At 41.3% G+C, this 57,671-nt stretch carries 38 protein-coding genes (2 of these 38 running past the window's edge); 36 read left to right on the forward strand and 2 right to left on the reverse strand.

Features of this window, described 5'->3' with window-relative positions:
• The 24 genes from AC57BQ_RS05735 to AC57BQ_RS05850 form a co-directional block, all read left to right on the forward strand.
• Positions 1 to 57, forward strand: partial view of a SusC/RagA family TonB-linked outer membrane protein gene (locus AC57BQ_RS05735; RefSeq protein WP_496405353.1) — the 3' portion only. It extends 3,357 nt beyond the left edge of the window; only the last 57 of its 3,414 coding nucleotides appear in the window; its start codon lies off the left edge, out of view; its stop codon occupies positions 55 to 57.
• Positions 58 to 74: 17 nt separating this feature from the next.
• Positions 75 to 1,607, forward strand: a complete 1,533-nt coding sequence (locus AC57BQ_RS05740) for a RagB/SusD family nutrient uptake outer membrane protein (protein ID WP_496405354.1) — start codon at positions 75 to 77, stop codon at positions 1,605 to 1,607.
• 31 nt (positions 1,608 to 1,638) lie between these two features.
• Positions 1,639 to 3,537, forward strand: coding sequence for a glycoside hydrolase family 97 protein (locus AC57BQ_RS05745; RefSeq protein ID WP_496405355.1), 1,899 nt, complete (start codon positions 1,639 to 1,641; stop codon positions 3,535 to 3,537).
• A 20-nt stretch (positions 3,538 to 3,557) separates the two neighbouring features.
• The gene (locus AC57BQ_RS05750; RefSeq protein ID WP_496405356.1) at positions 3,558 to 4,364 is read left to right on the forward strand and encodes a DUF4350 domain-containing protein; all 807 of its coding nucleotides are present in this window, start codon (positions 3,558 to 3,560) and stop codon (positions 4,362 to 4,364) included.
• Between the two features lie 37 nt (positions 4,365 to 4,401).
• Entirely contained in the window at positions 4,402 to 4,938 is a 537-nt protein-coding gene (locus AC57BQ_RS05755; RefSeq protein WP_090472018.1) for an RNA polymerase sigma factor, read from the forward strand.
• 110 nt (positions 4,939 to 5,048) lie between these two features.
• On the forward strand, positions 5,049 to 5,927 hold the full coding sequence (locus AC57BQ_RS05760; RefSeq protein ID WP_090472020.1) for a FecR family protein: 879 nt from the start codon (positions 5,049 to 5,051) through the stop codon (positions 5,925 to 5,927).
• Positions 5,928 to 6,114: 187 nt separating this feature from the next.
• Complete coding sequence (locus AC57BQ_RS05765; protein ID WP_496405357.1) at positions 6,115 to 9,471, forward strand: SusC/RagA family TonB-linked outer membrane protein; 3,357 nt, start codon at positions 6,115 to 6,117, stop codon at positions 9,469 to 9,471.
• An 11-nt stretch (positions 9,472 to 9,482) separates the two neighbouring features.
• Positions 9,483 to 11,192, forward strand: a complete 1,710-nt coding sequence (locus AC57BQ_RS05770) for a RagB/SusD family nutrient uptake outer membrane protein (protein ID WP_496405358.1) — start codon at positions 9,483 to 9,485, stop codon at positions 11,190 to 11,192.
• A 56-nt stretch (positions 11,193 to 11,248) separates the two neighbouring features.
• Complete coding sequence (locus AC57BQ_RS05775; protein ID WP_496405359.1) at positions 11,249 to 12,532, forward strand: PQQ-dependent sugar dehydrogenase; 1,284 nt, start codon at positions 11,249 to 11,251, stop codon at positions 12,530 to 12,532.
• Positions 12,533 to 12,540: 8 nt separating this feature from the next.
• A complete protein-coding gene (locus tag AC57BQ_RS05780) occupies positions 12,541 to 12,978 on the forward strand; it encodes a c-type cytochrome (RefSeq protein WP_496405360.1) in 438 nt (145 codons plus the stop codon).
• A gap of 34 nt (positions 12,979 to 13,012) precedes the next feature.
• Positions 13,013 to 14,230 (forward strand): glycoside hydrolase family 88/105 protein, encoded by a 1,218-nt coding sequence (locus AC57BQ_RS05785; protein ID WP_496405361.1) that lies wholly within the window; start codon positions 13,013 to 13,015, stop codon positions 14,228 to 14,230.
• Positions 14,231 to 14,232: 2 nt separating this feature from the next.
• Positions 14,233 to 15,840, forward strand: coding sequence for a glycoside hydrolase family 28 protein (locus tag AC57BQ_RS05790; RefSeq protein ID WP_496405362.1), 1,608 nt, complete (start codon positions 14,233 to 14,235; stop codon positions 15,838 to 15,840).
• 21 nt (positions 15,841 to 15,861) lie between these two features.
• Positions 15,862 to 17,919: a hypothetical protein gene (locus AC57BQ_RS05795; protein ID WP_496405363.1), complete on the forward strand. Its 2,058-nt coding sequence runs from the start codon at positions 15,862 to 15,864 to the stop codon at positions 17,917 to 17,919.
• Positions 17,920 to 17,936: 17 nt separating this feature from the next.
• Positions 17,937 to 18,779 (forward strand): SMP-30/gluconolactonase/LRE family protein, encoded by an 843-nt coding sequence (locus AC57BQ_RS05800; RefSeq protein ID WP_496405364.1) that lies wholly within the window; start codon positions 17,937 to 17,939, stop codon positions 18,777 to 18,779.
• 67 nt (positions 18,780 to 18,846) lie between these two features.
• Positions 18,847 to 21,360: a glycoside hydrolase family 95 protein gene (locus AC57BQ_RS05805; protein WP_496405365.1), complete on the forward strand. Its 2,514-nt coding sequence runs from the start codon at positions 18,847 to 18,849 to the stop codon at positions 21,358 to 21,360.
• A gap of 5 nt (positions 21,361 to 21,365) precedes the next feature.
• A complete protein-coding gene (locus AC57BQ_RS05810; protein ID WP_496405366.1) occupies positions 21,366 to 23,516 on the forward strand; it encodes a glycoside hydrolase family 31 protein in 2,151 nt (716 codons plus the stop codon).
• A gap of 151 nt (positions 23,517 to 23,667) precedes the next feature.
• Positions 23,668 to 24,156 carry a MarR family winged helix-turn-helix transcriptional regulator gene (locus tag AC57BQ_RS05815; RefSeq protein WP_496405367.1) on the forward strand — a complete coding sequence of 163 codons (489 nt, stop codon included), beginning with the start codon at positions 23,668 to 23,670 and terminating at the stop codon, positions 24,154 to 24,156.
• A complete protein-coding gene (locus AC57BQ_RS05820; protein WP_496405368.1) occupies positions 24,140 to 24,643 on the forward strand; it encodes a GNAT family N-acetyltransferase in 504 nt (167 codons plus the stop codon). The genes AC57BQ_RS05815 and AC57BQ_RS05820 overlap by 17 nt, the downstream gene beginning before the upstream one ends.
• 146 nt (positions 24,644 to 24,789) lie before the next feature.
• The gene (locus AC57BQ_RS05825; protein ID WP_496405369.1) at positions 24,790 to 26,742 is read left to right on the forward strand and encodes a sialate O-acetylesterase; all 1,953 of its coding nucleotides are present in this window, start codon (positions 24,790 to 24,792) and stop codon (positions 26,740 to 26,742) included.
• 586 nt (positions 26,743 to 27,328) lie between these two features.
• Positions 27,329 to 30,439 carry a SusC/RagA family TonB-linked outer membrane protein gene (locus AC57BQ_RS05830; protein ID WP_496405370.1) on the forward strand — a complete coding sequence of 1,037 codons (3,111 nt, stop codon included), beginning with the start codon at positions 27,329 to 27,331 and terminating at the stop codon, positions 30,437 to 30,439.
• 19 nt (positions 30,440 to 30,458) lie between these two features.
• On the forward strand, positions 30,459 to 32,273 hold the full coding sequence (locus tag AC57BQ_RS05835; protein WP_496405371.1) for a RagB/SusD family nutrient uptake outer membrane protein: 1,815 nt from the start codon (positions 30,459 to 30,461) through the stop codon (positions 32,271 to 32,273).
• Between the two features lie 23 nt (positions 32,274 to 32,296).
• A complete protein-coding gene (locus AC57BQ_RS05840) occupies positions 32,297 to 33,919 on the forward strand; it encodes an endo-1,4-beta-xylanase (RefSeq protein WP_496405372.1) in 1,623 nt (540 codons plus the stop codon).
• A 95-nt stretch (positions 33,920 to 34,014) separates the two neighbouring features.
• A complete protein-coding gene (locus AC57BQ_RS05845; protein WP_496405373.1) occupies positions 34,015 to 35,640 on the forward strand; it encodes a GH35 family beta-galactosidase in 1,626 nt (541 codons plus the stop codon).
• 50 nt (positions 35,641 to 35,690) lie between these two features.
• A complete protein-coding gene (locus AC57BQ_RS05850; RefSeq protein WP_496405374.1) occupies positions 35,691 to 38,534 on the forward strand; it encodes a glycosyl hydrolase 115 family protein in 2,844 nt (947 codons plus the stop codon).
• Between the two features lie 88 nt (positions 38,535 to 38,622).
• On the opposite strand, the gene AC57BQ_RS05855 is transcribed toward AC57BQ_RS05850, so the two are convergent.
• Both AC57BQ_RS05855 and AC57BQ_RS05860 read right to left on the reverse strand, forming a co-directional pair.
• Entirely contained in the window at positions 38,623 to 39,369 is a 747-nt protein-coding gene (locus AC57BQ_RS05855; RefSeq protein ID WP_496405375.1) for an SDR family NAD(P)-dependent oxidoreductase, read from the reverse strand.
• 21 nt (positions 39,370 to 39,390) lie between these two features.
• Positions 39,391 to 40,422: a LacI family DNA-binding transcriptional regulator gene (locus AC57BQ_RS05860; protein WP_496405376.1), complete on the reverse strand. Its 1,032-nt coding sequence runs from the start codon at positions 40,420 to 40,422 to the stop codon at positions 39,391 to 39,393.
• Between the two features lie 170 nt (positions 40,423 to 40,592).
• Between AC57BQ_RS05860 and uxuA the strand changes: the two genes are divergently transcribed.
• The 12 genes from uxuA to phnY form a co-directional block, all read left to right on the forward strand.
• Positions 40,593 to 41,795, forward strand: a complete 1,203-nt coding sequence (uxuA, locus tag AC57BQ_RS05865; protein WP_496405377.1) for a mannonate dehydratase — start codon at positions 40,593 to 40,595, stop codon at positions 41,793 to 41,795.
• Positions 41,796 to 41,979: 184 nt separating this feature from the next.
• Positions 41,980 to 43,011, forward strand: coding sequence for a glycoside hydrolase family 43 protein (locus tag AC57BQ_RS05870; protein ID WP_496405378.1), 1,032 nt, complete (start codon positions 41,980 to 41,982; stop codon positions 43,009 to 43,011).
• A gap of 362 nt (positions 43,012 to 43,373) precedes the next feature.
• Positions 43,374 to 44,300, forward strand: a complete 927-nt coding sequence (locus AC57BQ_RS05875; protein ID WP_496405379.1) for a metallophosphoesterase family protein — start codon at positions 43,374 to 43,376, stop codon at positions 44,298 to 44,300.
• A gap of 26 nt (positions 44,301 to 44,326) precedes the next feature.
• On the forward strand, positions 44,327 to 45,424 hold the full coding sequence (locus AC57BQ_RS05880; RefSeq protein WP_496405380.1) for an alkaline phosphatase family protein: 1,098 nt from the start codon (positions 44,327 to 44,329) through the stop codon (positions 45,422 to 45,424).
• A gap of 19 nt (positions 45,425 to 45,443) precedes the next feature.
• A complete protein-coding gene (locus tag AC57BQ_RS05885) occupies positions 45,444 to 46,913 on the forward strand; it encodes an alpha-L-fucosidase (protein WP_496405381.1) in 1,470 nt (489 codons plus the stop codon).
• A 24-nt stretch (positions 46,914 to 46,937) separates the two neighbouring features.
• Complete coding sequence (locus AC57BQ_RS05890) at positions 46,938 to 47,912, forward strand: metallophosphoesterase family protein (protein WP_496405382.1); 975 nt, start codon at positions 46,938 to 46,940, stop codon at positions 47,910 to 47,912.
• 19 nt (positions 47,913 to 47,931) lie between these two features.
• The gene (locus tag AC57BQ_RS05895; protein ID WP_496405383.1) at positions 47,932 to 48,819 is read left to right on the forward strand and encodes an alkaline phosphatase family protein; all 888 of its coding nucleotides are present in this window, start codon (positions 47,932 to 47,934) and stop codon (positions 48,817 to 48,819) included.
• A 341-nt stretch (positions 48,820 to 49,160) separates the two neighbouring features.
• Positions 49,161 to 49,742 (forward strand): helix-turn-helix domain-containing protein, encoded by a 582-nt coding sequence (locus AC57BQ_RS05900; RefSeq protein ID WP_496405384.1) that lies wholly within the window; start codon positions 49,161 to 49,163, stop codon positions 49,740 to 49,742.
• Between the two features lie 568 nt (positions 49,743 to 50,310).
• Positions 50,311 to 53,460 carry a SusC/RagA family TonB-linked outer membrane protein gene (locus tag AC57BQ_RS05905; RefSeq protein WP_496405385.1) on the forward strand — a complete coding sequence of 1,050 codons (3,150 nt, stop codon included), beginning with the start codon at positions 50,311 to 50,313 and terminating at the stop codon, positions 53,458 to 53,460.
• A gap of 19 nt (positions 53,461 to 53,479) precedes the next feature.
• A complete protein-coding gene (locus AC57BQ_RS05910) occupies positions 53,480 to 54,994 on the forward strand; it encodes a SusD/RagB family nutrient-binding outer membrane lipoprotein (RefSeq protein WP_496405386.1) in 1,515 nt (504 codons plus the stop codon).
• A gap of 337 nt (positions 54,995 to 55,331) precedes the next feature.
• Positions 55,332 to 56,573 carry a phosphonoacetate hydrolase gene (phnA, locus tag AC57BQ_RS05915; RefSeq protein ID WP_496405387.1) on the forward strand — a complete coding sequence of 414 codons (1,242 nt, stop codon included), beginning with the start codon at positions 55,332 to 55,334 and terminating at the stop codon, positions 56,571 to 56,573.
• Positions 56,574 to 56,632: 59 nt separating this feature from the next.
• Positions 56,633 to 57,671, forward strand: the 5' portion of a protein-coding gene (phnY, locus tag AC57BQ_RS05920) for a phosphonoacetaldehyde dehydrogenase (protein WP_496405388.1). Its footprint extends 410 nt past the window's final position; 1,039 of the gene's 1,449 nt are visible here — the first part of the coding sequence; it begins with the start codon at positions 56,633 to 56,635; the stop codon falls past the right edge of the window.

The raw sequence follows: 57,671 nt of genomic DNA on the forward strand, positions 1-57,671 counted from the left end.
TTTGTTACGCACCCGCAAAACCAGGTGTATTCATTTGGGGTAAAGGCAACATTTTAAACTTATTTATCAAAATAATGATGAAAACAGCAGTAAAATATTTAATGATCTCTTTAATGGCTACACTATTGTTTGCCTGCAAAAAGAATCTTTTAGATCAAAATCCGCCGGCAGATATTGGCAGTGAAGTATACTGGAAAACACAAAACGATGCCGATCTGGCGTTGTCAGGTATCTACAGTTTTTTTATACAGGGGTTTAACTACACAGCCTCTGGTAATACTGGACAGGGTTTTGGGGCAGGCACTCCATATTGGGAAAGCCTGAGCGACAATGCTTATAGCGGAGCATATTCCAACATTGCCCAAGGTGCTATTACCCCAACGGTAGGTGGTTTGCAAACGGATGCTTATACCACTTCATACAGGGCGATACAGGCGTGCAATACCTTTCTGGATAACGTCCGGAAGATCAATCTACCTTCGCAAACCCTATATCAATACGTGGCCGAAGTAAGGTTTGTGCGGGCTTATTGGTATTTTATGCTTACCCAGTTATATGGAGATGTAGTACTGTCAACCCACCAGATAACCATTAACCCCGCAAATTCACAGTTAGGCAGAACGCCTAAATCGGTAGTAATGGATACCATCCTTAATGATCTGAACTTTGCCGCTAGTAACCTACCGAATACAGCTTATAATGGTCACGCGGTTAAAGGCTCGGCCTTAGGTTATATTGTAAAGGTTTATATGGCCAATCGTCAGTATCAGCAGGCAGCTGCCGTTGCCAATACCATTATATCTGATGGAAAATTCAGCATTTATACCGGCGGTTACAAGAATTTGTTTTTAAAACCCGGGCAGAATAATAATCCGGAAATTATATTCTCGGGGAGATACCAGGTTCCTACGGCATTCAGCCCTGCCGATTATTTATATACCTACAGCTCAAGTTTTCAGCCATTGGGTTACCTGGTTGACGATTATGAATGTACAGATGGTCAGCCTATAACTACCTCCCCATTGTACAAGCCTGCAACTCCTTATCTGGACCGTGATCCGCGGCTATTAGCTACAATATTAACCCCGGGTATTTTATACAAAGGAGGGATACCTTTTGTTCCTGCGGCTATTGGGGCTACTGCCGGCTTCCTGAACAAAAAAGGTGTTGATTCAACCCGGGCAACGGTTATTGGTACCCAAAGTGATCAGGATTGGGTTTACCTGCGCTATGCCGATGTTTTACTGATGTATGCCGAGGCCAAAAACGAAGTGTCGGGTCCCGATCTCAGTGTTTATTCGGCTATTAATGCTGTCCGTACACGCCCGGGCGTCAATATGCCTGCTATCCCTAACGGACTTTCACAGACTGACATGCGCAGCCGTATACGTCATGAACGACGAATTGAACTGGCGATGGAAGGTCAACGGTATTTCGATCTGAAAAGGTGGGCGCTTGATAGGGTGATCATACCCACCATCAAAGACCCAAATGCCGCACAGCGAACATTCCCGCTGCGTGATACTATTTGGCCTGTTCCGCAAACCGAGATCGATATTGCCAAAGCGGTGGGCAATACAGTATTTAAACAAACACCGGGCTATTGATCTTCAAAAGAACTATTATCAGAAAACATTAATGAAAACAAAATATCAATTGAAAATAGCTATGAGTTTGGTATTCCTGCTCATCGCTTGTCCCGCTATACTGTTTGCGGCAGGTAATGTCACGATTTACAGTCCTGATAAGCAAATCCGTTTGGAAGTGCTCGATCAGGGAGGAGCATTATCTTATAGCATCCAGTACAAAAATAAAGCGGTAATCAATGCTTCAGCCCTGCGAATCAGTATCGATAAAGTTGGGCTCAGCAACCAGGCTACCATTACCGGCAGTACAACTTATAGCTTAAACGAAAGCTATCCATGGTACGGCGCACATTCGGTAGCTGTTAATCATTTTAACGGTGCAAAAATTAAATTACTGCATGGTAAAATAGCATTTATGCTCGATATTAGGGTATTTAATGATGCCGCCGCCTTTAGTTTTACAGTCCCAGGAAGCAAAAATGATAACCGGATCCCTGACGAAACTACTGAGTTTAACGTCCCCACCGGAAGCATTATCTGGTATCACGACCTTAATGGGCACTATGAGGGCCAGCATACCCAAAAACTGATAGATTCTGTAAGTTCCGGTCAATGGATAGCGCCTCCCGCTACTTTTAAGCTGCCGGGTAATACAGGATATGCATCTATTACCGAAGCCGACTTGAAAAATTATGCAGGCATGGCACTGCAATCAACCGGCCAGGGCAAACTGGTTTTACAACTGGCCGATCATCATCCCATATCCCATCCATATGAACTAAGATATAGTAAAGAGGATATAGCACGGGTTTCAAAACCAGCTGCGATTCGTGGAACCATTATCACCCCATGGCGGGTAGTTATGATAGGGGCAGACTTAAATACGCTGGTGAATTGCGACGCTGTTCATAATTTATGCCCACCACCCGATAAAAAATACTTTCCGGAAGGTATCAATACCTCATGGGTAAAACCCGGCCGTGCTGTTTGGCAATACCTTGATGGAGCTGGCGATAAAACAGTGAACAATATGAAGGAGTATTCCAGATTAGCTGCTGAACTGGGTTTTGAGCATAATATAATGGAAGGCTTTTGGGAAAAATGGAGTGATGATGAGCTTAAGGATCTGGTTAATTATTCCAAACAACGTGGGGTAAGTATCTGGGTGTGGATGCACTCTAAGGATCTGCGTGATTCTACCGTAAGGCATGCCCGCTTTAAACGCTGTCATGATTTAGGTATAGCCGGCTTAAAGATCGATTTTTTTGATAACGAAGCCAAAGAAGTAGTCGATCTGTACCAAGATATCTTAGTGGAGACGGCTCAATTACATTTAATGGTTGATTTCCATGGCTCCAATAAACCAACTGGTCAGCTACGTACCTGGCCGAATGAACTGACGCGCGAAGCGGTTAAAGGGATGGAGTCAAGCAGACTGGCGGACAGAGCAACGCATAGCACAACACTGCCATTCACACGTTTTTTAGCTGGCCCGGCAGAATACACGCCAGTACATTTTGGTGAGCGCCGTAAAAACACCACCTGGACAAATCAAATTGCAAGCGCTGTTATTTTAACTGCCCCGGTATTAACCTATGCTGCCAGTCCGCAACATTTGCTGGAGAACCCTGGAGTAGATATCATCAAAAGTATTCCATCCACCTGGGATGAAACCATTGTGCTGCAGCCGTCGGCAATAGGAGAGTTGGCCGTCTTTGTCCGCAGAAAGGGTAATACCTGGTTTTTAGCTGTTATGAACGGAACCCAGCCTAAAAACATTCAAATACCACTTAGCTTTTTAAAATCCTCGGCTAAATGCTCAAGTCTTACCGACGATCCGGATAATGCTGGGGCTTTAAAAACTCAAAATTCAGTAGTAAAATCCACCGACGTAATATCATTGAGCTTAGGTACAGGAGGCGGATATGTGGCCAGGTTTAATCTGCAATAATTGATCACAAATTAAAAAATATGAGAAAGATCACTGCTTACAGCATTCTATTGGTCATTAGCTTAATGATATCACCTGCTTTAAAGGCACAGCAAAAAACAGTTACGTTAGATTATTATTTTAATAATGAATACCGGAAAAACAAAGCTGGGGAGCAGGAGCGGTATCATTATACCTGGGAGGATACTAAAAGTAGTGGTTTTTCTATCTGGGGAGATATTTTCAAGAAGAATGAAGCCGGTTTAAAAAGTCTTGAAAATGAACCAACCCCTGATAACTTAAAGGGAACCAACATTTACATTATTGTTGACCCGGATACTAAAAAAGAAACTGCTGATCCCCACTATATCGAATCCCAGCATATCAAAGCCATAGTTGATTGGGTTAAACAAGGTGGTGTGTTGGTTTTAATGGCTAATGATAGTGCTAATGCCGAATTACCACATCTAAACGTGTTGGCGGCAAAATTCGGGATCCATTTTAATGATGACCTGTACAAGCATGTGATTGGTACCCAGTTTGAAATGGGGGCCATTAATATCCCTGCGAATGATCCGGTGTTTAAAACCGCCAAAAAAGTTTATCTAAAAGACATCGCCACACTTCAACTATCAGCCCCGGCCAAACCCTTGCTTATTGATGATGCTCACGTAATTGTAGGCACCGCCCGGTATGGAAAAGGCAGGGTAGTGGCTGTGGGCGATCCCTGGTTATACAATGAATATACTAATGGCAGATTACCTGCTGCTATGGGGTTTGACAATGATAAGGCAGCGGATGATCTGAGTAAGTGGCTGTTAGATCAGGTACCTGTAAAAGGGAACTAAAAAGAAAACAAATAATCAATCATATCAGTGCTAAGCAATGGTTTCAGAAATTGAATTGATCGTATTAATTAAAGAAGGGGATATCCGCGCCTTTGATGAGTTTTATAAAAGAAACTGGCGTGTTTTGTACCAAACAGCTTATCGTTCAACATCCTCACAGGAGGATGCTAAAGACCTGGTGCAAACAGTTTTTATAAGTTTATGGAATTGCAGGCAGAACCTTAACCCCGATGCTTATACACCCTCATATCTTTTTAAGATACTGAAAAATAACATCATTAACTTTTATAAGCAAGATTCGGCCAGAAGAAAGAGGTTGGAAAAACTATTATACCTGGATGAGGCAAATCAATATACCAATGAAGATAACCTGATGGCTAAAGAACTTTCGATCGTAATTGATGGTGAGATCAGAGAACTGCCCCGAAAAATGCAGGAGGTTTTTATATTATCACGCAGGCAGCATCTTTCTGTCAATGAAATTTCTGAAACGCTTAACATTACCCCGCGCACAGTTAAAAACCAGCTTTCCAACGCCTTGAAAATACTACGTACAAAATTGGGTATGTTTTAAGTGTTTTTTATAAAAATAAATCTGGTACCAGGCCGCCTAAGCTTTGTATATACTATCAAAACCAAAAACTGTTTAAATAACAGTTTATATAAACTTAAAAACAGATCATCATGATGCTATGGCGGAAGCCTGATCCCGACGATAGGGTTGGGGAGGAACATCTTCGGGATGAGGGGGCGATGCGTGCTGTAGAAAAAGAAATGCTACATAATATCCATAAGGAGATTTTTGGACGGTGGCATTTTATCAAAACTACAACAGCTAAATATACCATGGCAGCTTCTTTATTATTGATGTGCTGCTCAGGGCTTTTGTATAAGAAATTATCCGCTAATGATGAAGCTAGTTGGGTAGTGGTATCTACGCCCAAGGGCAATATTAAAAATATACAACTTCCTGACGGCTCAACAGTTTGGCTAAACTCAGGTTCGGTTCTGAAATTTCCTGAGCATTTTGGTAAAACCAGGGAGATCGAACTGCTTGATGGTGAAGCTTATTTTGATGTAAAACATGATGATCAATCACCATTCACAGTTCATTATGGCCATTTGCACGCCCGGGTATTGGGTACTGCTTTTAATGTAAAGTTTTATAAAAATATCAGTGACGTTCGATTATCAGTTACCCGGGGGCGGGTTGAAGTGGGTAACAAGTCATCAAGTTTTGGGGTAATTACACTCGGCAAAGAAGTTATTTATGATCAAAAAGCAGGCACGCATCAGGTTAGGGTAGTAGATGCAGAGAAAGTAGCGGCCTGGAAATCAAATGAGATCAATCTGTATAGCATTCCGTTTGATGAGCTGGTAATGCGGTTAGAGAACATTTATAATGTTCAAATCAATTATGATCATGACAGGATAAACCACCTGACAACCACCATTCATTTTTCAAGAGATAACACTTTACAATATGTGCTTGATATCATTAAAACCATTCATCATTTGGATTATGATATAAAAGGAAAGGGGGTTTATCTGAAAAAAATGTGAATCAATAAACCTAATAAGGCCGATACCACCTGCTAAATGCCGGTAATATCGGCCAGAGTTGAAATAATGAGTTATTGGCAGGTTCCAAGCTAATCCAATAATTCATTGATAGTTTTTTTTACCAAAAAACCTCGTAAAGATGATAAAAAAACATACTAAATTATTTACTTTTTTTAAGAAGGTATCAATGATCGTTATTATTGGCTCATTGGCATTTAGCCAGCTTTTACATGCGAATGGTACGGCAGATCAGATAGCTGATTATCCCGTTAAAATTTCGTTTGGTAATGAGTCATTACAAAGCTCCCTGGATAAGCTCGAAAAACAATCCAACGTTAAATTTTCTTATAACCCGGCTGATCTAAAAGGTTATAGCGTAACCCCACATAAATTTCAGCATGAACCCCTAGGTAAGGTTTTAAATTACCTGTTCGCGAAAACTCATTTATCTTTTAGGGAAATAAACTCCGGTATCATCATCTATGACAGATCTGAATCATCAAAAGTCAGCTTGCAGATAGATAAACCTGTGACTCAGGATATAAATAATGTATCTGCAGACGAAATTACAGTTACCGGAAAAGTATCTGATTCCAATGGTCCACTGCCAGGTGTTTCTGTAGGGATAGAAGGTACCGCTAAAGGTGTTATTACAAATGCAAACGGTAGCTATACCCTTAAAACGGCATCTGATGCAGTGCTGACATTCTCCTCAATAGGGTATAAAAAACAACGGATCCCTGTTAATAATCAAACGGTTATTAATGTACTGATGGTGTCTGATCTGAAATCACTCAATGATGTAATTGTTGTTGGTTATGGTGTTCAGAAAAAATCAGATGTAACTGGTTCAATCGTTTCTGTGAATGAGCAGGCGCTTCGTGATATCCCGGCCTCCAATATAGGCCAGGCATTGCAGGGACAGGCAGCCGGTGTCGATATTCAGAAAAGTGGTGGTAACAGTCACCCGGGTGCAACACCGTCTATTCTGATACGGGGTACCCGGTCAATTAACGCTTCGAATTCACCTCTAATTGTGGTTGATGGTCTTCCTTTTAACGGAAGCCTTAATGATATCAATCCGGATGACATCGTTTCTTTAGAGGTATTAAAAGACGCTTCATCAACGGCCATTTACGGTTCAAGAGGTGCCAATGGTGTTCTATTGGTTTCAACCCGTCGCGGAAAAAAAGGTGGCACATCTATCAGTTATAGTGGTTATGCAGGTTTTAATAAACCGTTAGGGAACTATAACATTATGAATGGGTCTCAATTTGAAGATTTGAAAAAGTGGGGCCTCATCAACGGAAACCCTGGTAAATATACAGGGATTGATGATCCGGCCTTTTTAACAGACGGTTCCTTTGCTCCTCAGGAAGTGGCGTCAATCAAAAGTGGTCGCAGTACCGATTGGCAAAAACTGATCTACAAAACTGGTTTCGTAACTGATCATCAGTTAGGTGTTTCGGGTGGGAATGACTTGACACAATATGCTATATCTGGCGGATATTATAACGAAACTGGTATCTATTTCGGTCAGTCATTTGTACGTTACTCACTTAAACTAAGCGTTGATCAGCAACTGGGTAAAAACGTTAAAATTGGTTTAAGTAGCCTAAATACTTTGAGCTATACCAACGGCGAAAATGCTAACCCGCTTGGTCAGGCGCTCCGGGCAAGCCCGCTTTCAACACCTTATGATGATGCTACAGGGAAACTGGTAGGTTTTACAGCAGGGAGTGCCAATCAGGTTTGGAATCCATTAGCCAATTTTGTGCCTGGTGCTGTGGTCGAAACCCGTAAAAGGTTCGGAACTTTTACCACCGCTTATGCCGAGGTAAATTTAGCTCCGGGCTTAAAATACCGCTTTAACGGTGGCGCCGAAGTACGACCTGATATATACGGGAATTATTATGCCAGCGCCACTACCAATAACCTGGGTGGAGCGTCAACCGCAAATAACCAAAGTACTTACAGTTATAACTATACCCTTGAAAATGTTTTAACATACGACAGAACGTTTGCGCAGAAACACCATGTGAATTTTACAGGCCTGTACAGCTTACAGGAAAGCCAGTCGCAATCAAACTCATTTAGCTATAACAATATTTTATCAGATGGTATTCAATATTTTAACCCGCAATATGGATCAAATTTAAATGGATCCGGATCATACTCTAAATGGGATATCATATCCTATATGGCGAGGGTAAATTATGGTTATGCCAATAAATACCTGCTTACCTTAACCATGCGTTCAGATGGGTCGTCACGCCTGGCACCAGGTAACAAATATCACGTTTTCCCTTCGGCAGCTGCAGCATGGAATATCACCCAGGAGCCTATCCTGAAAGATTCAAAGGTGTTAACAAATCTTAAATTGAGGGCAAGTTATGGTACCGTAGGTAATACGGCTATTAACCCTTATCAAACATTAGGAGCATTATCATCAGTAAACTACAATTTTGGCTCCACCAATTTAACGGGTGCCTACCCAACCAGTGTGCCTAATCCAAACCTTACATGGGAATATACTTCTACTTTAAACCTGGGGCTTGATTTTGGCTTCTTCGATGGACGGATCACCGGTGCGGTTGATGCATATCGCCAATCTACCCGGTCATTGCTATTACCATTATCCTTACCGCCAACTTCGGGTATTCCCAACAGCATTTTAACCAATGTAGGGCAAACGCAAAATAAAGGTATCGAGGTGAGCTTAAGCACCATTAATATAGCAGGAAATGGCCGAAACAGCTTTAGTTGGACAACCAATTTTAATATCACCTTTAACCGTGGTAAAGTTACCAAACTCGCAAGCGGTGTCACCCAGGATATTACCAATGGTTTGTTTGTAGGACAACCTATCAATGCCATATTTGATTATAAAAAGATCGGTATCTGGCAAAATACCAAAGCCGACACTGCTTTGGCTAAAAGCCTGGGTTTAACCACCACAGGCACGGGCTCTGTTATCGGTACTATCAGGGTTGAGGATGTGAACAAGGATGGAAAGATCAATGCCAGCGACAGAATTATACTCGGATCGGATCAACCCAAATATACCGGTGGTTTTACCAACCGTATTGCTTATAAAGGATTTGATTTTACCATAGTCGGTGTTTACCGGGTTGGCGGCTTAATAACCTCCAAATTATTCCAGAGCGGAAGTTTTATCAATACCTTCCAGGGTAATTACAATAATATCAACGAAGATTACTGGACACCAACCAATCATCAAAATTATTATCCTAAACCAAATTCCGCGTCAACAAATACCCCATATTCATCCTTGCTGAGTTATTTTGACGGCACTTTCTTAAAGGTTCGGAGCCTTACTTTAGGGTATTATATGCCCGATGCGATAACTAAGCGTATTAAGGCCAGATCATTAAGAATATATGCAACGGCGCAAAACCCATTCATACTTTTTTCGCCGTACCGGAACGAGTTTCACGGTCTTGACCCCGAAACTGCAGGATCCTTAAACGTTGATACGCCGCCAACCAAGTCATTTACATTCGGTATTAACATGACACTTTAAATTAAAATAAGATGAAAAGGATATCTATATATTTATACGCCTGTTTGTTTTTAGGTCTTTTAACTACAGCTTGTAAAAAAACACTGGTAGAAGACCCTAAATCAACACTTACTCCTGCCTTTTTTACCACAACACAGGGCTTTCAGGCTGGTCTTACCGCTGCCTATGCCGGTTTTAGGACTATTTTCGGTCCAGACAGTTATTTTGAAATGGTTGTACCCGGCACCGATGAGTTTATTGCAGGTAACGATGGCAACAACGGTCTGGTAAAATACAACAGTAATTTTAATACATCCGATGGTATTGTTGCCGGCATATGGAAAAATTGTTATACCTATATTAATACCTGTAACGGGCTAATTGGTAATGCACCGTCAGGCCTTGATGCGGCTACTACAGCAAGCATGATTGGCGAGGCAAAATTTCTGCGGGCCAACTATTATTTTATATTAGTACAATCCTGGGGCGATGTAACCTTAAATAAAACATTTCAGGGCACACCAACAACCTCCGCCACAAAGGCGCCAATGGCTGATGTGTATGCTTTTATTATCCAGGATCTTAAAGATGCCATTGCAGTTCTTCCGGCCAGCCCGTTAACCAGTGGCGTACTTCCGGGTAAAGCTACAAAAGCCGCGGCTATGCACGCATTGGCAAAAGTGTATCTGGCAAGAGCAGGGTCATCGGCCAAACAGGCCGACGATTATAAAAGTGCCTACACTATAGCGCTTGACCTGATCAATAATGTTGCTCCTGCAGGCGGCTTAAAATTGCAACAGGATTTTGCAAGTGTATATGCCGAAGGTAATGAGGCAAACAGCGAGGTATTGTGGACGGTACAGCATACCCCCACATTGGCGTATAATGGGTCGCCTACCCAAAACAATAGTGGTCCTGATAATTTACTGTGCCACTTATTTGCTCCAAAATATGAAGTACAGCCGGGTATGCAGCGCAGCACACTTTACGGCCGCCCTTATATACGCGTAGTACCTACCCATTGGCTTACCGACACGATATTTAAAGAAAGGGTAAATGATAAACGCTATAACAAAACGTTTCAGACAACCTGGTTATGCAATAATGCTGCGTCGGTCCCTAACTGGCCAAACCCGTTGCCGGCTGGTGCCCCGGCCGGAGCCCAGCCAGGTGCGCCTAAGTTTACTGTGGGGGATACCGCTATATGGATGCCAGGCTACGAAATGACAGCTGCCCAGATTGCCAAATACCGTTATCAGGTTATCCCGCCAAGCAAATATAGCATCGCGTTATCTCCGGCCATGTTCAAGTATTTTGATACTAAACGGCCAGATCAAAACTCGCCATCAAGCAGGCCTATCATTATATATCGTTTGGCAGAAACCTATTTGATCGCAGCAGAGGCTTTGGTGTTGGATGGCCGGGCGGCTGATGCAGTACAATATGTAAACGCAGTACGTGAAAGGGCTGCTTATCCATCAGCTAACCCATCAGTAATGGATGTTACCGCCGATATGCTTACGCTGAATTTTATCCTGGATGAGCGTTCGCGGGAGTTATGTGGCGAAATGATGCGCTGGACGGATTTAGTGCGTACCGGCAAACTTTTGGAACGGGTGAAGCTACATAATACCGACGGAAAGAATAATATCAAGCCATTCCAGGTATTGCGCCCTATTCCACAAGCTCAAATTGATGCAACAATAACCGGTACACCTTATCCTCAAAATCCTGGCTGGTAAACCAGGATTTTAAGGATGTAAATTGTAAATAAAACCTATGAATAATAGATAATAGTATGAAGAGTAAACTGTTCAGATTAATGATGACACTTACAGCGTTTGCTGTAAGCATAACGCTGTATGCCTTGAAACCTGTAGACGATGTAGTACCCGATGCCGATAATGCTGGTTTAAAGCTGCCTGATGGATTTGGTGCTTTAAAAGTAGCTGAAACGGGTGCCAAAGCACGCCATCTGGTGGTTACACCGCAGGGAGATATCTACGTAAAGCTCGCAAAGCCCAACAAAGAAGGCAAAGCTATTTTGGTATTGCATGAAAGTGCAAATGGTAAAGCCGAGTTTAAATCGAGCTTTGGCACTTACGGAGGTACCGAGGTTTCTTTAAAAAATGGATATCTGTATGCATCGTCAAATACGGAAGTATTTAAGTATAAGGTGAACGATAAAAATGAAGTGATCAACCCAGATCAGCCCGAAAAAATTGTTACCGGGTTAAAAGCAGGGCGTCAGCATGAAACAAAATCATTCGCGTTGGATAACGATGGCAATATTTATGTGAATATAGGTGCCTGGTTTAATGCCTGCCAGGAAAAAGATAGGGGTTTGCATTCACCAGGTATACCAGGTTGCCCGATCTTGGATTCGATGGGTGGGGTATGGCAGTTCAGAACCGATAAGTTAAATCAAACCTATGGCGATGGTGTACGATATGCAACCGGGTTGCGGAATATGGTAGGTATGGACTGGAACCAGCAGGATAACCAACTTTTTGTAATGCAACATGGACGTGATAACTTGAACAGTTCATGGCCTGAATTGTTCACCACCAAGCAATCTGCAGAATTACCTGCTGAGTGCCTCTACGCATTAAAAAAAGGGGACAATGCAGGCTGGCCTTTTATGTATTATGACCAGATCCAACATAAAAAAATACAGGCACCCGAATATGGTGGTGATGGAAAAAAAGAAGCCGATGCTAAATATATAGATCCTGCTGTTGCATATCCCGGTCACATGGCGCCAAATGGTTTACTTTTTTATACGGGCAATCAATTCCCGGCAAAATATAAGAATGGGGCATTTATAGCTTTCCATGGTTCATGGAACCGCGCACCTGAGCCGCAGGCAGGATATTTCGTGGTTTTTCAACCATTTAAAAACGGGAAACCGGATGGCAATTGGGAAGTATTCGCCGATGGCTTTTCAGGCTCACCAGAAAAAACCGCGGCCGGTCGTGCAGATCATCGTCCATGTGGCCTTGCTCAAGGTGCCGATGGCTCCTTATATGTTACCGACGATTCAAAGGGAACTATTTATCGCATTATTTACACTAAAAAATAATGACCCGAATGAAAAAATATATTCTGATCATCGGTTGCATTTTTAGTTGTGTTCCATTAATGGGCCAGGTTAAAACCAAGGTTAAATCCCGGCCTGTTGCAGGGTTATCTGCGGTAAGCGGTAAAGGCATTTATGAAAAATACTGTTTAACCTGTCATCAGGCTGATGGCGGTGGCGTGCCAAATATGAATCCGCCTCTGACCAAAACATCATATGTGCTTGGCGACAAAACGCGCCTCATTAAAGTAGTCCTTAACGGATTTTCGGAAAGTGTTGATATCGATGGCGAATCATACTCCAATGTGATGCCATCACATGATTTTTTGAAAGATCAGGAAATCGCTGCTGTGTTAACCTATGTCAGGAAAAACTTTACCAATAAAGCGGGGCCAATTACTACGGCACAGGTAAAGGCGGTAAGAGCTACCAACAAAAAGAAAATATAATTAAAGAGATACCTAACCAGCTAAATAATAAAATATGAAACGATTTTTATGCCCCTTGCTGATCCTTTGCTCAACCACTGTATTTGGGCAAAACAGCAATACCGAACAGGTAATTCGAAAGGTTGCGGATAATGTTATTCAAAATACCTCTTTTAAATTCATCAACACCAACACCAAAGAAAAATACGATTCAACCAAAGGTCTGGCTTCATCGCCAGATGTTAAAGCTGATAGTAAGTACAATAAATGGATGTACGTAAATGGCGTATTAACCATTGGCATGGTACAAATGGCAGATGTGCTTGGCGACAAAAAGTATTCGGATTATTCGCAGCGCAACTTCGCCTTTATTTTTGATAACCTGAGCTATTTCGAGGCTCTTCGCAAAGCTAAAGCACCAAAGGTTGAATATGGTGCAGTGTTCAGTATTAATAATCTGGATGCCTGCGGCGCCATGTCAGCCGGGTTATTTGATGTAGATGCACTGGCCAACCGGAAAGATTACAAAGCCTATTTGAGCAGATCGGCAGATTATATCTTAAACAAACAATTGCGCTTATCTGATGGTACACTTTCGCGCCCAAACCCTCGCAACATGACCCTTTGGGCCGATGATATGTTTATGAGTATACCTTTTCTGGCGCGTATGGGCAAACAAACCGGCGACAGTAAATATTTTGATGACGCGATAAAACAGGTAGAGAATTTTAACAAATATCTGTATGATCCTTACACGGGTTTGTTCTTTCATAATTATTACTCGGATGACCAAACAAATGGTGTCGGCCACTGGGGGCGCAGCAATGGCTGGATAGCCATGGCAACGGTTGAACTGTTAAATAACTTACCAGCCAATCATCCAAAACGCTCGGAAATAATCAAATTATTACTAAGACAAATAGTTGGCTACGCTCGCTACCAGGATCAGACCGGCCTATGGCACCAGTTATTGGATAAACCAGACTCTTATTTGGAAACATCAGTTACAGCCATGTATACTTATGCTGTGGCCCGTGCAGTGAACCAGGGTTGGATCAATGAAAAATATATAGCCATAGCCCAGGAAGGATGGAAAGGTTTGTTGACAAAGGTTACGCCCGATGGCCAGCTGCAGGATGTTTGTATCGGCACCAATATGGATACTGATATCAAGTTTTACTATACCCGCCCAACTGAACTGAATGATACCCATGGTATTGGTGCTTTTTTATTAGCCGGGATTGAAATGCTTAAAGCAGAAAGGAAAAAATAAGAATGTACAGATCAATCAGGTTCCTGTTAGTTATGGTATTTATAGCAGCAGGTAGTTTAAGCTTGTTTGCCACCGATATGGATATCACCACTTATGGAGCCGTGAGCAATGGTACCACATTAAATACTGATGCTATTCAAAAAGCGATAGATGCCTGTTATAACAGTGGTGGTGGTAAAGTAATCATCCCTTCGGGGACATTTCTGACCGGAACCATAGCGCTGAATGATAATATCACCCTGGAACTAAAAAAAGGTGCGGTTTTACTCGGCAGTACTGATGTTAATGATTATAAAAACCTGGATCCCTTTGTAGATGGTCTGGGCATTAGTGTAGGTTGGGCCTTGGTGGTAGCAGTTGATAAAAAGAATGTGAGTATTGAAGGCGAAGGTATTATTGACGGACAAGGCTCAAAGTTAAAAGCGCAGCAAATATTAACCGATACCCGGCCGGAATCACAACGCTGGGGAAGGCGTCCCTTCTTATTGCGTGTGGTTCGGTGCCAAAACGTTTCGGTAACTGGTGTTACATTGAATTATTCTGCCGCCTGGACATCTCATTACTTTCAATGTAAACAGGTGAATATCAAAAACGTAAAGATCGTAAGCAGGGGAGTAGCGCATAATGACGGCATGGATATAGATGGCTGTCAGGACGTAACTATTAAAGATTGCGACGTGGTGAGCGGAGATGACGCTTTGTGTTTTAAAACAACATCGAGCAAAATGGCCTGTAAGGATATCGTTATATCCGGCTTGCGGCTAAAAAGTGGTCAGGGTGCTATTAAGATCGGCACAGAATCTATGGCCCCGTTTGAAAATATCACCATCTCTCAATGTTATATTTATGACACCACCAACGGCGGCATCAAGCTGCTATCGGTTGATGGGGCACGTATCAATAATATCAACATCAGTGATATTACTATGGTAGAGGTAAAAACGCCTATACTTATCCGTTTGGGTGCAAGGTTAAGTGTATTCCGTAAAGATCAGGACACACAGCAACCTATAGGGGCATTGGAAAATGTAACCATCAGAAACGTAAAAGCAAAAGCGGCCGATAACGCGCAACTGATGCCACCGTCGGGTATTTTAATAACCGGCATCCCTGATCATCCCATCAAAAACTTAGTCCTTGAGAATATCGAGATCAACCTGGCAGGTGGTGGAACTAATGAAAATGCCCGGCAGGTGGTACCTGAGGCAATTGATAAATATCCGGAAGTAAAAACCTTTGGCCCGCTGGTACCGGCTTATGGCATTTGGGCCAGGCACGTTGATGGCCTGAAGCTAAAAAATGTAAATTTTACCTTAAGTCATAATGATCTTCGGCCCGCCTTTATTTGTGAGGATGGTAAAAACATTGAATTGAACTCGTGGGTAATTCCTGAAACTACGAGTGCGCAAGCTATTATCAGATTGGAGAATGTAGCCGGAGCTCGTATAAACAATAATACCGGAAGCGGTTCAGCTAATGTATTTGTACGAGTGGAAGGCAATGCAAGCCGCGATATATATGTTCTGGAAAACAAACTATCCGGGATATCAAAAAAAGTGGAACTGTCTGCTGATGTGAAAGCTAATGCAGCTATTTCGGATCACGATTAATAAATAATTAATGTGCCTAATATGAAGGTAAATACATACAAAATACTTTTAGGTTTCTTGAGCTTGCTGCTCCCTGCTTTAGTTTATGCCCAGCAGAACGCTTTGCCTGCGCAAGTAGATCGTTGGGCTATTCAGTCTGATGGTAGTATTAAATGGGCGGTCAACGGTCGGCTTCCGCATACCGATCACATAGAAATGTCGGGCGAAAAAGTGTCTGTTTGGGTACTGTATGGCATTGATAGCGCAGGCCGGTCGTCTATTTCACGTACAGTGGTTTTTCCCACATTCAGGATGCTGCCCGATGGTACCCGAACTCATATTGACTATACTTTTCAGGACAACGAGTTGCCCCGTTTTTTGATCAACAACCGTCAGCTGAAAACCGATCTGGCCAGTGGTAAAAAATCAGGTGATCTCACCTATAATATCAAAAGCATCAGTCATAAAGGTATTATGCGGATAGCTGCCACTTCTGGCAACCCGGCGCTGGTAAAAATCGACCGAAGTATTTTTCCTTCTATAGATAAACCTATGGTGATTGAAAAATTTGTGTTCACAAACGTAACTGATAAACCGGTTAACATAACCATGGAGTACATGAGGCGCGAGGAAAGAACCGACAGTGCCAAAAGTAAAGTAAGGCCGCATACGGTGATCATGGGCACGGTTGATCATGGCAGCAGAACAGTACAACCGGGTGCCAATACCACATTCTCCGTTTATTACCTGGCAACAGATTTTCCAACTCAGTCAATTAAAATTGATCCAGATGCAGAGGAAATAGCTCGCGAAAAGCGGATAAATACTATTTTGAACCCTTTACAATTACAAACGCCAGATACTTTGCTGAATACCACATTTGCATTTGCCAAGATCCGCGGAACCGAAAGTATTTACAAAACCAAGGTGGGCTATCTGCATGGCCCCGGCGGTTTGGCTTATTACGCGGCCATATGGGCTAATGATCAGGCCGAATACATTAGTCCTTTCTTCGCGTTTTCTGGTGATAGTATTGGCAACCTTTCGGCCATGAACTGTTACCGTTTGTTTGCTAAATATATGAACCCGGAGTATAAGCCTATCCCAAGCTCTATAGTTGCCGAGGGCGACGCGGTATGGAAAGGGGCTGGAGATCGCGGCGACCAGGCTATGATCGCTTATGGCGCTTCTCGTTATGCATTGGCTTATGGTCAGCCCGATTCTGCTAAAAAACTATGGCCGCTTATTACCTGGTGCCTGGAATATAGCCATCGTAAACTGAACGATCAGGGTGTGGTTAATTCAGACCATGATGAGTTGGAGGGTCGTTTTCCGGCTGGTAAGGCCAATTTGTCAACCAATAGTTTATATTATGACGCGCTCATATCTGCGGCTTACCTGGGTAAACAGTTACATCAATCCAAAACAGAAATAGACGGCTATTTGAAACAAGCCGCCGAACTCAAAAGCAATATCGAAAAATACTTCGGCGCAAACATTGATGGTTTTGATACTTACAAATACTACGAAACCAACGATGTGCTGCGTGCCTGGATCTGCCTGCCACTTACCATGGGGATCTTCGACCGTAGCGAAGGAACTATTAATGCGCTGTTCTCCCCTAAATTATGGACAGCCGATGGTTTGGCTACACAAGCTGGTAAAGAAACTTTCTGGGATCGCTCCACCTTATATGCACTTCGTGGTGTACTACAGGCTGGAAAAACCGAAAAAGCCATGGATTATCTGCGTTATTATTCACGCAGACGACTTCTGGGCGAGCACGTACCTTATCCCGTGGAAGCTTATCCCGAAGGAAATCAAAGGCACCTGTCTGCCGAGAGTGGTCTGTATTGCCGTATCTATACCGAGGGATTATTTGGTATACGACCAACCGGCTTCACTGCTTTTAATTGTACGCCGCGGCTGCCAAAGGGATGGAACGAAATGGCTTTAAATAATATCCATTCATTTGGTCGTGTGTTCAACCTTAAAGTAACAAGACAAAGTAACCAAAAACTCCTGATCGTGATTACAGAGGGTAACAAAACAATAAAATACAAAATAAACGATGGCGGCACACAGGCCGTACAACTATAACTAACCGGTAAAAAGCGATGAACATATTTTTTAAATATATAGTGGCTATTGTAATGGCCACTATAGTCCAGGATACTTTTGCGCAAACCCATCAGCTGGAAAAACTATGGGAAACTGATACCGTGGTAAGGGTTCCGGAATCGGTTTTACCCGATCTTAAAAAAGGCATTCTATACGTATCCGAGATTGATGGAAATCCGAATGCTGTAGATGGAAAAGGCGGTGTGGCCAAAATTGGTTTGGATGGTAAGATCATCGACCTGGATTTTACTACGGGTTTAAATGCGCCTAAGGGCTTAGGAAGGTTTGGCAATGAGCTGTATGCGGCCGACCTGTCAGAGGTGGTAGTTATTGATATGAATACCGGTAAGGTAAAAAACAAGATTGCTATCGATAGTGCTAAAGCGCTCAATGATATTACAGTTGATGATAAAGGAGTAGTTTACGTATCTGATAGCAAAACCAAAAAGATCCACCGGATTGAAAAAGGAAAAGTAAGCACCTTTTTAACAAATATAGGCGGGGTGAACGGACTTAAAGCCGTAGGCAATGATCTTTATATCCTGGGTGGGCAAAAATTTATAAAATCAGACAGTCAGGGTAATTTAACGCCTATTACCACACTTAGCTGTGGGGGCGATGGTGTTGAACCTGTAGGCAATGGCGATTTTTTGATCACCTGTTGGTCAGGCCATATATTTTATGTAAGTGCCGATGGTAAAATTGAAACTTTGCTGGATATACAGGAAAAAAAGGTAAATACTGCCGATCTTGCATATGATCCCATAAAACATATTTTATATGTACCTACCTTTTGGGGCAAAAAAGTGATGGCTTACAAATTAATAACTACCAAATAATATGGGGTTTCCTAAAATTCAGTCTATTAAAAATTGCCTGATTTTCACATGTTTGGCAAGTGCCGGCATGGTATCAGCACAAACACGGAGCAACGAGGCTTACTTAAAATTATGGTACAATAAACCCGCCACTGCCTGGGAAGAGGCCTTGCCGCTTGGTAATGCAACCACCGGAGCTATGGTATTTGGCGGCGTTAATCATGAACGTTATCAATTGAATGACCATAACCTGTGGTCGGGCTTTCCAGAATCGGGTAACAACCCACAAGGGCCAGAATATCTGCCGCAAGTACGCAAAGCCATATTTGATAGTGATTTTGATAAAGCGGCCGATCTGTGGAAAAAGCATTTACAAGGCCCATATACCGCCCGCTACTTACCATTGGGTGATCTGTTGCTGAATTTTAATGTTGCAGATAGCGCGCATTATTACCGTGACTTGAACTTAAACAATGCGGTTTCAACCGTAAAGTATGAGGCCGGCGGTGTGCACTACACTCGTGAAACATTTATTAGTTATCCGGATAAGGTAATGATGATACGCATCACTGCTGACAAAAAAGGCGCCATTAATTTTACTGCTGGCCTGCAAAGCAAGCTGCATTTTTCTGTAACGAACGATGGCAACAGTAAATTAATATTAAAAGGGAAAGCCCCGAGCTATGTAGCCAACCGCGATTACGAACCACGGCAGGTTATTTATGATGAACCCAAGGGTGAGGGAATGAATTTCCAGATCAACCTGAAGATCAAAAATGATGGCGGGCATGTAACTGCTGTTAATAATGCTTTACAGGTTAGCGGTGCCAGCCAGGTGCTTATTTATTTAACCGAGGCTACCAGTTTTAACGGGTTCAATAAATCGCCGGGTTTGCAGGGTAAGGATCCTGTAGTTGAAGCTAATGCCGGGATGCTTGCTGCATCGCAAAAAACATATGAACAACTTAAACAACGGCACATTACCGATTATCAACACCTGTTTAAACGGGTTGATCTCAATTTAGGTATTGATGCAGGAATGGTAGAAAAGCCTACAGACCAAAGGCTCCGGAATTTCAGTGTAGCCAATCCCGATAAGCAGTTACAAACGCTGTATTACCAGTTTGGGCGTTATTTACTCATTGCCAGTTCCAGACCAGGCAGCGCTCCTGCTAACCTGCAGGGTATCTGGAATGATCAGGTATCGCCGCCGTGGGGTAGTAATTATACAACCAACATTAATACCGAAATGAATTATTGGCTGGCCGAAAATACCAACCTTTCGGAATGTCACCAGCCTTTATTTGATTTTTTGAAAGAACTTACCGTAAACGGAGCCATCACCGCTAAAGAAACCTACAATATCAAGGAAGGTTGGGTGCAGCACCATAACAGCGACATATGGGCTAAAACGTCAACTGTAGGTGGTTATGACCATGACCCCAAAAGTTCGGTACGGTGGTCAGCCTGGCCAATGGGTGGTGCCTGGATGAGCCTTCACCTATATGACCATTACCTGTTCACCGGTGATAAAGCTTTTTTAAGTAAGACGGCTTATCCCATTATGAAGGGAGCGGCCCAGTTTATGTTGCATTGGCTTGTGACTGATCCTAAAACAGGTTACCTGGTAACCAATCCATCCACATCGCCAGAAAATACGATCAAAATTAATGGGAAAGAATACCTGGTGAGTATGGCCTCCACCATGGATATGTCGATCATTCGTGAGCTGTTTCAGAACTGTATCAGCAGTGTACAGGCCTTGGGAACGGATAAAGTTTTTGCAGCACAAGTAAAGGTAGCTTATGACAAACTCTATCCTTTCCATATAGGTAAATACGGGCAATTACAGGAGTGGTTCCAGGATTGGGACGATCCGGCGGATACTCACAGACATATATCACACCTGTTTAGCCTGTTCCCGGGCAAGCAGATTTCGGTGTTTAATACTCCTCAGTTGGCCGCAGCCGCCAAACAATCCATGATATACAGGGGAGATGTAAGCACGGGTTGGTCTATGGCCTGGAAGGTGAATTGGTGGTCGCGTATGCACGATGGTAATCATGCATACAAAATACTGGGCGCAGCTTTTAACTATATGGATCCTATACAAAAGAAGGAACAGATGAGTGGCGGAGGTACTTATCCCAATTTGTTTGACGCGCATCCGCCATTCCAAATCGACGGAAATTTTGGCGGAACAGCAGGCATGACCGAAATGTTGCTACAAAGCCAGAATGGTGAAATAGAACTTCTTCCCGCTCTGCCTGATGCCTGGGCCGATGGCAGTATCAAGGGCATCAAAGCCCGCGGCAATTTTGAGGTAGCTATCGATTGGAAAAAAGGAGAACTGGCTAAAGCCCTGATCAAATCAAATCTTGGAGGCAATTGCAGGCTTCGAACACCTATACCTGTAAAAGTGGTGCAGGCAAATAGTAAAACTGCAGCCAGCTCTAATATGAACACTTTAAATATTCAACCCATAGTGCCTGCTTACCAAAAAGCAGCCAATGCCAAACTGACCGATATCAGTTTCAATAAGGGCTATGTTATTGACTTTGCCACAGAAAAAGGTAAAACCTATACTATTATACCGCAATAAATACCATGAGAAATTTTAAATATATATTAATCAGCTGTTTGCTTTTGGGGCTTGCAGACCTGCTAAAAGCGCAATCCATCAGCTGGACTGAGGTTGAGCCAGGGATATGGAAAGGTGTGATAGGCAAACCCGAAGAATTTGACCTGTTGAAAGCCGCCGGTGTACAACCATATCATGCTGGTCTGCAGCAAATGCCTAAAGCTGATTTCCCGTTGGAAAAGGACGAAATTACAGGGCGTGTTCAGGATGGAAAAACTTACCTGCGTTTCCCGCTCGAGAAAAAAGAACAACTGTTTGGTTTTGGGCTAAACTTCCAGACTGTATTTCAGCGAGGTAAGGTGCTTACGCTGCATGTAGATAATTATGCTGGTAAGGATAATGGCCGTACTCATGCACCCACACCTTTTTACGTGTCATCCAATGGTTATGGTGTATTTATCAATTCGGCCAGGTATATCAATGTGTATGCTGGTACGGCCGTGAGGCGAGACAGTAAAATAGCGCCAGATGTGAAAGACAGGAATTTGGATAAAACCTGGAGCTCGCACCCTTATTCAGATGGCGTAGAAATGCTGGTGCCCGCAGGAGGTGTAGAGATTTATGTGTTTGCCGGCCCTACGATATTGGATGCTGTACGGCGTTATAATTTGTTAAACGGAGGTGGTTGCCTGCCACCGCGCTGGGGACTGGGCTTTACCCAACGCATGCAGCGTTTAACTGATGCACAGGGCGTTGCTACCGAAGCGCTGGCGTTTGAAGAAAAAGGTTATCCGCTAGATTTTATCGGTCTTGAACCCGGTTGGCAAAGCAAATCATACCCATGCACTTTTGAGTGGGATAAAACTCGTTTCCCTGATCCGAAAGCACTGGTGCAGGATATGCTGAAAAAGAATATCAGGCTTAATTTATGGACAAACCCTTATTTATCACCCGAGGCTCCTGTTTATAAAGATATTTTGCCCTATAGCGGCTCACATACTGTTTGGAACGGCATAGTACCCGATATTAGCATGCCCGAAGCCCGGAAAATATTTTTTGGTCAACTGGAAAAGGGCAAGATAGATATCGGTATTAGTGGGTATAAAATGGATGAGGTTGATGGAGGCGATAATTATTTGTGGCCCGATGTAGCTGTTTTTCCCTCAGGCCATGACGCCGAACAAATGCGCCAGACCTACGGGCTAATGATGCAGCGCTATACCAGCGAGATTTATCACAACCGCAATCAGCGCACCTTCGGCCTGGTTAGGGCATCTAATGGTGGCGGAGCATCGTTCCCCTATGTGATTTATAACGATTATTATGATCACCGCGACTTTATAACGGCATTAGTGAATAGTGGTTTTGCCGGTGTACTGTGGACCCCGGAGGTACGCTCATCTAAAACGGCAGAAGAATGGTTGCGTAGGTTTCAGTCGAATGTATTTTCGCCTATGGCGATGATCAACGCCTGGGCCAGTGGCACCAAACCTTGGTCGTTTGCTGAGGTTGCCGAACAGGTAAAAACAATGGCCAACTTGCGTATGCAGATGATGCCTTACTGGTATAGTGAGTTTGCCAAATATCATTTTGAAGGTATCCCACCATTCAGAGCTATGTATCTGGAAAATGGCTTTAGTAATACCGAGGCTAAAAACGAGAACAAAAAATTAAACCTGGAAGAAAACCCGTACGAGGAGGCTGTAACTAAAGAAGTGAAGGATCAGTATATGGCTGGTGAGTATTTATTGGTAGCCCCTGTATTTGCGGGACAAACCAGTCGCAAAGTGATATTGCCCAAAGGGAAATGGTATGACTTTTATACCGGGAAGTATGCCGGAAATGGCGAGGTGATCAGCGTAACACCAGGTTTGGACAAAATTCCCGTATATGTAAAAGATGGTGGGATAATACCCATGATGCCGGTAATGTTACATGCACCCAAAGCAGGGCAGAAGGTTGATATTGAGGTAAAATACTACGGTGAACAGCCTGGTACTTATGCTTTGTATGACGATGACGGTGAAACATATAATTATGAAAAAGACAGTTATACCTTCCGCAGGATCATGGTAAGTAAGGTAAACGGAAAGATAAAAGGTTCGATTACCCCTGCACCTAAAGGCAAGCCTGATAATGTAGGCAAAGTGACTTTTAAGGCAATGACAGAGCTTTAAAGTATATTCTCATGCCCTAGCAGTTTTAACAAACTATATAATGTTCAAGCCATCGGATAAAATCCGATGGCTTTTTTGTTAGTTCAAATGACTAATAGATGGGTTTGGAAAATAAATAATAGTTGACAAAGTCTACTATTTATATCTATTTTTGTTTAAGAAAATTAAATTATTAAAAATGCAGAGAAATCAAATAGTCGTTAAGCAGGTCAGAGCATTTAACCGCTTTTATACCGATATGATAGGTTTGTTGGATAAGCACCTGCTACATAGTGAATACTCTTTGGCTGAGGCTCGTATCATTTATGAGATTTATATAGGCAAAAGTGTGCAGGCATCTCATATTATGACAGTAATGCACATTGATAAGAGTTATTTGAGCCGTCTACTGAAGAAGCTCGAAAAAGAGCAACTAATCATGAAGAAACCCGCGGGGCATGATGCAAGAGCTATACTGATCTCCCTTACCGAAAAAGGTTTTACCGAATTCGAGATGCTAAATCAAGCATCTGACCAACAAATTGTGGGGTTGATCAAAAATTTAGACACCGGCAAACAACAAGAGTTGGTTTTGCACATGCAATCCATCATAAATATTTTAAAAAATAACAATATAAAATCGGATGACCAGAGCTACTAATATTGATGATATTCGTTTTAGAAATGAATTGTTACCAGGCGACCTGGGCTATATTGCCTATATGCACGGACAATTATATGCCAAAGAGTGTGGCTACGGCTTAAGCTTTGAAGGTTACGTATTGGAAGGCCTGCTTGAGTTTGCCCGGCAGTATGATCCGTCAAAAGACAGGATTTGGATCTGCGAATATGAGGATAAGATGATTGGCTTTTTGATCGGTGTGCATCGAGGTGATGCTGTACAGTTACGCTACTTTATATTTTTACCTGAGTATCGCGGATTGGGTTTGGGAAAACGATTGATGGATAGTTTTATGGCTTACATGAAAGAGAAGAGTTTCAAAAAAGCTTATTTATGGACAACCAACGAACAACATGCTGCTACATCCCTGTACACTAAATATGGGTTTAAATTAACCGAAGAAAAAATGTCGGAAGCTTTTGATAAATCTTTAATTGAACTCAGATATGATCTGGTAATTGGTTAAGAGGAATACAAGATCAGGTGTACCTTGCTCAATAAAAATGCAATCGATTGTATTTTTATTGAAAATTCTTTCATATTTGTTTAAAGTTATTTTTCAATTACCAATTGTATTCTTGTTTTGCCAGCTTTAACGTGTAATCTTATTTTATGAAAGTTTTTTTTAGCCGTACTTTAATCGTTTTTTTTATTGGCTTTTGGTTAGTTCAGCAAGTAGCAAACGCTAATGTACGCTTACCTAAACTGGTAAGTGACGGTATGGTATTGCAACGAGATAAAAAACTTAAGATATGGGGCTGGGCAACACCTGGTGAACAGGTTAAAATAAAGTTCAATAATAAAGTAATCAAGACAGTAACGGATAAAAACGGGGATTGGTCAATGTTATTTCCCGCTATGAAAGCTGGTGGACCATACACTATGGATATAGTAGCAAATAACCAATTGGTAGTTCAGGATATCTTAATTGGCGATGTTTGGTTTTGCTCTGGGCAATCAAATATGGTATTACCCATGGAGCGTGTTAAAGAAAAGTACCCAGAAGAAATTGCCAATGCCAATTACCCTCAGATACGAAACTTTTTTATCCCTACCATTGCTGACGTCACTACATTCCATGAAGATCTTCCTGCTGGAAAATGGTTAACTGCCAATCCTGTAAATGTATTGAGTTTTGGTGCCGCTGCTTACTTTTTTGCCAAGCAAATTTACCTCAAATATCATATTCCGATAGGCCTGATAAATTCAAGTGTAGGAGGGACGCCGATTGAAGCCTGGATGAGTGGGGATGGACTTAAACAATTTCCATCATATCAAAACCGTATTAATCAATTAAAAGATACTTCTTATGTTAATAAATTAATTGATAAAGCCAGGATTGCAGCCAAAAAACAACAACCAGTTAATGAGGATAAAGGCTTATCAGGCTCTCAAAAATGGTACGATACTACTTACATTCCAGAGGGATGGCATAAATTCTGGCTTCCGGGATATTGGGCAGATCAGGGTACCAAGGGATTAAATGGCATAGTTTGGTTCCGTAAAGAAATTGATGTTTCAGCAACTCTGGTTGGTCAACCTTCAAAACTTTTTCTGGGGCGCATTGTCGATGCTGACCAAACTTATGTAAATGGTGTACTTGTGGGAGGGATCACTTATCAGTATCCTCCGCGAAGATATTCGTTACCGCAGGGTGTTCTGAAGCCTGGAAAAAATATTATTACAGTTAAAGTTACTAACATAGTGGGGAAGGGGGGCTTTGTACCTGACAAGTTTTATTGTCTGGAAATAGGTGATCAGAAAATAGATCTTCGAGGCGATTGGGAATATAAAGTGGGGCAAGTATTTGAACCAGAGGCAATTGATTCGCGTAGCAGCTTTTCCGCGCAAAATGAACCTGCCGGGCTATATAATGCTATGGTTGCCCCTGTAATTAATTATTCGATAAAAGGAATTTTATGGTATCAGGGTGAAGCAAATACATCTCAACCTAAAGTATACGAGGAGCTGTTACCTGCTCTTATAACCGATTGGCGCTATAAATGGAAACAAGGTAATCTGCCTTTTATATATGCACAACTGCCTAACTTTATGGAGACGCAATATTTACCTTCTGAAAGTCATTGGGCCGAACTGCGTGAAGCACAGTTAAGAGCGCTCAGTATATCCAATACAGGTATGGCTGTAACTATTGATGCCGGTGAATGGAATGATATTCATCCTTTAAATAAAAAGGATGTAGGTGATCGTCTGGCTCTCGCGGCGGAAAAAGTTGCCTATTATGATCGCGATATTGTAGCATCAGGGCCTCTTTATCAATCATTTACGATCGATAGTGATAAAGTCATTATATCCTTCAGTAATACCGGAAGCGGTTTAACCGTAAAAAATGGTAGTGAGCTTCAACATTTTGCTATAGCAGGGAAAGATAAAAAATATGTATGGGCACATGCGCGCATAAACGGGAATAAAGTAATTGTTTGGAGTGATAAGATACCAAACCCTCTATACGTACGCTACGCTTGGGCTGATAACCCGGAAACGGCAAATTTATATAATCTGGAGGGGCTCCCAGCCTCACCGTTTACCACAGACAACGAGTAGTTAATTCAGGATTCAATAAATTGGTACTTCGATTGCACTAATGTGTTTCAAGAGGCATAATTGCTAGTCTTAATAAGTTATCAAAAAGATTCCAGGTATAAATAGGCGTAATTGTCTAACTGCATAGTCAACAAGTTCTTATAATCAGCTATTATATTAGCTCTATTTGAAGCTTGTATCTATATAATCGTTCGTATTTACCTGCTCTTTGTCATTGGCATTTTTTCAAGTAATTATATTATTGCTATAAATATTATTAAAAAAACAATCGATTGTTTATGGTTTTATTTAAACAAAAGATAAAAAAAAGAAATATCTGTAAATCTTATTTCATTTGTGCAATCGATTGTATTTTATGATAATTTTACGATAACCAAATTATAGTACTTGACCAATTAATGGCTGGGCTAATAGCCTGCTTCTGTTTAACCGGGTGAACCCATATTAAAATTAAAAGCTATGAGAAAAAATTACTTAAAAGATCAGTTGTAAAAACAGAGGCCGGTCTCGGCCAAAAGGTCAGATCATTGTTGGAGTCAATCCAATATATCCCACAAGTATAAGCCCTTAACCCCAATTATAAATTATGAAAAAACAAATACTGAAAATCTGCCGGAAAGCATGGCTCATGTTATTGTGCATGAGTTTGATCTGTCAGTCACTTTTTGCGCAATCCAGAAAAATTGATGGCTCAGTACTGGATGAAAAAGGAAACCCGCTCATAGGTGCAGCTGTTAAGCTTAAATCGGGCAAGATCGCAACGTTAACTGATATTAATGGCAAATTCTCTATCAACGTTTCTGGTAATGAAACAGCTTTACTGGTAACCTATATAGGTTATACAGAGCAAAGTGTTCCCTTAACGGGTCAAAACTCCAATTTGCAAATCAAACTAACCCCAAGTAGCCGCAGTTTAAATGATGTGATTGTTATTGGATATGGCACCGCCCGTAAAAAGGACGTAACGGGGGCAATTGTGTCGGTAAGTGGTAACACGCTGCGTGAAGTACCAGTGGCCAATATACAGCAGGCCTTACAAGGGCGGGCTGCAGGTGTGGAAGTGCAGGCCGTAGGAACCAGGCCTGGAGCTGATGCCCAGATCAGGATACGGGGAGAGCGGTCTATACAGGCTGGTAACGACCCTTTGTTTGTTTTAGATGGAATACCTTATAGCGGTACCTTAAACGACATTAATCCTGATGACATCGCTTCAGTTGATATATTAAAAGATGCGTCTGCAACCGCTATTTATGGTTCAAGAGGCGCGAATGGTGTAATACTGGTAACCACTAAAAGGGGGGCAGCGGGTGATACCAAAGTCACTTTCAGTGACTACTATGGCATCAGTAGTGTTACATCTAAGTATAAAGTGTATAATGCCGACCAGTATAGAGCATTACGTGATATTTCTGTATTTAACCAAGGTTATACTGCTGATGAGTTAGCAGGAATTGCCAGTGGAAGAAATACCGACTGGCAAGACCTGGTATATAAAAACGGTTACATTACTGACCACAATCTTACTATTTCAGGTGGAAGCGATAAAAGCCAGTTTTCCGCTGGCGGGGGCTATTTTAAACAAACCACCGTTTTGCCCGGTCAGGATTTTACGCGCGGTACATTAAAAGCCACTGCTGATTTTAATGTAAGCAGTCGTGTTAAGGCCGGCTTTAATAATTTGCTTAATTATAGTATTACGCACGGTTCTCAGTTCCCTGCAAATGTTTTTCCTTTAATTACTTTAAGTCCCTTGTCTTCCCCGTATAATGCCGACGGGTCAATAAACATTAAGCCTGCTGGTAATACCGATGATTATAATACAACCTATAGCCCGTTGTTGCTGCGTAGCCAGCCGGATGCTTCGGTTGATCGTGTCCGTCGTTTTCATTCATTTAGCAGTTTATACGGAGAGGTTAGAATTATCGATGGGTTGAAATATCGCTTAAATGCGGGTCTGGATTTTCAGCAGGAAGAAGGCGCGCAATTCCAGGGAACCGACAGTTATTTTAGGCCTGGCACTTATAACACAGCAACAGTAAACAATGCCACAGCCACCAAATACAGCCTGGACAACTTGCTTACGTATGATAAAACCATTGCTCAAAAACACCGCATAAGCGTTACGGCCTTGTTTGGTTTTGAGCAGCAACAAAGTCATAATACCTCGGTGAGGAAAGATTCTATAACTTCTGATTTTGTTCAGTTTTATAACCTGGGCTTATCCTCTACAACTCCGGCGCCCATTTTAAGCGGTGGCGAATCAAAGTCATCACTTGTGGCTATGATGCTCAGGGCTAATTATATTTATGATGACAAGTACATGATTACCTTAACCGGGCGCAGGGACGGATCTTCACGCCTTGGTGAGGGTAATAAATATAAGTCATACCCTGCTGTTTCTGCCGGATGGACGATTAGTAATGAAAAGTTCATGCAAAACGTTCACGTAATCTCCAATCTGAAACTTAGGGCTGGTTTTGGTGTCACGGCTAACCAGGGGATTGCTGCTTACAGCACATTAGGTGGCCTGTCGTCGGTTAACTCCAGTATCCCAGGTACGCCTCAGGTACTCTATAATTATGGAACCACTGTTGTTAACGGTTACTACGTAAGCCGTATAGTTGACCCTAAACTGGATTGGGAGTATACTAAAACCACCAATATTGGATTAGACTATGGCATTTTAAATAATCGCATTACTGGTAGTGTAGAGTATTATACAGCCAGTACCACTAAATTATTATATGGCATTTCGTTACCCCCAACGTCCGGCATTACCGATCCTTATTTAACAAACGTAGGTAATGTGACCAATAAAGGGATGGAATTTTCCATATCCAGTCAGAATATCACATCAGACCACGGGGGATTTACCTGGGGCACCGATCTGAACTTTTACTTTAACAGGAATAAGCTGGTATCCTTAAATGGGAGTATAACACAGGTAGTAAACAACCAGCTATTTGTAGGACAACCATTAAGTGCCATTTATGATTATAAAAAACTGGGGATATGGCAATTGAGCGAAGCCGCGGAGGCAGCCAAATATGGTTTTGTACCGGGTCAGATTAAGTTAGAAGACCATAATGGTGATGGTAAGCTTACGGTTGATGATAAATATGTAATTGGAAGTGCTCAGGCTAAAATTCAAGGCGGTATGACCAACCGTTTTACCTATAAAGGATTTGATTTCTCATTTGTACTATATGGTCGTTTAGGTGGAACTTTGGTTAGCCAGGTATACCAACCACTAGCCGGTTATACGACCATTAATGATGGAAGGCGAAATCAGGTTGCCGTAGATTACTGGACGCCAACTAATCCTACCAATTTCTACCCCTCACCAAACGTTGCTGGCGGACAAATTTCTTCACCACTAACTAGTGACGCAGGTAGTACTCTTGGTTATTTTGATGCCAGTTTTTTAAAGGTAAGAACCATCACATTTGGCTATAGCTTAGGTAAGCGATGGGCTAAAAAGATCGGTGCGCAAAACTTGCGTGTATATGTATCATCGCAAAATCCATTTATATTTTTCTCGCCCTATGTACGTGCTGGAGGTATAGATCCCGAAGCAACAGGAATAGGAAATCAGGGTGTCCAGAACCCAGGTAATATATCAAGCCGGGCATTAACCATTGGGGTGGCAACTCCTTCTACCAAATCATTTATCGCAGGCTTAAATATTAGTTTATAATCAATTAATTATCAGAATTATGAAATCAAAATATTCGACATATATAGTGCTTCTGCTGATAACCACATTATGGGGCAGCAGTTGCAAAAAATCGCTCGAGGAGCATCCCTATACTGCCTTTACAACAGATTATTATAAGTCCACTGATGGTTTACAGGCTGCAGTGAACGCAGTTTATGCCAATATGCGGTATGATTTTGGTCCGGTTGGCGCATTGGCTTTGGGAAATGTGGGTACCGATGAATTTACTTTTGGAGACCAGGTAGCCAGTTCGGGCCAATTCCTGGAGCTGGGTACTTACCAGATCCCTACTACAAATGGTGCCATATTAACTCCCTGGAACAGAAACTATAATGGTATAAATCTCTGTAATGCCATATTGAAATTTGCGCCGGGTGTAGCCATGAGCGATGCAACCAGAAATGTGATGATGGCTGAAGCCAGGTACTTAAGGGCACATCTTTATCTGTTATTGGTTGAAAACTTTGGCGCAGTTCCGGTTGACTTAGGCTCAGGCGACCTTCAGTTCACCAATGTACCTTACTATGGTTTTAACCGCTTGCCTTTTAATGATATCTTAAAAAAAGATTATCAGGCCATGATCGCTGATCTGACTTATGCTTCCCAGAATTTACCTGTTCAGCGTCCTGCAAATGCCTTTAAATTATCACAAGCCGCAGCACTCCACTTATTGTCCAAGGTTTATTTATTTAGGGCATACTCAGCAGTAAAGGAAAGTACTGACTTTGGTAGTGCATATACTACTGCGATGGAACTTATTAATAACAAGGGCAAGTATGGAGCCGATCTTCTACAGGATTTTGGACAAGTACACAAACAAGGGAATGATTATAATAAAGAAATACTGTATTCAGTTGAACGTCTTCCACTCAATAATTCGGCCAACGAAGACCTAAACCCAAGTACAGATTTTGCCAACAAAGTAAATATTGCCAATAACCTTTTTAATTGTCTATACCAAAACGTAGCAAGTGTTGGTGGTGTTACATTAATTGATGATCGTCCGCTGCAATATGGCCGTCCCCTGCGAGAGCTTACACCAACTCCTTATGTTTCTAACGTGGCTTTTGCCGATAAGTTTAATGATAGCCGTTATGATAATTCATTCCGTGTAATGTGGCGTGTCGCCACCGTTCGGACAGGTGCGGCATTACAAACTTATGTTAGCAGTTTGGCAACTGTAGGGTTTAAGATCGGAGATACAGCTATCTATCTGCCGCCAACAGATGCCAGGGCTGCTCAACTGGTAACGGCCGGAAAAAAATACCTGATTGTTCCCCCAAGCAAGTGGTATAACAATCAAACTAAACTTAGTTTTCAATATCCTAACCTTAAAAAGTATGATGATAGCTTACGAGCCAACTTTCAGGATGTATCAGGTAGGCCATTTATTGTTTCCAAGCTTTCGGAAGTTTATTTGACCGCCGCTGAGGCCGCTATGCAAACCGGGCATGTTGACGACGCTGTTACGCTCATCAATGTATTGCGCACACGCGCGGCCTATCGCCCTGGATTATCTGCCGCCGATCTGACCGCACGGGTAGCCGTAATGCAAGTCACCGCTTCACGGATAACGCTTGATTTTATATTGGACGAACGTACCCGAGAGCTTTGTGGGGAGTGTATCCGATGGCCAGATCTGGCGATACGGAATAAGCTGATTGATCGCGTGCAGAAATATAATCCCGATGGGGCGGGGCATGTTGCCGCCTTTAACAATATCAGACCGATTCCACAGGATCAGATCAACAGCGTAGTAGACCCCAATGGCGACCCAAACAGGAATAAATACCAAAATCCAGGATACTATTAATCATTGTTTAAAGAAAATCAATTATGAAAAAGAAACTTATTATACCTGGTTTATTGTTAATAGCAACTTTTACTTGCGCCTGCAAAAAACAATACTACAATGGTGCAAACAGCACCATCGCCAATACCTATTCAGATACATCCGGTACACTGAAAGCGGCATCAAACCTGCCCATTGGTATGGCTATCGACTATGATTTTATCGCCAATACCTATGGCGACAGGAATATTGTTACCCGTGAGGCCAGCATGGTAACCTTTGGCTATACCATGAAACATGCAGCCATCGTAAAAAATGATGGCACTTTAGATTTTACACGTGCCGATGCTTTGGTAAGTAATGCCAATGCTGCCGGTTTACAGGTTTATGGACATACGTTGGCGTGGTATCAAAATCAAAATGGTACCTACCTTCGTTCCCTGGTTCCGGGAAGTGCAGGTAACACAATACCAAACCTATTACTTAACGGTGATTTTGAATTGGGTAGCGGAAGTATATTTACCAACTGGAGTGCTTATAACGGGGCTTCGTCATTTGGCGAAACTAAGGTAGCCGGTGAAATACATGGCGGTACCAGGGCATTAAAAGTGGTAAATGCTACAGATAATCCCGGTGCGCAGTACAAGGTACAATTAGCCAGTGATCTGTTCAATACCACGGTCGGAAAAACTTATAATGTATCTTTCTGGATAAAGTCGACTAATGCCGGCGGATCGGTACGCTTTTCAACTCAACCAACGGCCCAATATGAAGGCGACCAAACCACCAGCACCACCTGGACGCAGGTAACCTGGCCCATCGTGGCCAAAGATGCTCAAACCAGGATCCTGATAGATATCGGCCTGAAAGCCAATACCTATTTTCTGGATGATATCACCGTAACGGATGCAAGTTTATCGACACCGTTACCTGCCGACGAGGTTGCTGCCAAAGTCAACACAGCTTTGCAAACCTTTATCACCGGGATGGTAAGCCATTTTAAAGATAAGGTGCATGCCTGGGATGTGGTCAATGAGCCTGTTAAGGACGATGGTAGCTTACGGGTTGGCCCTTATGTGGCAGGTACCGATGCAAGTGACACCTTTTATTGGGGACAGTATTTAGGTAGGGGATATATAGCTAAGGCCTTTACTTACGCCAGTCAGGCAGATCCAACAGCGCTATTATTTATCAATGATTATAACCTGGAAGCGGGTTCGGCCAAGGTTGATAGTTTAATTAAAATTGTTAATGAGTTAAAAGCGGCAAACGTCCCCATTCATGGTATTGGCACACAAATGCATAGTAGTATCAATAGTTCATATAACGATATTGACAACATGTTCAAAAAACTGGCTGCAACTGGGTTAAAAGTGCGTATCTCTGAACTGGATGTAAAACTAAACCCTGGCAATAAGGTAATAGACGTTTCATCGTCGCCTACGCTTTATAATTTGCAAGCAGGCATGTATAAATACATCATACAATCCTATTTGAAAAATGTACCTGCAATACAACGTTACGGCATTACTATTTGGGGCGAAATTGATAAAAATAGCTGGATAGTAACACAACAAAAACTAAACGATGCTCCGTTGCTGTTTGATAGTAACGGAAAGAAAAAACCTGCTTACGGAGCTGTAATTCAGGCTTTAAAAGGGCAGTAGTTAGTTAAGCTGATCCTTAGAACTCTAAAAATGGTTGCCTGTATAGGGTAGCCGTTTTTAGAGATTTAACCAATAATCTATATTTAAAATATTTCATGAAAGCATTCCCTTTGATCATCGGACTATTAGCACTGAATATCTCGACTTCAATTGCTCAGTCGATTGCTGATTTTACTCCGCGTTTAATAAAAACGGGGAATACGACCCTGCTTTTGGTTGATAATAAACCTTACCTGATCTTAGGTGGAGAATTAGGTAATTCAAGCGCGTCCGATACCGCTTATATGAAACCTATCTGGCCAAAGCTCAAAAAAATGAACCTGAATACCATTTATGCTCCGGTGTATTGGGAGTTAATGGAGCCACAGGAAGGAAAATTTAACTTTTCATTGATCGATGACCTGATTTTAAACGCCAGGAGTAACCGGATCAAGCTAGTGCTGTTATGGTTTGGCAGTTGGAAAAATAGTATGTCATGTTATGTGCCGGAATGGATTAAAACGGATCAGTCACGTTTTCCAAGGGCCGAAGCTAAGACGGGGGTAAAACAGGAAATACTAAGTCCGTTTAGTAAAAATAACCTCATGGCCGATAAGCGTGCTTTTGTGAAACTAATGGAGCATTTGAAGGCCTTTGATGGGATACAACATACGGTTATTATGATCCAGGTGGAAAATGAAATAGGTATGCTTCCTGATGCCCGCAGCTATGAGAAACCCGCAAGTGCTGCTTTTGAACAGCCTGTGCCCGGTAAACTGTTGAGTTATTTAAAGGATAATAAAAGTAAACTGTTGCAGGAAACCCAAGATATCTGGGCCAAAAACAATTTTAAGACAAACGGTAACTGGGAAGATGTTTTTGGGAAAAGTTTAGCTACAGACGAGTTATTCATGGCTTGGTATTATGCCATTTATGTAAATGAAATTGCTTCCGCAGGTAAACAGGTTTATAATTTGCCCATGTATATCAACGCTGCTTTGAACAGGCCAGGCAAAAAGCCGGGCGAATATCCAAGCGCAGGGCCATTGCCGCAGGTAGCAGATGTATGGAAAGCTGGTGCTCCGGCTATAGATATATTGGCGCCCGATTTTTACAACCCCGATTTTAAACATTGGAGCGATCTGTATACCCGTTCTTCAAATCCTTTACTGATCCCCGAAATACGTTTTGAGCAGGGAGTGGATGCCAAAGCCTTTTTTGCTTTTGGAAATTATAATTGTTTATCCTTTTCACCTTTTTCCATCGAATCGACAGAAAAACCCGAAAATGAACCCATTGGTAAGGCATATCACATTATCGGTCAGTTGTTGCCATTAATTACAAAATATCAACCGTTTGATAAAGTGAGAGGGTTTTTATTTGATAAGGATACCCAGGAACAAAAAATAACCATGGGAGATTATATACTGACCATCACCCATGAGTATAAGCTGGGATGGTCGGCTCAGGCAAAAGATCCTATATGGCCTCAAACAGGTGCCATGGTTATTGAGGTTGCCCCATCAGAATATTACGTAGCTGGAACCGGTGTTGTTGTTACTTTTGAACCAGTTCTAATCGGAAAAAGAACTGGCTTCATTAGCGTTGATGAAGGTTATTTTGAAAATAATAACTGGATAAACCAAAGACGGATGAATGGAGATCAAGATCATCAGGGGAGGCATATTCGCGTTGCTGTTAATGATTACAGCATTCAGCATGCCAGGCTATATACGTATTAAATCAGTAATTTATAAAATCGCTTAATGGTTTATTTATCACACGCTACGCTATGAAGTTTATCAGAAAGATCATTCTCTTTATAATTTTCGGTTTTTTGCCATTGTTTATTTATGCGCAGTCGCCCGGGCATAAGCTGTACATAGCGCATAATGATGGTCCGGGGTATTTTATGTTGGCAGCTAATGGCAAGGCTACCCCTATATATACCGGGGCAGACGAATACCCTGGTGTATTACGTGCAGTAAAAAGCTTTATAGGTGATATTCATGCAGTAACCAAAACCTCGCCTGCATTGTCAACCGATATAAATGGGGTTAAGCAATTGGTACTGATCGGCACTCTAGGCAAAAATCAGCAAATAGATGAATTGGTTGCGAAAAAGAAGCTCAATGCTTCAGCAATTGCTGGTAAATGGGAGACTTACCTGATACAAGTAGTACAAAAGCCGTTTCCAGGTATTGATCAAGCATTGGTAATCACAGGCAGTGATAAACGGGGTACCATTTTTGGTATTTATGATGTTTCATCACAAATAGGGGTTTCACCCTGGTACTGGTGGGCAGATGTGCCTGTAAAGGAGCAGAAAAGTTTGTATGTAATACCTGGCAGTTATACCGATGGTGAACCTGCTGTAAAATACAGAGGGATTTTTATAAATGATGAAGCGCCTGCTTTTTCAGGGTGGGCAAAAGAAAAATTTGGTGGGTTGAATCATCAGGTGTATGAGAAAGTTTTTGAGCTCATTTTACGGCTAAAGGGTAATTATTTATGGCCGGCCATGTGGGGTAACGCTTTTAATGATGACGATAAACTAAACCCGGTATTGGCTGATGAATATGGTATTGTAATGGGGACTTCTCATCATGAGCCAATGGACCGGGCACAACAGGAATGGAAACGGTACGGAAAAGGTCCCTGGAATTATGAAGAGAACAAAGCTGTATTGCAGGATTTTTGGAAAAAGGGGATACAAAACATGGGGGCTAAAGAAACCATTGTTACCGTTGGGATGCGTGGCGATGGAGATATGCCCATGACCGAAGGCAGCAATATAACCCTGCTTGAGAACATTGTACGTGATCAGCGTAAAATCATAACCGACGTAACGGGTAAACCGGCTTCGCAAACTCCACAAATGTGGGCATTATACAAAGAAGTACAAGACTATTATGATAAAGGTATGCGTGTTCCTGATGATGTTACGTTGCTTTTGTGTGATGATAATTGGGGCAATATCCGCAAACTTCCAAAGTTCGGTGAAAAACTGCGCAAAGGAGGCTACGGGATATACTATCATTTTGATTACGTAGGCGATCCGCGTAATTACAAATGGTTAAATACTAATCCTATATCAAAAGTATGGGAGCAAATGCATCTGGCTTATAAGTATAACGCCAAACAAATATGGATCGTTAATGTGGGTGATCTTAAACCTATGGAGTTTCCGATCAGCTTTTTTTTAGATTACGCGTGGGCCCCGGATAAATGGCCTGCCAACAGTTTAAATACGTATACGATTGATTGGGCAAAACAACAATTTGGTGCACAGTATGCAAAAGAAATAGCCAGAATATTAACCTTATACACCAAATATAATGGCAGGCGAAAACCAGAGCAGCTTGATCAGGATACTTACAGTCTTACAAATTATAACGAGTTTGAAAACGTAGTAAAGGATTACAATCAATTAAGATTGGATGCCGAAATTCTTTATGCTAAAATACCTACAGGCTATAAGGATGCATTTTATGAGCTGGTTTTGCACCCGGTGCAGGCTTGTGCCAACCTGAACCAAATGTATTATGAGGTGGCAAAAAACAAATGGTATGCCGGGCAAGGGAGAGCTGCTACCAATTCTACCGCAGCAAAAGTAAAGGCTCTTTATGCAAAAGATAAAGAAATATCGCATTATTATAATACGGTATTAGCCAACGGAAAGTGGACTCATATGATGGATCAAACTCATATAGGTTATACCTATTGGCAACAACCCGACTCCAATAAAATACCCGCAATACAAGAAATTACCTTACCCGAAGCAGTGAAAATGGGTGTTTCTGTACCTGGTTCAACTGAATTTTGGTCGGCTACGGAAACAACAGCAGCAATGCCCCAATTTTATCCCTGGGAAAAGACAGTTAGCTATATAGAAATATTTAACCGGGGTAAAGCTCCTTTTAATTATACCATTAAATCATCGGTCGCTTATTTAAATGTTCAGCCAAAGACAGGGCATATTGACAAACAGCAAAGAGTGTTGTTTAATGTAAACTGGGCCATGGCACCCAAGGGTGTCAGTCATGTTCAGGTAATAGTTAAGGGGCCAAGCGGAGATATCACTATTCCGGTAACAATAAATAACGGGCAGGATGATAAAGCTGTATTTAATCAAAACAATGGCTACATAGCTATTGAAGCAGCGCATTATACAAAAGTTATAAAATCGCCGCAGGTTAACTGGACGGAGATACCTAATTACGGTCGTACTTTATCGGGTATAACACCCTGGCCGGTTACAGCTGCAAGGATGCAGCCAGGTGGTAACAGTCCTCATCTGGAATACAGCATTAGCTTAAAGGATACCGGCTCTATATCGGTACAGACATATATATCGCCAACACTGGATTTTAAAAATCAACAGGGTTTATATTATGCTATTTCGATCGATGATGAACAACCTCAAATGATCAATATTAACCGGGACGAGTCGCCGCAAGCATGGGGTATGGATGTGAGCAATAATGTCAAAAAGCTGATCACCAAACATCACATTGCCAAAGCTGGGGTTCACTCCTTAAAATACTGGATGGTTGATGCTGGTGTGGTACTACAAAAACTAGTTATTGATGCCGGCGGATTGAAAGAGAGTTATTTGGGGCCACCGGGACGCTGATATTCTTATCAAAATTCCTGATTGCAAAAGGGGAGACAAACATCGTATTTAAACGTTTATATCCTCTTTGTTTAAGGTTGGCGTGCGCTCAGAAACCAATGGAATTTCCACCATCAACGGGTAATATCACTCCGGTAATATAGCGGGCAGCATCGGATGAAAGATATAGCACAGCATCGGCAATATCTTCCGGGTCACCTAATTTACCCATAGGTGTGCGCGAAAATACTTTGCCTTTTCTTTCAGGGTCGTTATTAAGTGCTTTGGCCGACATATCGGTAGCGATAAATCCCGGTGCTACGCAATTTACGCGTATTCCTTGCGGGGAAAGCTCTGTGGCCATAGCCCTTGTCATTCCTTCAATTGCGGATTTGCTTGCAGTATAGGCAATTACATAGGGAATCCCATATTGTGACGCCATTGAACTGATATTAATAATGCAACCGGTTCCTACCGCAATCATTTTTGCAACAACCTCGCGACTTAACACAAATACTGAGGTGAGATTGGTTTGTATAATACTCTGAAAATCATGATCCGTAACCTCGGTGAACGGCTTTTTCATATTGATACCCGCATTGTTTACCAGGATATCAGGGGTGCCAAATTCGGCAGTGATCTCATCAATCAGCGCAGGTATACCCGAAAGATCACTCAGATCACAAACCTTATAATCGCAAAGATGCCCAAAAATGTCAGAAGCAGTCTGCAGCTTTTTTTCGTCGCGTCCAATAATGATAGTTTTTATATTGTTTTCAATAAATTTTTTTGTAGTTGCCAGGCCCAAGCCTGAGGCGCCGCCTGTAATTATTGCAAGTTTGGTTTTTGTTTTCATTAGTGGTATAAATAGGAGGGCTTATAGCCTTCGAAGAGACGACCCCCGGATAATCATCTCTGATCTTAATATCAAGCTGTGAGCCGGATGAAAAACGTCCTTATTGATAAGGTTATCTATCATTAATTTGGCGGCTACTTCGCCCATTTCGTAGCCTTTATAATTTACGGTAGTCAAATTAGGTTCAACCACTACGGCCGATGGATCATTATTAAAGCCGGCAAAGGCGATATCCTCCGGGATCGCTATACCTTCTTTTTTCAATGTTTGCATACAGGTTATCGCGCAATTATCATTAGCCGAAAAAACACCATCGGGCAGAGGATGCATTTTTAATATTTGCTGCGCTGATGTAATACCGGCCTCGCTGCTTAGGTCATTAATGATAACCAGGTCCGTCTCAAATTTGATATTGTTGTCTTCCAATGCCTTTTTATAGCCTGCAAATCTTTCGGCATAAACTTTACGCAGCTGACTCGCTGAAATATGTACTATACGTTTACAACCTTGTTTTATTAAATGCGTGGTAATCTCATAAGCTGCCTTGTAATTGTCAATATATATTTGCGGGCATCCGTCGTGGTCAAAAATCCGGTCGAAAAATATCACAGGTATATTTCGTTTTATAAAAGGTTCAAAATGGTCAATATTGGTGGTGTCATAAGCCAGTGAAACCAACAGCCCGTCAACCCGGTTAACCAACATGGCATTGGCATTACTGATCTCCTTTTGTACGGTTTCCAACGATTGGCTGATGATCAGGTTATAGTTATTGTTATTCAGAACTTTCTCCATACCGGCAATTACATCTGCCATAAAATTGCTGTTTAGTCTGGGTACTATCAAGCCAATGATATTGCTGCTTTTACGGCGTAAATTACTGGCAAATGAATTAGATCGGTAACCCATTTCGGTCGCTGTTTTAATAACTAGCTTTTTAGTTTTTTTACTAACCCGTGGATGATCCTTAAGGGCCCTGCTCACTGTAGCAGCGGAGATATGCAATTTATCGGCAATATCGTAAATGGTTATTTCTTTTTCGCCGCCGGTCATGTAGTATATGGTTTTTGTAAAGATTGATAAATATAGAAAATTAATGCGATGCTGTAAAAAAATTATACAATCGATTGCACAAATATTACATTTGCTTTATGATGTCTTAGTCTTTAGAAGAGACTTAAAACTAAAGAGAATACTTTTGATCAACCCTATAAATAACAAGTATGATTCCTGATTTAGAACAAACTTTCAGATGGTTTGGCCCATCAGATCCTGTAAGCTTGCAGGCTATCAAGCAAACCGGTGCAGTTGGTATTGTTTCGGCTTTGCATCATGTACCATGTGGTGACGTATGGAACCTGACTGAGATCAATAGGCGTAATGATATGATAAAGAAGGCTGGTTTCAGGTGGTCGGTAGTGGAGAGTGTAAATATTCATGAGAGTATTAAGTTGGGACAGTCCGAGCGGGAGAGATACATTGAAAATTATATAACTACACTGAAAAATATTGCAAATGCCGGAATTAATATTGTTTGCTACAATTTTATGCCCGTGTTAGATTGGACACGCACTCATCTTGATTACAACCTTGCCAATAATGCATCAGCGTTGCGATATGAGGCATCAGCACTGGCGGCATTTGATCTTTATATCCTTGAACGTGAGGGGGCTTTTAAAGAATTTTCATCAGCGCAGCAGGTGGCGGCAAAAAAATACCTGGATAATTTAAGCGGTCAAGAAAAAGAACTGCTAACTAACACTATCCTTGCGGGTTTACCTGGGACTGATGAGGTATTTACCGTTGGACAATTTAAAGAGTATCTGAAAAAATATCACGAAATAGATAGCATAGCCTTAAAAAACAACCTGTTTTATTTTTTACGCGCCATTATCCCATCTGCGGAAGAAGCCGGTATCAAGATGTGTATTCATCCAGATGATCCGCCATTTTCGATACTTGGACTGCCAAGGGTTGCTTCTACAGAAAGTGATTTGCGCGGCATTGTAAATTCCTGTCCCTCTGTTAGTAATGGGATAACTTTATGCACAGGTTCATTAGGAGCGAGAGTGGACAATGATATACCGGGTATTATTGCACGATTAGGGCAGCATATTCACTTTTTGCATCTCCGGAATGTTGAACGGGAGACTGATGGTAGTTTTTACGAAGCCGAACATTTAGCTGGTAGTACAGATATGTATCAGGTGATGAAAAGTATTGTTCATGAACAGATACAAAGAGAAAAAGCAGGCAGGGAAGATATCGCTATTCCTATGCGTCCTGATCACGGGCACAAGATATTGGACGATTGTAATTACAGTACCTATCCCGGATATTCAGTAATTGGTAGGTTGAAAGGACTTGCTGAATTAAGAGGGCTCGAACTGGGTATTAAAAGAACGTTGCTGACAGCAAAAGAATAAATGAATCCGCGCAAATAACATGCGGTTTTTTTGCAAAATTGATAAAGGTTTTTATATTTACAATCGATTGCATAAAATTAATGTAAACCGTATTCCCGATAGGGAATTTCAAATTTTACTCATCATGCGCAGGCAAACTATTTCAAGAAAAAAGATCTATATCTTATTATTAACATTAGGTGTGATGCATACATACAGGGTACAGGCACAAGATAATCCAGGAACCAGGCAAAAGTATCTTTCATCCCCTCTTATTAAGTCGATATATACAGCTGATCCATCGGCACATGTTTTTAATGGAAAAATATATATATATCCATCACACGATATCGATGCCGGTATACCTGAGAATGATAATGGGGATCATTTTGCCATGAAGGATTATCATATTTTATCAATGGATAAAATAGATGGGCCGGTAACCGATCACGGCATCGCGTTAGATATCAAAAGTATTCCCTGGGCAGGCCGACAATTATGGGCGCCAGACGCAGCCTACAAAAATGGAATTTATTATTTGTATTTCCCGGTTAAAGACAAGTATGATGTATTCAGAATAGGCGTGGCCATGTCAAAAAATCCAGCGGGGCCATTTAAGGCGCAGCCTCGTCCAATTCCCGGTAGTTTTAGCATTGATCCGGCTGTATTTACTGATACTGATGGTAGCACTTATATGTACTTTGGTGGTATTTGGGGTGGGCAATTGCAACGCTGGGCCACAGGAAAATATGATACTAATGGTTCAAAAACAGATCTAATGCATGATGACGAACCTGCTTTAAGTTGTAAAGTAGTAAAGTTGAAAGATAACATGGTGGAATTTTCCGGGAAAATAAGAGATGTGATAATTGTAGATAGCCTGGGTAAGCCTTTAAAAACTAATGATCATAACCGGCGTTTCTTTGAAGGATCATGGATGCATAAATACCATGGGAAGTACTATTTCACCTATTCAACAGGAGATACTCATTTTCTGGCCTATGCGATAGGGAATAATCCATGGGGCCCATTTGTTTACAAAGGCATCTTTATGAAACCAGTACAAGGTTGGACAACACATCATTCTATTATTGAATTTAAAGGAAAATGGTACATTTTTTATCATGATACAGAACTATCAGGAAAAACACATCTAAGAAATGTAAAAGTAACAGCGTTACAACATAATGCGGATGGTTCAATTAAGCTGATTGATCCTTTTACATCAAAACCTTAAAAGTGCTTTTCATAATGTAGCTTATCGACCATTGGAGCTATAATAGTGTTTCATTAAGTTTAGTTATCGATATATTCTTCAATAATAAACCCATATAGATGTTTATTATCCTCATTATATAGCCGGGAGCTATAATCTTATCAATACTATCCAAAATCAATAATGATGAATTCTCTAAAAGCAGCTTCTTGAAGCTGCTTTTTTGATAACTGTGCTTTTGAAGTATAAAGCTTATGCGAGCGAAAGTTTACCAATGTTAAATAAATTACCAGAATAGATTAATCTTGTGTAGTATTTGTAAACTTACTGTTTAGTATTTATATTTGACATTAATAAACCAAACATTTAGTAAGGCACACCATATGAAAAGACGGGATCTAATCAAAAAGATCGGACTGGCTACCGGAGCCGCGGCGTTAAGCAACGTTGTTGTAGCATCATCAACTAATCCAGAGCAAAAAAAGAAAAAGGTTTTGAAAATAGCGCACATTACCGATGTGCATATACGGCCTGAGTATAATGCTGTAGCCCGTTTTAAAAAATGTTTAGAAATGATCAAAAAAGATAAGGTTGATTTAATTCTGAACGGTGGAGATTCCATATATGCAGCCGATTACGACGATATTAAGAAGGAGCGTGTGGTTGAATTATGGAACTGTTGGAAAGATAGCGTATCCTTAATTAAAGAAGTTCCAATGTATAGTGTTCTTGGAAATCATGATATGTGGTGGCAGGGTAAAGGGGATGAGCTCTTCGGCAAACCAGGGGTGCTTAAAATGCTGGGTTTAAATAACAGCTATTATAGCTTCGATAAAAACGGGTGGCATTTTATTATGTTGGATAGTAACCACCCAAAAAGCCCGGGTATGCTTGATGATGATCAATGGAACTGGTTTGTAAAGGATGTGCAGGCCAACAACGGCAAACCCACGTTAATCATGTCACACTACCCACTTTTAAGCTGCACCGGTATCACCGATAATAAACCCGATTTTATTGGCCCGTTTAAAGTGAGTGGTAGTTATAATCATCTGGATATTATGAAGTTTATTGATGTGTTTAATAAAAATAAGAATATTAAAATCTGCCTGAGCGGGCATATTCACTTGTTAGACAAAGTGTGGTACAATGATGTAAGTTATTTATGTAATGGAGCAATCAGTGGTTTTTGGTGGGAGCCCGGTGATGATGGTAAGAGCTCCTATAAACAAACGGTGCCGGGATACTCCCTATTAAACTTGTATAGTGACGGCAGTTTTGATGATCAATACATTAAATACGAGGCCTGATAATTGAAAATATAAACCTAATTGAAATGAAAAAGCTATCCTTCTCATTACTCGTTTTAATGCTAACTGGCATAACTGTTTTTGCCCAGAAAGCTACTTCCGACAAGACCGGAAATATTATTATTGTATCCATAGATGGCTTGCGCTGGCATGAGGTTTTCCAGGGTGCTGAGAAAGCGCTGATCCTAAACAAAAAGTATAATTCCCAGGATTCTATCCAACGAATAAAAAAATATTGGAGCGAAGATCAACAGGAACGAAGAGCTAAGCTAATGCCTTTTGTATGGAGTGTTTTTGCAAAAGACGGCCAACTGTATGGCAACCGTGATTTAGGCAGTCTGGTAAATGTTAAAAATCCATATTGGTTTTCGTACCCTGGGCGAAACGAAAATTTAACAGGTTACGCGGATCCTAAAGTGAACTCCAACGATTATCCTGACAATCCCAACAAGAATGTATTGGAATTTATTGATCAGCAAAAAGGATATAAAGGTAAAGTTGTAGCTTTTGCATCATGGGATGCTGTAGCTCGGATCATTAATCGTAACCGTAATGGTTTAATGGTTAATAACCCGTTTGAAGAAATCAAAGGGAGTGATCTTACAGAGGCTGAAAAATTGGCCAATGAAGTTCAACATTATGAGCCTCAAATATGGGGTGATGGAGAGCGTTTGGATGCTACTACCTATGCCTTGGCCAAATCATATATTATGGCCAAACATCCAAAGGTTGTTTACCTTGATCTGGCTGATACAGACGATCACGCGCACGGCGGGAATTATGATCTTTATTTGGATGCCATCCATAATATTGACGCGATGATCAATAGTTTGTGGAACTACATACAAAAAGATCCCTTTTATAAAAACAATACCACCATCGTAGTGATGCCGGATCATGGGAGAGGTGAGGGAAAGCAGTGGACAAGCCACGGTGCAAGTATTCCACATGCCAATGATACCTGGTTAATGGCTATTGGATCTAAAATAAAACCATTGGGTGAGGTGAAAAATAACGGACAGATCTATCAGGATCAGTATGCAAAAACCATTGCCAAATTATTGGGATTTAATTTTACATCCGCAAATCCTATCGGTGATGTGATAAATAGTGTTGTGAAATAAATCAACCCAATAATAAAACATGAAATTAAAAGCGCTTTTTATCCATGTTGCCTTAATAGTCTTGATATTACCTGTTATGGTAAACGCACAGGGATATAAGGCCAATTGGAATAGTCTTGACAAACGTCCTGTTCCGGAATGGTTCAAGGATGCCAAGTTCGGTATTTTTATTACCTGGGGCGTCTATTCTGTTCCGGCATATGCACCAAAAGGCCAATACGCCGAATGGTACCAATATTGGTTACAAACGAAAGCTTTTAATGGAGATGTGGCCAAATACCATAAACAAGTATTTGGAGATAAAACCTATTATGATTTGGCAAAAGACTTTAAAGCCGAATTGTTTAACCCCGATGAATGGGCTCAGCTTATTGAAAAATCGGGAGCTAAATATGTGATTCCGGTAGCTAAACATCATGATGGGTTTTGTTGGTGGCCAAATAAATACGCTAATGAGGTTTGGGGTCTTCCCTGGACTGCAGTGGATGTGGGACCGAAACGGGACCTTTTGGGCGACCTTTTTACTGCCTTGCATAAAACCTCCGTAAAGGCTGGTGTATATTTTTCATGGTATGAATGGTTTAACCCATTGTATAAATCAAATCCCGAGCAGTATGCATTGCAGCATGCAATTCCTCAGGCAAAAGACCTGATACAACGGTATAAACCAGCGGTTTTCTGGACAGATGGCGATTGGGAGGATAGCGATACTACCTGGCATGCCACCGAATTTTTGAGCTGGTTATATAATGAAAGTGCTGTGAAAAAAGATATAGTTACTTATGACCGCTATGGGAAAGGTATAAGATTTAAGCATGGAAGTGTCTATACGCCCGAATATCAGCCTGACATGGAATTTGGCGATCATTATTTTGAGGAAAGTAGAGGCATTGGCTTTTCATACAGCTATAACAAAATGGAGGATGCCTGGGATTACAATTCGCCGCAGGTTTTGGTCTTGCTATTAAGTGACCTGGTAAGCCGGGGTGGAAATCTGTTGCTTGATATTGGGCCTGATGCTTCAGGCAAAATTCCACCTATTATGCAGGAACGGTTGTTACAAATGGGCGACTGGCTCCATAGGAATGGAAAAGCTATCTATAACACCCGTAAATGGATAAGGCCATGTCAATGGAGCGAAGGTAAAAGAGACTATAAACCCAAAAGAACCGAAGGCGATTTTAAGGCAAACGGTGATTTTATGCTCAAGCTAACTGTTGATCCCGACTCGGGCTATGCTGTAAAAGAATGTTTCTTCACCACCAATCCAATCACAAAGGCAGTATTTGCCATTTTGCCAAAATGGCCGGTTAACAATCATTTTATAATAAAAGATATGAAGTTAAAACCAGGAGCTACAATCCGGATCTTGGAGACCAATGGAGCTATTAAATGGAAACAACAGGGCAAAAATGTGGTATTGACTTTTCCAGATTTTAACCCGGAAAAATATAAAAGCCAATATGCTTATGCGATAAGTATACTGTAAATAAGATTATTGATATCAATATATATGGACAGAAAAGAATTTATAGCAAAAAGCGGCCTTGCCGGCGGCGTACTGCTACTGGCCCGTTACCCGAAATTGCAAACCTCTAATAAAAAGATCAGGTTTGGTGTTATTGCCGACCTGCACCATGATTTGATATACGATGGGATGGATCGTTTATCAGCATTTATTGATGAAATGAATACCGAGGGGCCAGATTTTATTATTCAGATGGGGGATCTTTGCTTTCCTAAAAAGGACAACCTCCCATTGATGGATGTTTGGAACAGATTTCAAGGGCCAAAATATCATGTAATTGGCAATCACGATACCGATGGTGGTTACACCCGTGATCAGGTGGTTGAATTCTGGAAGGCAAAGGCGAAATACTATTCTTTTGATACCAATGGCTTTCACTTTGTGGTTTTGGATGGGAATGAACATAATTCATCACCAGACAGGTCGCCTGGATATGCCCGTTTTATTTCGGTAACCCAATTGGAGTGGTTAAAAAGAGATCTGGATGAAACTACATTACCCACCATCGTATTTTGCCATCAGGGTTTGGATAATGATGCCGGCGGACTTGAAAACGGTACTCTAATGCGTTATACACTTGAACAAGCCAATCAGAAGAATAAGCACAAGGTGATATTAGTGCTAAGCGGACATCATCATCAGGATTACTATAATCAAATTAATGGTATATACTATGTACAGATAAATAGTGCCTCGTACCAATGGCTGGGTGATAAATACAAAGAGATCCGCTATTCAGAAGCTATTGACAAAGCTAAGCCTGCAGTAAAATATACAGTACCCTATAAAGACCCGCTATGGGCTATGGTGGAGATAGATCAGAAAGGAACGATCAATATAAAAGGTAGGCAATCGGTTTTTGTTGGATCGTCTCCAGAGAAATTAGGCGTTAATCTGATTGACTATATCTATCCAATAGTGCCTTTTATTTCCGACAGGAAGATCAAAATAAATTCATAAATATTAACCATAACTCTAAATGAAAAGATTACTTATTGCCTTTTGTTTATTAGGCTCTGCTTTACAGTTGAATGCCCAGGTTAAACATGTAAAACACATAGTGCTGATAGGTTGCGACGGTTTTGGCGCTTATGCAGTGCCAGACGCTAAAATGCCCAACTTAAAACATTTGATGGAAACGGGTTCATGGTCATTAAAAGCAAGGTGCGTAATGCCATCTTCAAGTGCCGATAATTGGGCATCTATGTTAATGGGGGCCGGGATAACAGAACATGGCTATACAGAATGGAATAGTAAAGTCCCTGAAATTCCATCCGTTGAAACCACTAAATATGGAATCTTCCCAACTATCTTTAGTGTTATCCGCGATCAGAAACCCGGAGCGAAAACTGCGGCGATTTATAGCTGGGGTGGCATTGCGCCATTGATTGAAAAAGATGCTATCAATATAGTAATACCAGGTGGTGATGCAGGAGATGATTTTTGTGTTGATACAACCGTGAGTGTCATTAAAAGAGAAAAGCCTCTTTTTACATTCATCCACGTTAGTCAGCCAGATGGAGTGGGGCATAATATAGGGCATCGCACTCCGGCCTATTATGAAGAGTTGCAAAAGGTAGATATCCGGATCGGTAAAATTGTTCAGGCTGTGAAAGATGCAGGCATAGAAAACGAAACCATTATTATTGTAACAGCCGATCACGGGGGGATCAATAAAGGGCATGGTGGCAAATCATTGGATGAGATACAGATACCCTGGATAATAAACGGCCCAGGCATTAAAAAGAATCACGAAATAAAAGATGTGATCATTACCTACGATACAGCCGCTACCATAGCCTGGGTGTTTGGATTGAAAATGCCACAAAGCTGGCGCGGAAAGCCTGTAACTGATGGGTTTAATTAAGCGAGCCGCTTCATAGCGCATACTGTTTGAACGGGCACCATTTTGCTAAAAAGTGGGTTAACATGGTTTACACTTTTTATGGTTTACACTTATTTAATTAGCTTGTAATCAATTAATTACTTTTATTTTGTCATGAAAAAACGGTTTACAGTGTAAACCATGATTTTCCAGACTCATTATTGATTTTTTTTTAATTTCGCCTGAATTGCCTGTGTTGCCATTTGAATAAGTTGCAGGGTTAAATCGGTCAAAATAAATTTGGATGCGTTTGCCCCCTTTCCTGTATAGCGTAACGAGTATCATAGTAAAATTTTGATTACTTTTGATCGAAAGTAATAACTATGCAAGACGATATTATCCTGAAGATCAGCTACCGTTTAAAAGAAATAAGAAAAGACAAACGTATAACCATTCAGGAACTGGCTGATAAGGCTGGTGTAAGTAAAGGGTTAATATCTCAGATTGAAAATAACCGTACTATACCCTCGCTTCCGGTATTAATGAATATCGTTCAATCACTGAATTTAGACCTGACCGAGTTTTTTAAAGACCTCTCTTCCAAAGGCCATCAGGAAAAAGTATTCGTTATTCGCTCATCAGAATATAGCCCAATACAAAAAGAGGCCTCTAAGGGCTTTAGTTATCAGCGGATGCTCACGCGCAACATACAAGGTGGCCCGGTTGACTTTGTGCTGTTAGAGTTAAAAAAAGGTGCCCGCCGGAATAAAATAGTGGTTACCGATGCCTTTGAATACAAGTACCTGATCAAAGGAAGAATTGAGTATCTGATAGAAGATAAAAGCTATATTTTAGAAGAAGGGGATTCTATCTTCTTTGACGGGCGCCTGGGGCACAATCTATCTAATATTGGCGATTCTGAAGCTATTATGCTGGTAGTTTATTATTTTATCTCGAACGATTGATAACACTCTAATCAACAATCAAACTATATAAGAAAAGGCCCGTATTTAAATATGGGCCTTTTTCTATAACTCTACCCCTAAGCTGTAGGTAAAAAGTCGCAAATTTTGGCGGCTATTTCAGTCATTATTCCGCCCAGTCTGTATCTACTATATCTTCAATACCTGCTTTTTTTAAAAAAAAAGTACTCTCAAAGCTATAATTTACTGCATTTAGTATGATGTATTTTATCTAAAAAGTGGTGAAAATTTCTTGATTTTTTCAATTCAGTGTTTATTTAGTATTTATAAACAATTAATCAATTGTTTAGTAGTTGTTAAATAAGCATTCTGATGGCTTGATGATAATTTACGCAAACGTTTGTGTGAATTTTTTATTCATAATTCATTAATTTACAGTTGTATATGTTTGTTTTGTAAATTATCAACAAACGTGCTTGCAAAACGATTTAGTTCCTGCTGAAATAATTTTTCATGAGAAAAAGTTTAATATTTCTTTACTTTTTGTTTACAAATAATGATTATAATTGTACAAATACTAAACAAAAACTGAAATTTAAACTATTTAGAAATGAAGAATTTTTACTTATTAAAGCACGGCCTGCTCCTGGTAGTAGTATGGTTGCTGACTTTGGGTGTAGTTCATGCTCAAAGTACGATTGAAGGAAAAGTTTCTGATCAGTCAGGGCCTGTTCCAGGAGCGGTTGTAAGCAATAAATCAACAGGGAAGAGTACCGCGTGTGATTTAAAGGGCGGATTCAGAATCGCGGCAAATACCGGAGATATTTTGGAGTTTAAATCGCTCGGATATCTAACCCAGTTGGTAAAAATTGAAGGTAAAGGTTCCCTAACTGTTTTGTTGAAGACTGATTCCAAAAACCTCAATGAAGTAGTGGTTACAGCTCTTGGTATCAAAAAAGATAAAAGAGCGGTGGGTTATGCAATCCAGGAAGTAAAAGGGGATGCATTAACCAAAGCCAGGGAGCCAAATCCTGTTATCTCATTAACCGGAAAAGTCGCGGGTTTACTGGTTACACCAAGTTCGAATCTTTTTGGAAATCCGGGAATTTCTCTTCGTGGTCAAACAGGTGTACTTTTTGTGGTAGATGGCACACCGATCAGTACAGATTCATGGAATCTGAGCGGGGATGATATTGAAAGCTATTCCGTATTAAAAGGTGCAAATGCTGCCGCTTTATATGGTAGCAGGGGGGCTAATGGCGCCATCATCATTACAACCAAGAAAGGGACAGGTTCTAAACAAAAAGCATTATCTGTCGAATTTAATTCCAGCACGCAGTTACAGCTTGGATATAATGCCATACCCAAAATACAAACCAGTTATGGCCCCGGCGATAATTTTGATTATGCGTTTAAAGATGGTAAAGGCGGTGGTACCAATGATAATGATTACTTTATTTGGGGACCCAGATTTGAAGGTCAGCTGATCCCGCAATATAATAGTCCCGTTGATCCCAAAACCGGTGAACTGGTGCCTATACCCTGGCTGGCGAGGGGGAAGAACAATCTTGCGAATTTTTTGCAAAACGGATTAATAAGCACCAATAACGTGGCAATTGCTACGCAGAGCGATCTTGGTAATCTGAGGATGTCGGTTTCTGATATTTACCAGCGAGGTACTATACCGAATACACAACTAAATATTACAAACTTTTCTGTTAACGGAACAATAAATGCAAGCAAAAAAGTAAGATTTGAAGCAGGTATTAATTACGACAGACAGATTTCACCAAACTATCCGGTTTCTGGGTATGGCCCAGCGAGTCCCGTTTATTTGATGACGGTTTGGGGTAGTGCGAATTACGATGTGCGGGATCTGCGAAACTACTGGCAGCCTGGTAAAGTAGGTATTCAGCAATACTCAAACGAATATACTATCTATAATAACCCCTGGTTTGTAGCCTATGAAAATTTGCAGATCTATAAAAAGGACGACCTATACGGGCATGTACAGATGGATTATGACATAACCGATAAACTCAAATTTAACTTGCGCACCGATGTAAGTACCTGGTCCAAAAATTATGCTGTGAATATTCCGGTTTCAGGAAATTTTTACCAATATGGCAGTTATAATCAGATTGGTGGTTACATAAACCAAAATTCTAAATTTTGGGAAAACAATACGCAGGCTTCTTTAAGTTACGCCGATAAGTTCAGGTCATTTGGATATAAAACATCGGTTTTTGCCAATATACGTACAGTTAATGTTCAGGAAACCGATGCCAGTACAAATGGCGGCTTACTGGTGCCGGGTGTATATACTTTGAGCAACTCTGTTTTGCCCTCTGTTCCTAAAAATTATTTTGCCCAGCGCCAGGTGAATAGTGCATATGGTTTGATCGATCTGAATTACAAAACTTATGTTTACCTGAATTTAACCGGGCGTTTTGATAAATCTTCTACATTACCGGCAAGTCATGATACTTATTTTTATCCCTCGGCTTCTTTAAGCGTTATATTATCTGAGTTTATACACTTACCCAAAGCTATATCTTATTTAAAGGTAAGAGGATCTTATGCCAATATTGCCCGCGACGTAGTGGATGAAAATAATCAGTATGATATTTATAAACAGATACCTACGTATACAACAAACTCCCTCCGGTGGAATAATAATACCGGCGTTAATTATAGCAGTACGCTTTATAACGGGGACATACAAGCGGCTCGTGTAAAGACATCTGAGGTAGGTTTAGAGGCCCGTTTTTTAAATAATCGTTTAGGTTTTGATGCCGCCTATTTTCATAATATAGAAGGGCCGGGAATTGTAAATGTTGCTGAATCACCTACCTCCGGAGTTACCTCTTACCAGCAGAACGCCTATACCTATACCCGTAAAGGGGCGGAGCTGACTATTGACGGAACGCCAATAAAAACAGCAAATTTTTCATGGAACATAGCGGGTAACTGGGCTTTTAATCATAAATGGCTGGATAAGATAGATGGTGTACAGACTCGTAACGGTATGATAAAATTAGGCGACCGGGCAGACAGCTATTATATTTATGATTTTCAAAGAGATGCCCAGGGGAATATTATTGTAAAATCTAACGGATTGCCAGCATACAATCCCTATCAAACTAAAGCAGGCTATACAGACAATAAATTTGTTGCCGGTATTAATAACACATTCAAATATAAAGCTTTCAGTCTGAGCTTTCAGTTAGACGGGCGTTTTGGTGGTAAGGTTCAAAATTATGTCGACTATAAACAATGGCAGGCAGGCGTAGCGCCAGGTTCAGATTCGCCGCAACGTTTGGCCGACTGGAATAATCGCAATAATTCGGCCTGGAAAGGTACTGTAATGACCAATGGCCAGAAGATCGTAAGCGGTCTTTTAAGTACCGACCAGGATGGAAAAGTGATTTCGGACACACGAGTTTTTGCCCCTAATAATGTGCCGGTTCTTTATGAAAACTGGGCGAGTAATTTTTATACATCAGATTATGAAATTACCAGAAGTGCCACATACGTTAAGCTCAGGGAGGTTATATTGAGCTATAATTTTTCGAAAAACCTGCTTGATCGTACCAAATTTATAAGAACCGCGAGTATTTCTTTTGTAGCTCGGAATTTATTGTATTTCACAGGAAAAGGTACGCAAAATATGGATCTGGATCAGTTCACCTCCAGCTCAACCAATCTGCAAACACCAACGGTTAAAAGCATCGGCTTGAATTTAAACGCCACATTTTAAGATATTAATAAGCAACAACATGAAAGCAAGAAATATAACAGGCCTTTTATTACTTATTTTAAGTATGGCCCAATTGTCATGCAAAAAGTTTGATGATTTACGAAAAGATCCCTCGGCTATTGTAAACGCGCCACCAAAGTTGGTGTTTACAGGCATTTTATTGGATCTTGTGCAATCTGAGGGTCCCTGGGGGCAAGATCAGCGGAATAACCAATTTATGGTATTGAACGAGCCATATTACGGAGGGCAGTATTATGATTGGATAACAGGTAGCTATACTAATTATACTTATCTGCAAAATGTTGGTCGCCTGGAAATAGAAGCACAAAAAAATGGAGCAGCAGCCGCGCCTTACCTGGCTCTTGCCAAGTTTTTCAGAGCTTACTTTTTTGTCAATTTAACTACCATGTTTGGTGATGTTCCCATGAGTGAGGCACTGAACGGAGCAACCAGTAAAATTTTTACACCGAAGTATGATAGTCAGCATGATGTTTATGTGCAGTGTTTAAAATTGCTGGATGACGCTAATAACCAGATAGCGCCTTTAGTAAAAAATAATGCAACAGTTGATGGTGATTTCTTTTATGGTGGTAATCTTTCTAAATGGCAAAAGTTGATAAATTCCTTCCGTTTACGGGTACTGATCAGCTTAAGTAAAAGAGCCGATGATGCACCAGATTTAAATATTAAACAGCAATTCGCCAGCATAATCAATAATCCATCGCAATATCCATTAATATTAACCAATGCCGATAATTTTCAATTAGTATATAACACTTCGGATGTATCTAATAACTATCCTTTGTGGCCAAGCAATGGCGTAGTTTTATACAAGGATTTGAGAAATACTCTGGGGTCTACTTATGTTGATATTATTAAAAAAACAAAAGATCCCCGGATTTTTGTGATTGCCCTGCCTACAGATTCTGCCAGAGCAAGCGGTGATCCAAACTATGCAACCGAATTTACCTCTTTCCGTGGTGCAAAAACGGGTGATCTGCAATCTACTCAAAAAACACAGTCTATAGCAGGTTTGTTGAGTGAGATAAACTTTTCTTATTGGGAAGCCAGTCCATCTGGTATTCCTTATGTATACACAGGAGCATCCGAAACAAATTTCAGCATTGCTGAGGCGATAAACAGGGGATGGATCCCGGGAGACGCTGCTACTTATTATAATCAGGGCATTGCAGAATCTATGAAATTTTATGGTGTAAATAGTGCTGCGATCAGTACATTTCAAGCACAAAACACCTATTCGGGAAACACACCGACCGGGCTTACACAGATATTGGAGCAAAAGTATGTCGCTTTTTTTGAGAATTCCGGAAAAGAAGCCTATTACAACTACCGCAGAACGGGAGTGCCTAAATTTGATGTAGGCCCGCAAAATGCCAACAATAATTTAATCCCTACGCGCTGGGCCTACCCAACTGGCGAGTATACTACGAATACTGTAAATGTAAAAGCAGCTATTCAGAGCCAGTTTAGTGGTGCTGATACACAAAATGGTGTTACCTGGCAGATAAAATAAAGAGTCCTGTTGATTGGCTAATTAAGGGCCGCAGGGATGCGGCCCTTAAATCTTTAGTATTGGTAAACAACAGTTATTGATTGTATTTGGTCTTTTGTGGCTTATGTAAGGAAGATAAAAATATTTTCAAAAAGTTTAGTATTTGTTTACTTTATTATAAAATAACGCTATATTTGAATATAAATACTAAACAATAATTGTAAGTGAATTTTGGCTTCAATTGCGGTTTTGGAATACTGGTAAAGTTGATTAATGTGTTTGTTTGGGGCCGTAGCGGTTACGGCCCTTTTTTACCATTCAATTGATAAATTAAATCTGATATTATAAAAAATACATAATGAATACCATCTCAACAACGTCTTTCTCGGCCAACGGTAAAACATATACGCCACCTGCAAAACCTATAGTCGTTATCTGCATGGATGGCTCGGCCGATGAATATCTGGATGCCACCCTGGCCCATGATCGCATGCCTAACCTTAAAAAAATGGCATTACAAGGCTATCGTGGAATGGTGCGGGGAGCTTTGCCATCTTTTACCAACGTCAATAACTCATCTATTGTAACCGGGGTTAGTCCGGCGGTACATGGTATCTGTGGTAACTTTTTTTATGACGTTCAAAAGGATCAAGAGGTGATGATGAACTCATCAGAATACCTCCGGGCCGATACTTTGCTGGCCGCGGCAGCAAATGCAGGGCGTAAGGTAGCCGTGGTAACCGCTAAAGAAAAATTGCGTGATATTCTTTCCTATAAATTGAGAGGTATTGCTTTTTCAGCCGAGAAGGCTGATCAGGCAAAACTGGAAACACATGGTATCGAAAATGCCGAAAAAGTTATCGGACATAAAACACCGGTTATTTATAGTGCCGAAGCCAGTCTGTTTGTTTTACGGGCCGGTGTTGCGTTGATAGAGCAGGGTATGGCCGATTTTCTATACCTGTCGTTAACAGATTATATGCAGCATACCTATGCTCCTGATACAGAAGAATCCCTGGCATTCTACGAGGCACAGGATGTTGAATTGGGTAAAATGCTTGAACTGGGGGCTATCATTGGCGCAACAGCCGATCATGGCATGAATGCCAAAGTAAAAGAAGACGGTTCGCCAAACGTATTGTTTATTGAAACGATGCTTACTGAAAAATTTGGTACCGGTTTCCGGGTTATTTGCCCGATAACTGATCCTTATGTAAAGCATCACGGCGCGTTAGGTTCCTATGTAGCTGTGCACGTGGAAAATAATTCGAATATCAATGAAGTAAAAAACTGGCTGGCACAACAACCGGGTATTACCGAAGTGTATGATAAAGAAACGGGCTGCCGGATCTTGGAGCAACCCGTCGACAGGACAGGTGATCTGTTTGTATTATCGGCCCGCGACGTTGTGGTTGGAAAAACAGCTGCTGATCATGATCTGAAAGCGCTGGACGGAACCTTGCGCTCGCATGGCGGCAGGTACGAAGAAATGGTGCCTTTGGTAGTTTCGCACCCATTAAATAGTGTGTACAAGATGAAGGCACAGGGTGATCCACGCAATTTTGATGTGTTTGATTTTGCAGTTAATGGCACCCATTAATTCGCGGTGCAAAAATAGGAATAGGCGCAGTAACATGTGCATGAACTTTTAAGAGTACGATGAAAGAAGAAACGTTGTTAACTACTGAAAATACGTTAAAATTGGCCTCGCTCATAGCGGGTGAACCGGTATCGTCAGAGAAGACATTAGCGGTTAATAATCCGTATAACGGAAAGCTTGTAGGTACGGTGGAAATGGCAGGGGTAAATGATACCCAGGCTGCCATTGATATAGCCTTGAAAGGCGGCAAGGCATTAACCCGTTACGAAAGATATAGTGTTCTGGATAAAACCAGGATGATGTTGTTGGAAAGAAAAGAGGAATTTGCACAACTGATCACTGCCGAGTCGGGTTTATGTATTACCGAAGCCCGGTACGAGATCGGTCGCGCGCACGATGTGTTGTTGTTTGCTTCTATAGAATGTTTGAAGGATGACGGACAGGTGTTTTCCTGTGATATATCTCCAAACGGTAAACAGCGGAAGATATTTACACTGCGAGAGCCCTTAAAACTGGCTGTGGCTATTACACCATTTAACCACCCATTAAACCAGGTAGCCCATAAAATTGCCCCGGCTTTAGCGGCTGGAACCCCGGTTATATTAAAGCCCTCAGAAAAAACACCGTTAACAGCCATTCGCTTTGTGGAACTTTTGTATGAGGCTGGGTTACCTACATATATGCTGAGTGTTCTTTTAGGCGATACCAAAGATGTTGCCGAAGCGTTGGTTCAGGATCCGCGGGTTGAGCTGGTGTCGTTTACCGGCAGTGTAGCTGTAGGGAAGAAGATCGCGCAAACTGCAGGGTATAAAAAGGTGATCCTGGAGCTCGGCGGTAATGATCCTTTGATCGTATTAGAAGATGCAGATCTTGAGCTGGCTGTTACGCTGGCAGCGGAAGGTTCTTTCCGAAACTCAGGACAGCGTTGTACGGCTGTAAAACGTATCCTGGTACAGGAAAATATAGCCAAAGAATTTACCGAACGCTTTGTTGAAAAAACCAAAGAGTATACTTGTGGAGACCCGGCTGATCCTGAAACCAGGGTAGGGACGGTGATTGACGAGCAATCGGCCATATACCTGGAAAGCGTGGTCGATA

It is taken from the genome of Mucilaginibacter sp. BGA-UO-ETr-C110 (assembly GCF_059567985.1).

What these genes read in the sequence shown, in the direction of transcription:
- AC57BQ_RS05740 (WP_496405354.1), top strand. Translation starts at nt 75, where the DNA reads ATGATGAAAACAGCAGTAAAATATTTAATGATCTCTTTAATGGCTACA.
- AC57BQ_RS05745 (WP_496405355.1), top strand. Translation starts at nt 1,639, where the DNA reads ATGAAAACAAAATATCAATTGAAAATAGCTATGAGTTTGGTATTCCTG.
- AC57BQ_RS05750 (WP_496405356.1), top strand. Translation starts at nt 3,558, where the DNA reads ATGAGAAAGATCACTGCTTACAGCATTCTATTGGTCATTAGCTTAATG.
- AC57BQ_RS05755 (WP_090472018.1), top strand. Translation starts at nt 4,402, where the DNA reads ATGGTTTCAGAAATTGAATTGATCGTATTAATTAAAGAAGGGGATATC.
- AC57BQ_RS05760 (WP_090472020.1), top strand. Translation starts at nt 5,049, where the DNA reads ATGATGCTATGGCGGAAGCCTGATCCCGACGATAGGGTTGGGGAGGAA.
- AC57BQ_RS05765 (WP_496405357.1), top strand. Translation starts at nt 6,115, where the DNA reads ATGATCGTTATTATTGGCTCATTGGCATTTAGCCAGCTTTTACATGCG.
- AC57BQ_RS05770 (WP_496405358.1), top strand. Translation starts at nt 9,483, where the DNA reads ATGAAAAGGATATCTATATATTTATACGCCTGTTTGTTTTTAGGTCTT.
- AC57BQ_RS05775 (WP_496405359.1), top strand. Translation starts at nt 11,249, where the DNA reads ATGAAGAGTAAACTGTTCAGATTAATGATGACACTTACAGCGTTTGCT.
- AC57BQ_RS05780 (WP_496405360.1), top strand. Translation starts at nt 12,541, where the DNA reads ATGAAAAAATATATTCTGATCATCGGTTGCATTTTTAGTTGTGTTCCA.
- AC57BQ_RS05785 (WP_496405361.1), top strand. Translation starts at nt 13,013, where the DNA reads ATGAAACGATTTTTATGCCCCTTGCTGATCCTTTGCTCAACCACTGTA.
- AC57BQ_RS05790 (WP_496405362.1), top strand. Translation starts at nt 14,233, where the DNA reads ATGTACAGATCAATCAGGTTCCTGTTAGTTATGGTATTTATAGCAGCA.
- AC57BQ_RS05795 (WP_496405363.1), top strand. Translation starts at nt 15,862, where the DNA reads ATGAAGGTAAATACATACAAAATACTTTTAGGTTTCTTGAGCTTGCTG.
- AC57BQ_RS05800 (WP_496405364.1), top strand. Translation starts at nt 17,937, where the DNA reads ATGAACATATTTTTTAAATATATAGTGGCTATTGTAATGGCCACTATA.
- AC57BQ_RS05805 (WP_496405365.1), top strand. Translation starts at nt 18,847, where the DNA reads ATGGTATCAGCACAAACACGGAGCAACGAGGCTTACTTAAAATTATGG.
- AC57BQ_RS05810 (WP_496405366.1), top strand. Translation starts at nt 21,366, where the DNA reads ATGAGAAATTTTAAATATATATTAATCAGCTGTTTGCTTTTGGGGCTT.
- AC57BQ_RS05820 (WP_496405368.1), top strand. Translation starts at nt 24,140, where the DNA reads ATGACCAGAGCTACTAATATTGATGATATTCGTTTTAGAAATGAATTG.
- AC57BQ_RS05825 (WP_496405369.1), top strand. Translation starts at nt 24,790, where the DNA reads ATGAAAGTTTTTTTTAGCCGTACTTTAATCGTTTTTTTTATTGGCTTT.
- AC57BQ_RS05830 (WP_496405370.1), top strand. Translation starts at nt 27,329, where the DNA reads ATGAAAAAACAAATACTGAAAATCTGCCGGAAAGCATGGCTCATGTTA.
- AC57BQ_RS05835 (WP_496405371.1), top strand. Translation starts at nt 30,459, where the DNA reads ATGAAATCAAAATATTCGACATATATAGTGCTTCTGCTGATAACCACA.
- AC57BQ_RS05840 (WP_496405372.1), top strand. Translation starts at nt 32,297, where the DNA reads ATGAAAAAGAAACTTATTATACCTGGTTTATTGTTAATAGCAACTTTT.
- AC57BQ_RS05845 (WP_496405373.1), top strand. Translation starts at nt 34,015, where the DNA reads ATGAAAGCATTCCCTTTGATCATCGGACTATTAGCACTGAATATCTCG.
- AC57BQ_RS05850 (WP_496405374.1), top strand. Translation starts at nt 35,691, where the DNA reads ATGAAGTTTATCAGAAAGATCATTCTCTTTATAATTTTCGGTTTTTTG.
- AC57BQ_RS05855 (WP_496405375.1), bottom strand. Translation starts at nt 39,369, where the DNA reads ATGAAAACAAAAACCAAACTTGCAATAATTACAGGCGGCGCCTCAGGC.
- AC57BQ_RS05860 (WP_496405376.1), bottom strand. Translation starts at nt 40,422, where the DNA reads ATGACCGGCGGCGAAAAAGAAATAACCATTTACGATATTGCCGATAAA.
- uxuA (WP_496405377.1), top strand. Translation starts at nt 40,593, where the DNA reads ATGATTCCTGATTTAGAACAAACTTTCAGATGGTTTGGCCCATCAGAT.
- AC57BQ_RS05870 (WP_496405378.1), top strand. Translation starts at nt 41,980, where the DNA reads ATGCATACATACAGGGTACAGGCACAAGATAATCCAGGAACCAGGCAA.
- AC57BQ_RS05875 (WP_496405379.1), top strand. Translation starts at nt 43,374, where the DNA reads ATGAAAAGACGGGATCTAATCAAAAAGATCGGACTGGCTACCGGAGCC.
- AC57BQ_RS05880 (WP_496405380.1), top strand. Translation starts at nt 44,327, where the DNA reads ATGAAAAAGCTATCCTTCTCATTACTCGTTTTAATGCTAACTGGCATA.
- AC57BQ_RS05885 (WP_496405381.1), top strand. Translation starts at nt 45,444, where the DNA reads ATGAAATTAAAAGCGCTTTTTATCCATGTTGCCTTAATAGTCTTGATA.
- AC57BQ_RS05890 (WP_496405382.1), top strand. Translation starts at nt 46,938, where the DNA reads ATGGACAGAAAAGAATTTATAGCAAAAAGCGGCCTTGCCGGCGGCGTA.
- AC57BQ_RS05895 (WP_496405383.1), top strand. Translation starts at nt 47,932, where the DNA reads ATGAAAAGATTACTTATTGCCTTTTGTTTATTAGGCTCTGCTTTACAG.
- AC57BQ_RS05900 (WP_496405384.1), top strand. Translation starts at nt 49,161, where the DNA reads ATGCAAGACGATATTATCCTGAAGATCAGCTACCGTTTAAAAGAAATA.
- AC57BQ_RS05905 (WP_496405385.1), top strand. Translation starts at nt 50,311, where the DNA reads ATGAAGAATTTTTACTTATTAAAGCACGGCCTGCTCCTGGTAGTAGTA.
- AC57BQ_RS05910 (WP_496405386.1), top strand. Translation starts at nt 53,480, where the DNA reads ATGAAAGCAAGAAATATAACAGGCCTTTTATTACTTATTTTAAGTATG.
- phnA (WP_496405387.1), top strand. Translation starts at nt 55,332, where the DNA reads ATGAATACCATCTCAACAACGTCTTTCTCGGCCAACGGTAAAACATAT.